Source organism: Candidatus Woesearchaeota archaeon, assembly GCA_016188115.1.
Taxonomy (GTDB): Archaea; Nanobdellota; Nanobdellia; order Woesearchaeales; family GW2011-AR9; genus JACPIK01.
Genome location: JACPIK010000002.1, coordinates 517674 through 573514, shown reverse-complemented (window position 1 = coordinate 573514; position 55841 = coordinate 517674). Strand labels below are relative to the sequence as shown.

The window sequence follows — 55841 nt, the reverse complement described above, 5'->3', positions numbered from 1 at the left end:
TCAATACCCTTCTGCAATGTTTCTTCGACAAAACGTATATTTGCTGTTGTTTTTGGCAGATTAAATGAGTTAAGAAAGTTGATGGCCATTTCTTCTGGTGTCTTCCATGCTTTTAATTGAATTGCGCGTTCATATCTTTCAAGAAAATCATCAGTTTTTTCAATCTTAAAATGATCTCGAAGAGTTTTAGAAATACCAATATTTTTTGTAGCAAGAGTTTCCCACAGATCGAAAATAATTCCCTTTATCACTTCTTACTCCTCGCCTCATTCTCTTTCATTCTCAATTTTACAATTTTGGTCACCAATACTGCTGGCAATGGTTTTTCTGGTGTGAAATGAATCGTACTTCCTTTAACATCAAATTTTTCTAGCTCTTTACTTAGGGTGGTGAGTAATTTTCTACCTGCAAAGAGACTGCAATGGTTCTTAAATGCGGCGAAGTATACTAACTGTCCATAATATTTATAGCAAGGCATTTGGTAGCTAATACCTTCTTCTGCTTTTGGTGCAGCAGCTTTGATGGTTTTGCGTAGTTTCTGTAATGTCGTTTTGACTTCTGGTGCAAGTGGTTTGAGATATTCATCAATGGTTTTGGGAATAGGACCAGCTTTCATGAATAAAAAGAATGTAATGACAAATATAAATGGTGTGGTTAGTCTGTGTTTTTATCCACCAACACATTTTAATACTCTCTTAACCTCCCTTCTGAAATGGTGAAGACATTGCTCTATCTATTCTGTATTCTTGTGACTTCATCCATAGCGTTAGCTTGTTCTTGTATTCAACCGGGCTCCCCTCAAGAATCATTGGACCAAGCAACAGCAGTATTTGTAGGAAAAGTTATTGAAATTCAACCTCCTATTCTCCCATTAAGTTCTACTGATCCTATTAAAGTGACATTCGAAGTCTCACAAGTGTGGAAAGGAGATATTACTCAAACAACTATTGTGAAGACCGCACAGGATAGTGCCAGTTGTGGGTATTTATTTGAACTTGGTCAGGAGTATATTGTCTATACGTATGATTATAATCAAGATGGCGATCTCGCAACCGGTTTATGTACTAGAACTGCATTATTATCACGGGCACAGCAAGATGTTGACGCTTTAGGAACAAACACCTTACCTTCTCAAAATCGACCTGAAGGACTACATCCTATTTTGCGAATTTCATTAATGGGGGTAGCTGTACTCATCATCGCATTGATTCTGTTTCATTTTAAGCATAAACCTACAAAGAAATAATAATTATTACTCAATCTCCAAGTAAACTATAAGGAGTTACACTCTTCTTGCTTGCACTTCGTTCAAACTTTAAGATATCATCAACATTAGAAATCCCTTTTTGGTGCAATATTGAGAGCATATTGTTAAACACTAATGCTGTTGCTTGTACGTCGCCCATGGCTCGGTGCGCTTGGACGTTAGTGATGTTAAGATGAGAACATAAATCACTTAGTCTTTTACGGGGTAGTTCGGGAAACAAGCGGTTGGCAAGTTTGCGGGTACAAACACGACTGTTTTGCAATTCAAAACCATGCATACGGCTGTTGTGTTCGAGAAAGCCAAAATCAAATGCGGCGTTATGTGCAACAAAGACGTCTTTACCTAAAAAATCAGTAAAAGCAGGAATGACATTACTAATCGTGGGAGCATTTTGCACCATTTTATTGTTAATCCCCGTAAGCTGGGTAATAAACGCAGGGATGGGGGTTTGAGGATTAATTAACGTCTGATATGAATCAACAATTTGGCCGTTGCGAATTTTTGCAGCGGCGATTTCTGTAATGCGATGAAAGTTCTTGGAAAGACCTGTTGTCTCAATATCTACCACCGTATACATGGAGCAAATGCGGAAAGCAGGGTTTATAATCTTGTGTTTGACCTGGCGTGTAGTGAAAGTATTTGTCGTCTTGAAAATATAGTTGTCAATACCTATTGGCAATAATCACAAAACAACGATTTTACTAATGCCGCTGTAAAAAATACTACTCAGGCCTATATGGTCAATTACATCTTAACTCGTGGTTTGGTCCATTTCACAACATCATCAAGGGCTGCGACTTTTCCCATGCGAGTTTTGATATCTGCTTGCATATCTAATGGGAAATCGTCCATTAATCCATGAAATACCGTTACTTGGTTTAAATCATACCCCATAAATGTCCAAGGTTCTTTATAGATATGCAATGCTACTACACTAAGTTGGCTCCTTTCACCGACGAGGTATTTTCTTCTTGTATCTAATCGAACACTATATGGTGAACTTCCAAAAAGCCCATTTAATTGATCTATATCTCTTCTTACCAAATTTAAGTTGTATGTTGCCATCTCTTTTTGAGTATGTGTTCTATTATGAAGTGACTCCCCAGGTTATCTCCTGAATCCCTTTTATATTGCTTAAAAATATCTTTTAGAGTATTTAACCAGTCATTATATCCTCATAAATTACTCATCACTTTGACTCATGAAGCTCTGGTTCTTCGAGCTTGTTGTGCGTCAAGTTGTCGCTGAATTTCTGCTTGTCTTGCTGCCTCTGCGGCTCGTTGCGCTTCGAGTTGTTGTTGAATTAATCGTTGTTGCGCTGCTTCACGTTCTTGGGCAAGTTGTGCTGCAATAGCTGCGGACTGTTGCGCTTCACGTCGTTCTAATTCTTGTTGCAGGGCTGTTTCTTCTTCCTCTAGACGTTCTTTAAGTCTTGATTGCAGTTCTCTTGCTTTGGATAATTCTGTTTCAAGTTGATTCTTACGTACTAACACGGTATTTTTTTGTTCAAGGATGGCATTTTGTTCTAAAGTGTATGATTTTTCAATATAGATTGCACCTAACACATAGAGTAAAGTTATGCAAACACATAATCCTATCCAGGCAGTGCTACGGTTCATGATTGCATCCTCTGGGTATGAACATCCTGAATCTGTGACGCAAGGTCGATATTTTGCTGTTGTATAGTACGTATTTGTTCTTCTAATACATTGAAATCAATCGATTCCTGTTGTAATGCTGTGTTGAGTATTTCTCGTTTTTGCGTTACACTATGTACTAAAAATGCAGCACCCAGAACAAGGATAATACAAAACACCGCAGCAACGGTAATATCGCGTTGTTGTTCTACTAATCGTGTCTTACTAATAATGCGTGCAAGCAGTAAACTCATGATGATTAAGAAGAGAATTGTGTACAAAGGCGAGATGAGCCATGCTAAAGGACCAGTTTTAAAATCGGTTCCTAGAAAGAATGCGTGCACAAACCCTAAGATGAATGAAATATAGCTTAGATAATGAACTCGTTTCCAAGTTTTATATCCCATCGTTTGGATCATTCGTTTATTGGAGGTTATTCCTACAATTAGTATCAAATAAAATGACAGTGTTCCTAGTGAGAGCAATGTTACCCATTTGTCAGAGAAACTAAATCCGAGGTATTGTACCCACGAGAGCCCTTTTCCCCACTTGAAATTATCTGTGAGTGCGGCGATGCCATGTAACAGGACTAAGAACATTGATCCTATAGCAAAAGGAACGTGAAAGCGAAAGAGAGTAAAATTTGCTTTGATTTGTGTCATTACTCGTGCTTCGCCGATGAGCACAGTGAGAAAGAGCAGGAGAAATGATATCAATCCAACAACTCTTGTTACTAACCAAATGTAATATGTGTCTTGGATTTGATTTGTGAGGTAGATAAAACTGCCTGTTGTCATGATTCCTAGTATGATTAACATTATTGTTTTGATGTTCATGGTTTTTTCCGTATGTTTTTTTATGTAGCAACTGAGATTGTGTTTATTTGATTATTAGAGATGGTTTGGTTTGATGTTAGAGGCATTCCTTCTAGAGAGACTTGTTCTAGATTGGCTGTTACAAGTAATCCTTGTGCTATAGCATCAGCAAGTAGTCTTTGTGTTGTCTTTTGATCACAGACCATTGCGCAGGTTGCAAGAACATCGGCGTGCATGGCGGTTGAACATACAATGGTGGCGCTGGCAATATTTCGTTTTCCAATAATGTGGCTTTGTGTGTAATCTAGGTGAAATTGATGATAATCTCCGGAGGTGGCAACAGCGGCGTTTTGTAGAATGAAAGTTCCAATGATTTCTTCTTGTTTTCGAGGGTGTTGTATTTCTATTTTCTCTTTGTGGTTGCCAAATCCGCGCATATCTCCGCGGGCATCAATAAATCCGTTCTCAATTCCCATCTCTTGAAGAAATTCAACTAACTTATCCACAATGTAGCCCTTGGCAATACTGCCTAAATCAATCTGGACGTCTGGATGAAGAAGAGTGATTTTATTACTATTGTTATTATCATCATAATCATTATTATTTTTACTACTATTACTATTTTCAAGTTTAATATCCTTGTATGAACAGTGCAATATGCGAGGTGTTTTTCCTTGCTTTCGGTCAAGAAAGGCAAGACCTTTACTGACATCGTACGCTCCGTTGGTTTTGTGAGAGTATTCTAGTGCGGTTTTAATTACTGTGATTAGTTCTTTTGAACATATCTTTTGTCTTTGATTATTGAGTAATGAAAGTTCACTTTTGGGATCATAAAAATTAAAGATCTGTTCTAACCGTTTTGCTTCATTGACAAAGTCATCCCAGAATGTGTCAATAATCTGGGGATCTAAATCATAGAGAATAATCTGGATTGTTGCTCCGACTAAGGGGATATTTTTTGAAACTCCGTTATTTGTTTCTGTGGTCATAGGGCAAGTCGTTTTCATGTTAAAAGTTCTCTTGTCGAATCTGATCTTGGCTAACGCCATTGCTGATGAGGTCTTGAGTGATTACTTGCATCATTAATGGTGGTCCGCAAATGTAGTAAAGATATCCTGAAAGATTGTTAACGTGTTGCTGGAGATAGTCGGCGCTAATACGGGGGGAACCTTCGCAGGTGCAAAGATAGGTCACCTGCATTTTAGTAGAGAGATGAGTTAACTCTTTTTTTAATGCGATTTCATCATGTGTTTTAACGGAGTAGAATAAGTAGCTCTTTTGGTCATTGTGTTCTTCATTCTCTTTTTGCTCATTTCCTTCTTCTCTTCGTTTCAATATTTTCTTTTTTTTCTGACTTTGATTACATTCAACGAGTGCATTAGCTAAGTTATAAAGCGGTGTAATTCCAATTCCTCCGGCTATAAATATGGTCGGCTGAGATACTTTTGGAAGCGTAAAAGTTCCATAAGGTCCAAACACTAACAGCTCTTGTCCCAGTTTCGCTTCAAAGAGTTTTTTTGTAAACGGCCCATGTTCTTTGATGCATAATTCTATCTGTTGATCATGGCAGGAGACAATGGAAAATGCTCTTTTTGCAGCTGGGTCCTCAGGAAACGCAAGCATAACATATTGCCCTGCAAGAGGTTTGAGGTTATGGTTTATACTCAGCAAAATACGTTTGATTGATGCGGCTTCCTGTTCAATCTTGCGTATCGTTGCTTTGCTGGTTTTTATTTGCATTTTTCAATTCGAATGCACCCTACGGGGCAACTTCCCGCGATCTGTTTTTGCACTTTGAATTCTTCGTCGGGGATTTCAAGTTCAAATTCTCCATTTTTATTGGGTATTGATCCCTGCAATTGTGCTCGTCCATTGTTGCCTACTTTCCAGCGAGGTGAGAGTCGTTCACATTCTCCGGCGCCAATACATTCTTTCTGATTATAGATTATCTTATAGGTCATTTTTTTCTCCTCCGTTTTATGTTTTAAGATGTAACAATTGTAAAAATGAATCAAATAGTGACAGTAGAGTTGTGTTGTGTGTATCTTCTAAATTAGGGGTATTTTCTGGGTACTGAACTTGACTTTGTAATTCTTTTTTTTCTCCCGTTGCTATTTCTTTATCACTATTATTTTCTTCAAAACGATCATTTTCAAAATCGGCAAATGAATTCCATTCTTGCGATTCATGATCTATACTGTTTTCATCTAATTCATAGGCAAATTTATACTGATCGTGTTGTTCTTGAAGTTCTTGGATTGTCATTTCTTTTGTTAGTTCTAATTTTTCTTCTTGAGCTAGGCTGGTGGGTATGAGTATTGCAATTGCTATAAACCCAAGTAAGCTCCATGTGATCAAATTAAGTCTTATCACCAGATTTGATTTTGGTTTTTTCATGGGTGTTGGCGAGTTGAACTTCTTTATTAAAAATCTGGGCAGAGAGTTAGAACGATGCGTTAAAGATAGTTACTATGGGCTCTAAAACTCTAGAATTTAGCATTATTATGGTGCGGAACTATTTTTTCGGATGAGTGTCCTCACCGCTATTTTTAAATAGTTCAGAACTATCTTTTAACTCATGATCCCTCACAGAATGCAGTTGTTATTATTTCTGTTTTCTTTGGTATTAGTTTCATCAAGTTTGGGACATGTCATTGAAAATGTTTCAATTCTTGATACGTTACATGATGACCTCTCTTTGCATGAAACTGTTGTTATTACTATTGCTCAAAGCACTCAGGAAGAGTTTCTCTTTATTCCTCCTAACGGTGCGTATAATTTATTCATTAATCAGAAACCTTCTTCTTTTCCTTCACTGGTAAACATCACGTTGGATTGTGCGTCGTGTCAAGTAGTGATAGAATATGATTTAGGTGGTGCTATTGAGCAAAATAATCTAAATTATGCTTTATCAAGAACACTTAACATCCCGTTTAATCCTCAATTTGTATCTTATGATATCATTATTCCTGCGGGTATGATCTTAGATCTTACACAGGATGTGAATGATCCTTCTATTGTTCCTGCAGCAACACAAATAATTACTAATGGTAAAAACATTATTGTCTCTTGGAGAGAAAAATCTCCTCAATTTCCTCAGCGTTATTATCTTCAATATCGGGATCATGAAGAAGAACTTCCTTTTAGTTTGCAACTCAAAGATGAATTTGGCGAATGGGAATTGTGGTTTTTAGTTATTATTGGGTTTGGTATTGGTATTCTTGGGGGAATTTTGTTTACTCGTTATTATCTATTACGTAATCTTAAAACTGGTTTGGATAAATCTCTTGTTCATTCTGATGTAATTATTCCTCGTTCACTTTTGGGTCCAGATGAGCAAATCTTTGTTGATCTTTTGCAAGGTAATAGCAATCAATTAGATCAACGTGATATTGGAAAAAAATTAGATTGGTCTAAATCAAAAGTTTCAGCCATTGCAACAAATCTTGACTTTAAGAAAGTTATTGAACGAGAGAAACGGGGACGAAATTATGTGGTGCGTTTGGTAAAAAAAGTAGAATAATTTTATGTTTCTTCTTTTTATTCCTTTTCTTTCTGTTTTTCTTTTTTTTCCTCTCTCTCTCTTTCTCTCGTTACTTTTATATATCTTGAAATTCTTTTTACTCTATGAAAAGAGGTGTATTTGCAGCGTTGTTAGTCTTTGCTTTTTGCGTTCCTCTTTTTTTTGCTGCATTAACTACACCTGGTCGTTATGATGATTTTACTACCAATACCACGATTGTGGAATATAACAATGTCTCTTGGCGTGCTGGCAATGTCTCGTTTACAGGAAGCGGTGATAATTATGTGCTCAATATTTCTCAGAATAATTCTCAAGTTGTGACGCTTTCGGAAGCGACAACCATTAAAGGAATTGCTAATAATGGCACCTATGTTTTTGCTAATGATAATGGTGCTGCAATTAAAATTGCCTACTTTAATGGCACGGTGGTCTCAAATCACGCCATCACTGGTCTTGGAAGCGATGGGAATAACATGGCAGCGAGTGGCCAATTTCTTTATTCACGCAATGGTAATTCTGTCTTAATGGTTAATCTCACGGCGAACACGACGACCACGGTCAATATCAATTCCACGTATCCTCTCCTCTCTAGTGCGGATTGGCTTAACAACAATCTTCATGATATGCCTGATGGCAGAATTGGTACCGTAGGAAATGTTAATAATGATACGTTTAAAGTTCGTCTTTTTAATGTTTCAGCTAATGGTACCTCATTTAATTGGAGCGAGGATATTACTATTTCAGCTTCACCGTGGAATACTGATAATCATGGGTTTGCTTCTGACGGCACGTACTTAACGTTAATTTCGTTTACACATGGTCATAAAGTTTACAATCTGGTCAACAGATCAGAGCATCATGCAAACACTGTATGGACCATTCGTCCGACTGGTATTGGAAACCCTACATTTATTACACATGATCATATCAACAAACGGATTTTAGTAGGAGATTATGCAGATAGGGATTTTATTATTTTTAATGATACTCGAACTTCTACAACTTCATTAAATGCAGGGAACTTTACTTCTACTACTACAACGGTCGTGGATAATATCTACAATATTACCAATGTTTCTTGGACAACCGCGGGTGAATCGAGTGGAAATACGATCTCGTTGCAAATTTCAGTTGATAATGGGACTACCTGGAATACTGCTACCAACAATCAGAAGATGGACCAGCAGTTTGCGAACAATAATCGTTCTTTACTCTATCGAGCACTTTATTCTACGATTTCTAATACGACGCTATATCTCACTTCGGTCACGCTTAATTGGACACAGGGTACGATTGATGATACGACTGCACCAACTGTTACTATCATGTCTCCTATCAATACTACCTACACTTCTCTACCTCTACTCTTTAATGTGAGTTCAAATGAAAATAGTACGGCCTGGTATGCTTTGAACAATGGGGCTAATCGTTCTATGGATCCGAATTCATCTAATACTGGATTTAATAGTTCTAATGGTACTCTTGCAGATGGCAATTATAATTTTACGGTGTATATCAACGATACTAGTGGCAACATCAATCTCTCTTCAATAGTCTTTAGTCTTAACACAACTGATATTGATGGGGATGGAGTGAGTGATCTTAACGATACTTTGCTCTACAATGAATCGAATGTTACCACGAGTGGGCTTACGTTACTCAACATCACTATTGCAGGAAATCGAACGAATACTAATTTTACTGGTTGGCAAGATGTTAAATTCTATGATAATACCACGGCTTTACTCAATTTCTCCTATAATTTTAGTGCTGGTTCTTTGGATCTAAGTAAGATTCGCATTACTAAAACGAGTACATCATTAATTGTTAATATGAGTGATCAACTGCGGGGTGCTACCAAGACACTTTATATGTCTGATGATAATTTTGTGACGTTGTGTGTGAAAGATGCATTGATTTCGTCTGTTGGTGAAATTGGGGATGGTTGTACGGGAACAAATGAGACGCTTTTTACTTCTTGCTTGGGGAATGCAACTGGTGTGACACTTAATGGGATTAGCTGTACTGATGCTGGTGCTGTGCTTACTATTTCGAATTTAACTCATTCAGGAATTCGTGCTACTCAAGCAGCAGCAGATTCTCCTTCCTCTGGAAGTAGCGGTGGTGGAGGAGGTGGCGGTGGGAGCAGCACAGCACCCATTCCAGAGATTGAAGAAGAACCGGAAATCCGTGATGGTCCTTTTAGTGTTGGTGTAAAGTTGATTCAGCTCACGTTACGACAGGGAGAACAGCGTTCTCGTTTTGTTCGTGTGAGTAATCCGTGGGATGTGGAAAAAGAAATTAAACTCTCTATTGATGATAGCGATTTTCTGGAATTAGGGGATGACGAGATTGATCTTGCGGCTCATAATTCTGTCTCTGTTGAGGTTGTTATCAAAGCACCGCAAGACATGGCATCTGGAACCTACGTTAAATCGTTGGTTTTAGAGGACGATCAGACCAAAAAAGAAGTCTTGATATCTATTACGGTAATTCCTCGAGCTTCTCTTTTTGATATTGTTCTTGATGTTGATAGTGATTCGGTCTTAGAACCAAATGGCACAATCGTGCTCAATGTCGATTTGCTTAAACTCATTGTTGCTGCAGCAGAAGATGTGCGTATTTATTATCGATTGGGCTATCCTAATGGGACGGTATTGCAGGAGTATAGTGATACCCGTGCAGTTGAAACAGATCTAGAGTATCAGAAAGAATTGTTAATCCCTCCTTGGATGGAACCTGGCGATTATGTGCTCACAGGTGAAGTTTCTTATCATAATGAAACTGCTACTGCGAGTGTTCCGGTGAGAATTAGTTCTCCTCCTGTTGTATCGTATACAGGATTAAGTATTATGCTTCTTCTTTCTGTGGGGGTGTTTAGCTGGTATGTAAAAGATCGGACTACTCGTAAACGGGAACAGAAGAAAGGGCAAAAAACATCTTCAACAAAATCTTCAACTAAACGTAATTACTAAGTCATTTTCTCTATGTTAATTTTTCTTCTCTTTTTTAGTTTTCTTCTCTGCTTTCTTGTTATCTTTCTTCTGGTTTTGATACTCCCTCTCCCTCTCTTGCGATCCTATTTCAGCTTTCATCGCTTCTAATGTGTCGCGTAGATCAATGGCTTTTTCAAACTGTAATTCTTCAGCAGCTTTGAGCATCTCTGCTTCAATTTCTACTACTTTTCGTTGAAGGTCCGTTGGGCTAAGATGTTTGATTCCTTTGATTTCTCGTTTAGATGGTTCAATGGTTTTAATCACAGTTTGAGGGACAATCCCATGTTTGGCATTAAATTTAATCTGATCTTCGCGTCGACGTTGAGTAATGCCTACTGCTCCTCGAATGGATTTGGTGATAACATCAGCATACATAATTACTCTTCCATGAACATTACGCGCGGCACGTCCAATAGTTTGGATTAAACTACGTTCGTCACGCAGGAAACCTTCTTTGTCGGCATCAAGAATTGCGACAAGTGAGACTTCGGGTAAGTCTAGACCTTCACGCAGCAAGTTAATTCCAACGAGAACGTCAAAGTCGCCAGCGCGCAAGCCACGTAATAATTCGATGCGTTCAAGACTATCAATCTCCGAATGCATATAGCGTACTTTGACTTCTTTTTGAGCAAGAAATTCAGTGAGATCTTCTGCCATGCGTTTGGTGAGGGTAGTAACAAGAACGCGTTCACCTTGCGCAACGGTTTTTTTGATTTCTTCTAGAATATCTTTGATTTGTCCTTCAATCGGCCGTACTTCAACGGTAGGATCAAGTAACCCTGTAGGACGAATGATTAATTCTACTACTTGACTGCTACTTTGCAATTCATATTCTGAGGGTGTGGCGGAGACAAAGAGAACAGTTTTGAAATAGCGTTCAAATTCTTCGAACTTAAGAGGGCGGTTATCGTAGGCGCAGGGCAGGCGAAATCCATATTCTACAAGATTTTTCTTGCGTGAATAGTCACCATGATACATTCCACGTGATTGAGGTATGGTTTGGTGGCTTTCATCAATAATTAAGAGAAAATCATCTCCGAAATAATCTAATAGACAGAAAGGTGGCTGACCAGGTGTTCGTCCATCAAAATGTCGTGAGTAGTTTTCAATTCCGGTGCAGTAACCCATTTCTCGCATCATTTCTAGGTCATAATTCACTCTTTTTCTGAGCCGTTCCGCTTCAAGTAGAGGCAGAGTAGGAAGTTGTTCTTTCAGTTCGTGGCGGATTTGCGCCATGGCTTTATCTTGTTTTTCTTCCGGTACTACGAATTGTTTGGCGGGAAAAAGACGGATTTGGTCAAGTTGCGCGTGAACAATGCCGGTTATTGGATGAAGTTCACTGATTCGTTCAATCTCATCACCAAAAAGTTCGATGCGAATGATAATATCATCATAAGATGGAAAGATGTCTATGACATCGCCGCGTACTCGAAAGTTTCCTGAACTAGGGGTCATATCATTGCGTTCGTAGAGCATGGCAACAAGATGCGCAATAATCTTCTCTCGTTTGATATGGTCTTTTTTCTTAAACTCCTGAGAGAGTTGCGCGAAATCTTGCGGATTTCCTGCACCGTAAATACAAGAGATAGAAGCAACAACAATTACGTCATCTCGTGAAAGTAGAGAGGTCATGGTTTTAAGACGTAATTTTTCGATTTCTTCATTGACTGTGGATTCTTTTTCGATGTAGGTGTCTGTTGTAGGAAGGTAACTTTCTGGTTGATAATAGTCATAATACGAAATGAAATACTCTACTCTGTTTTCGGGAAACAGTTCTTTAAATTCAGCATAGAGTTGCGCAGCAAGGGTTTTGTTGTGAGCAAGAACAAGAGTCTTTTTACCAAGGCGTTGGATTACATTAGCCATGACAAAGGTTTTTCCACTGCCAGTGATGCCAAGTAAAGTTTGACGGATGGTTTTTTTATCTGGTTGTTTTTGATTCTGTTTTTGAAATTCTTGGGTGAGTTTTTCAATAGCTTCGGGTTGACCTCCTGCTGGGGGAAAACGTGAAACGAGTTTAAATGTCATGGGGCGTTTGGGTGTTGTTGTTTTATAGTCTTTTTGGTAGTAATTTAAATCTGCTTATTCCACTCATGTGTTCATGAGTGGTTTAGTAAGCTAATCCACATCGACTGGAATAAGCAGGGTCTGAACGTAGGGACCGAGGCGAAGCCGAGCATGCCTCTGGTCTATTGACCAGAGGTGTCACGGAGTGATTGACTGAATCTTATTTCAAAAACATTTTATAAATGATATTTTAAAAAGGATTAGTTTTTGATAATTTCTAATTCTTTGTTAAGCATGTCAATGAACAATTTTGTTTTGTAGAGTTCAACAATGTCTTGTGTTGGTGTTTTGATAATCATGCTACTGTGGGTTTCACTATATCGATCAACATTTTTTTTCTCAAAGAGGATGGTATTGTTTAACAACATGCTGTGGTGAGCAACCAGTTTATGCTGTTTGGTGGCGTGGGTTAAGAGGAAGCGCGCGGAGTTGAGAAATTTATAGAATGTGTCACCAGGTAATCCGTACATCAAATCAATTTTGTAGGTGAGTTTATGTGAGGTGTTGAGTAGTGTAAGGGCGGTTGCAACTTTACCAATATGGGTTGGGCGATTGATTTCTTTGAGTACGATGGGGTCAGTTGATTGTAGTCCAAGTTCAATATCAATTTTAAATGAATATTTTTCAAGCTGCTGGACTGTTGCTTGGTCAATGAGCTCAGGACGCATTTCACAATGAAGTTTGAGGTTGCGGGGATGTAATTTTATTTGCGCTTCGAGTATATCAAGGATCGCAAACATGCGTTCTTTATTGCTGTTGAAATTAGCATCAAGCATAGTCAGATTTTCAAAAGTGTAGTTTGTGAAAAGTTGAGGGAGGTGTCGTTGGAGATATTCTATTGAAAAGTAACGTAAAGTTGGTTTAGCGTAATGACAGAAATGGCAATCAAAGAGACAGCCTCGTGCGGTTTCAAGGCGTACGACTGCGTATTCTTTGGTTTGCGGTGTGGTGTAAGGAAAGGGAATTTCATCAAGATTTTTAATCTCTTGTGTGGGGTTTTCTTTTCGTTGGTTGTTATCAAGATACGTTACGTTATGGACTTGGTTTTTAGGAATAAGGTTTTTCCAATAATCAATACATTCTTTGAACGCAATTTCTCCTTCTTCTTTGATAATAAACTCCACATCGTTTGTAAGTAGTGTTTCACTTACTTCGACGCCACCTAAAATAATTTTCATTTGCGGATGAAGTCGTTTGATGGAACGGACAAAATCACGGATCATCTCTCCACTCCAAATGTAACAACTAAATGCGATAACATCTGGTTTTTCAAGCGCAAGATAGGCTAGTGCTTGAATTTCGAGATTCTTATTGGTTTCGTAGGTGACACGGTTACCAAATGTAAACTCTTTGATTTGAATATCAATATCGGGGTGGTGTTTTTTAGCATAGTCCCGCAGGTAATGAAGACCTAAAGGGAAGACGTCTTGTTGTACACTAAAAGCGAGCAGGAGTATTTTCATGTTGTGTCTGGTTTTTGATTACGTTTTCTTTTTGAGGATGTTGCTGTGTTCTTTCTGGATTGAGAAAGGTTAATGCGTCGTTGTATTTTTGGGTATTCGTGAGGGGATTTGGTGTGAATTCTTTTCCTTTGAATGGACAGTGTTTGATGAAAAGGCAATCAGCACATGCGGCTGGTTTAGGTGGGATCTGTGTATTGTTTTGATCGAAGAACTCATAGCAGTGTTCAGGGGGGATTGCGCAGAATGGCGCGCCACTAAAGAGAGGATATTTGGACATGAGTAAAAATTGAGAGTATATTTTGGTGTAGTGGATGAGGTCGTGTTGATGTTGCATTTCGATGACTATGCGGTGGGCTTGCTCGCAGGTTTCTAACAAGGCAGGGTTGCTTTGGATTAGTTGAATGGGTATGAATACTTCTAGAAGTCTTTTTTTGAGTGCAAGTGATTTGAGTAAGAGGGTGATAGTGTCGGGATTTGAAACATGGATACGTATGTAGGTAACAAATGGGGGAATTATTGATTTGTTGGTTTCAAGAAACTGTTGAGATGCTACTATGCCTCGTAAGGGGTGAGGATGTTTTTCAAGTATTGATAGGGCTGATGTAAAATCTGATTCTTCTGTTGTGTGAATAATTAATGGGAGTGAACTATCTGCTATTGTTACTTGATTTACTTGCATTACTTGTTTTCGTAGCATTTTTGAATTTTTTAACAATTAATTTGTTAAAATGTCTATTTTTAAGCCCTCTATAAAGAAATTGCGGTGTTTTTATGAAATGTCAGGATTTTGATGGGTTCATAATAACAATTAAAAAGACATAGTTTTTTTCTTAGGGTTATGAGCAATACCTTTTCATCTTTTTCATGGGAACTGGTTGGACGTTCATTGCTCTGGTTTTTGATTTTTGCCACGTTTGGTTTATTTGTTGTATTCTTGTATTATTTGCTTCCGTTTGCGGTTCAACTTCCGTTCTATACTGTGCTTGGTCTTATTGCAGGTTGGTTAGCTGCTGATTTTGTCACAGGGATGATTCATTGGTTTGGTGATACGTGGGGTAAGCCTAGTTGGCCTATTCTAGGGAAATATTTTATTGAGGATTTTCGCATTCACCATATCCATCCGCAGAAAATTTGTGAACATGATTTTGTCTACATGTGTGCGTCGAGTTTTTTCTTTGCTCCTTATGTGATTATTGGGGGAATTTACGTTCTTGTTACTGGGGGTGCGTTAGGTGTATTTTTGGGTACAACGATTGCGAGTATGGCATTATGGGGGGCTTTGACTAATTTGTTTCATAAATGGGCTCATGATGATGCTGTGCGTGTCGCGCCATTGGTTCGGTGGTTACAGCAAAAACGGGTCATTTTATCTCCACAACATCATCAAATACATCATACGTATCCACATCTGACTCATTATGCGATTACACATGGATGGGTTAATGTGTTCTTAGGAAAAATTCGTTTCTTTAGGGCGTTAGAATGGGTTATTTGTAAAATATTTAGAACTAAACCTCGTCAAAATTAGATTATTTTAATTAGCATTGCGCTACTGCCACAATAAAAGAACATTCTGGAAATATTGAAATTGGAGACTTTGCGAATTTTGCGCAGTTGTTTTCGTGCTTTGACCATACGTGGACTGCATTTTACTTCATAGATATCATAATAGTTTCCTTTTCTGGCAAGAATATCAATTTCACCGATTAATCGTTGTTTGCGTTTATGGGTTTGGTAGAGAGGAACATGTGTAAGAATAGAATCATAGTCAGACTCAAGGTATTCTTTGAGTTTACTAACGTAGTGGTCGTGTTTGATAATTTGGGCATCACCAGTATGTCCATCACTCAAGACAGTTTTGAAAAGGAGTTGGAAAATATAAAGATGTGTTGTCACTGGGGAGAAAAAGTCCGGTTATTCTTTCTGCATTTATGTTTCTTAATCTAAATGCATCCTAATTCATCTAAACCACTGTCAAATCCGTTTTGTGGATGCCTTTGTTGAATTTCTAAAAGCTGGTGGTTAATGCCAAAATCTGTCATAATTTCTCTGATAGTTTGCTCTGAGCAGCTATTTGCGAGTACGGAAAAAATAGTTTGGTGTTCCTGTGTGCTGCCATCCCATTCTAATACTTGGTTAAATAAATCAACTATGGCTTCTTCTCCACAATCTTGTTCAATTCTATAATAAAAACAAAATCCTGCGTCGTAATGATTATGTTGGTATCCTCGTCCTTCTAAAATATTTTGATAGATCAATTGCTCTTCTGTGGCTTCTTGATTGCGTTCCTGACGATTAAGACGATCTCTTCCACAAAGAGTTTGCGCATTTTGTTCAACACTTTGGTGATCTGGTTGACCTTTGCCGATAAAATAAGGCATAAACTGAGCCATACCCTCATGCATACTATCAGAACCTATTGCCGGATAGGGGAATTCAGCCATGAGGTCATAAGGTCCTTGCAATACAGTGTTTGAGAATAATAAATGGGTTAACTCGTGGGGAATTGTAAATCCGGCATAATATAATGGACAATTTCCATTTTCAACACTAAAATCATATTCTGGTCCAAGTACAGGTTTATCAAATTCGTGTGGAACAGATACTCTTTCATAATCTGATGACCAAGCATTTCCAGGGGGAGTTAGAGGAATTACTCTCCAATGGGGGGCAAATGGTGTAACGGTATTGAGATTTTCAAATCTTTGCTGCATTTTTTCATAGCAGTTAGTGAAGCCTTGAGCAAATTGCGTTGCTCGAGCTTGTTGTTCTTCTCCTCGATAGCGAACTTCAAACAATCCATTTTCTATGTTGGGATTGGTCTCATAAAACGAACAAGCAAGACGAGCTTTGTTTCCTCTAACCACTTCAGAGCATCTTTGATAAGCGGCTTCATTGATATATCTTCTAAGAGTAACACTATGGTCATTGACTTCTCCTATTTCTATAAAGCTGTCAACAAATTCAATATAATTATAATCCTCCATATTGAGCCACATCTCTCTTCCACTGCTCATTAATTTGCAGGCATTATTATTGTTTCTTCCCCAAACAGAAACACGCACAAATGGGTCTCTTTCATCAATAGGATTGTCACTAATTTGTTCGATACGTAGATTCATTTGTGAAGAGATGGGAATTTTTTCTCCCACGCGCAGCGTATAATCACGATACTCTTGGCATTTGCCTGTGTTTTGTTCACATCCAAGGGTGCAGGCTTGATCTAAGATTGTGATATATTGTGATTGTGTGGGGCTGCATTCGCGCCTATAGGAATCATCATTCTTACAGGTATACAATGAAAAATCTCGAGACCATTTTGGGTTATTTTTTACAAGACTGAGTTTATTTTCTTCTTTTATACATCTTAAAGGAACTGTTTGTGTTGCAACTGCTTTTTGCACTTTTGTCATTTTTTTAATGTTGGAAATTTCAGTGTCTTTTAATTTAGCAACAGCAATTTCTTGTAACTTTGCATTTCCTGTAAGGGCGGATTCTTCATCTGGCATCATTACAAGATCTAATTCTTCATCAGAAAGGGAATCAATATCTTGCGTGATTGTGTTGCTGGTACAACTTACAAGAAGCGATATTATTATCGTAACAAAAATTAAAGAAATCTCTCTTTTGTTCATATGTATTGAGATCTATTATTCATATCCTTTTATACTTTATGTTAATGGTTGCAGATACCTTTGCTGTTGTTGAAAAGATAGAAAAAGCGCCAGCGCCCGGACTTTCACACTATTTTGTAGTATTTGAACCGGGAATCCGTAAGGATTAGTTCTCCAGTACCTTCTAACCAAATAAAGGGGTAAGCTTCGCGTATCCCCTCGAATTTTGGTCAAGCTTTTGCGAACGCAAAAGGTTGTTCGAGACTAACGCAGTACCGGGTTGTGCCACGCTGGCGTGAGAAGATTGTTTTTATGATTTTTTATAAAAGTTCTCTAAATTAAAGAAAATCCTGAAAAGTGGCTATCCTAAATGGTGGGGATTTACGCAAGAAAACTGAAGACTATCAGTTTTCTGCGCAGAAATGAGATATTCTTCGCATTTCTTGCGCCACTTTTCCGAGACGGATTTTCTAAAACAGGAAAATGCAGTTTTCCGTTCAGAAATAGAGTAGTTTCTCTATTTCTTGAATCAGATATAGCGAAATCTCCTGCTCATTCAACAGCATTCATCTCCAAGGATGCACGCGGTAAGAAAACTATCTTACCGGTGCGCCGGAAAAGTCGTTGCTTTTCCGTGCGAATCCAAGAGATTTCTGCTTATCTGATTTAAAGTTGCTTCTCCATCTTCAGGTGTGGCACAGTGGGATAACGGGAAGGTTGCGCTTCTCCTACGACTTTATATCCACATTTTTCATAAAAAAGTATAGCATTATTTCGCGCATTTAGAAAAATAAGTTTTATCTTTTTATTGATTGCTATTTTTTCAAGTTCTTGCATAATTATGGTTCCAATTCTTTTACCACGAGCATGTTCTTCTACTGCAATGTATTTTATCTGTCCTTTTGTTGTTGAAATGATGTCGAGTCGTCCAACTCCCACCAGATTATTTTTTTCATATATTGCTACATGGCTTGCGTTGTGTTCTTGGTCATCACGTTCACTTCCTTTAGGATGTCCCCAAGGTTCGCGTAATATTCTATATCGTAGATCAAAATAGTCTTCCCACTCTTGTGGTGTTTGTGGTTGTCTGATTTCTATCATATTGTAAGAACATACGGCTGCCGGGACATTCGGTAAACTGAGTGTGTTTACAATCGAACCCGGACCACAAGCTGTTTCTGAACAGTATCTTTTATTGTTAATGGGCTTGAACGAAGTGAAACCCATAGATGTCAACGGGATACCGTTGTTGGGAAGCTCGGATCATACCACTAGACTACAGCCGTATCACAAAGAATAATTTTACAACTTCTATTTAAGATTTGAGTGTTTCACTGATTTGCGGTATTGTTCACACGCTACACCAAAAGCATATCCTATGCCTATAAAACCTATTACTGGGGGAATGGCCAGTGGGTTGAAATATGTTCCTGTAATGGCCTGTGCAAGACGGTCAATTTGAGTACTAATGTCTGGGTTTTGATCTAGACTATACTGTTTGTCAATAATGGGTAAGAGAAAATAACTTATAATAACGGGTGTGATGGCTCCTACAGTGGTTGCGAGTCGACGAGGTGTGTCAACATTAAGTGTTAGTAAATCTCCCAGATCAGTGTGGAATGCTTTTTTATAACTTTCCGGAGTGAGTGATCTTGCTAAAGATGCTGTTTGTTGATTGATGCTTTCTCTTATTTTGAGGATATTCATTTTTTAGTATAAAAATTAAAGATACTTTGCTACCAAGCAACCTAACCCAGCTATTGAGGCAAGTGTTGCGAGGGTAATTAAGTCCGCATAAGGGTGTGGTTGGGCATTTCTGTTCTGTGTGTTTTCTTCTCGTTCACGTTGTTGCGCAGCTTTATGGTACCTTTCTAATTCTGTTATTATTCTTTGGTATGCTGGCTTTTCTATAGTTGCCAAAGTTGGTTCGTAGCTTCTTGTTTGTCGAATTAACTCAACAAGACCTTCAGCACTGCGTTGCGCAACTTCTGGATACACAAATTTAGAAAAAGTATGAAATGTATCTGGGGGTATGGGTGCTGTCGACCAATTGAAGTTATCCATGTACTACTAAAAAGTGGTGTTATTTTTAAAAATTAAGATAAAAAAAAAGAATAATTACTTATCGTTTTTTTGAAGCTGATGGACTTTTATCCATACTGCATGCTTCCATACAACATTTGCCCGTTGGAATGACAAGCATCAAAAATCCGCCTAGGACCAGAAGAACTGCGGTAAACTTAACCCATCCATCAATTCCTAACCACTGTGGCCAGAGAAATGCATTAATGAGAATTAAAGCACCTACGATTAACTTTGTGATACCACAACATTTTTTACACATTTCCATCAAAATCACCTCTACTTTCTACTGGAATAATAAAAAAAGAGTATAAAAACGTATCTATTACCCTACTTCTTTTGTAAATGAGTAAACTAAGAGAAAAGAAATATTAAAGAAAAAATCTATTCTTCGTTTTCGCTGGATCCTTCACGCCTAATTACTTTAACAGCATCCATTTTAACGGTAATAGGGATTGGAACAGCAGATTCAAGAAGTTCAACAACAATTTCTTCTTTTTGCTTGTTAACACGCATAACTTTTGCGTTTTCGCGCTTGAATGGTCCAGAGATGATTTCAACAATATCACTTTTGTGAATATTCATCTCAACTTTAACTTGTTCAAGCATATGTTCGATTTCTTGATACGGAATTTCAGCAGGTAATAATCCTCGAGCATATGGGACGCCTTGAAGCATTGCTTCTGCGTCTTCTCGAGATGTAACTTCAATAAAGATATAGCCACGCATTCCGTGTGGACGAATAATTGCAAGAACACTTTTAGGTGTTTTTTTGAGTTTTGAAATAAGATAATCAACAACTTGATCCTCTCTATTTGCGGCGGTGCGTAAACCGAAAATGTGTGTTTCCATAGTATTTTACCCTAGAACAGGAGTTGCTTGAGAATATGAAGGACGAAGCCGATCAAGCCAATAATGGCGATCCCAAGACCTGTTACTTTTACAAGACTAATGTACTCAGTACGATTAGGCTTTTTTGTAATGTGAATAACTCTTAAGGTCTCTTTTATAAATCTTTGCACGCGATTTGGACGTACTTCTTGCTGCTCTTCCATGGGGAGAAAACAGTGGAGGTATTTATAAAAGTTTGCACAACTCGCAGAATTGTGGGTCAGAAGCTATATCTTTTTAAGATAAAGTAGATTGTCCATAAATCTTTAATCTTATCAAAAGCCAATCTTTGTTCGTTGGGTTAATTGCTGATACATGGCTTGGGCTTGCGGACTGGTTTCTTGGAGATGGCGAAATATGGCGTTGAGAGTTTCTTCTATGGTTGAGGCGCTGCGCGCGAATTTGTCTATTTTAGCTTGATGGGTTTTTTGTTGAGCTAATTCGTCTGCAGTGATGGGATAAAAATGCTGGACTTGTGGTAACAAAACTCGTATTTTACGTTCCATTAAATAAGAATAGGTTTGTATTTTTTCCATAACACTATCTACTTTGTTTCTTCCTAGTGAGGGGTGTGAGAATAATTCTTCTAATTGTCTATAATGAAGATTATACTCTTCTTCTAATTTTTCTAGTTCTTCTACTTCTCTTTTAAGAATTTGAAGCAATTTGTGCAAATGTTTCACTGTTTGTATTTCTGTATCTAATTCTTCTAGTAGTTCTTCTTCTTTCGCTTCTGATTCTCTCACTAGTTCCATTAGAAAATGAGCTTGCTCTTGAGGTGATGCTGGAGTACTATGTCGCAATGTTGGTTCAGAGGGCATGTTCTTATTAATCTGGAGAGACTTAAAAAAGTATGGGTAAGACATTTAAATGATTTTAGTTATGCCATATTATGGATTCCTTTCTCCAGCTCAAAACTTCCTTCCTGAATTGTCAACGCTGTCCTGCTCTCTGTCAAAATCGTACTCAAGTGGTTTTTGGGTCCGGCAATCCTGCGGCGCAAGTGCTCTTTGTCGGTGAAGCTCCTGGTGCAACCGAGGATACAAAAGGGATTCCGTTCTGTGGGATGTCAGGCAAAATTTTAGAAGAATTGTTGGCTACGATTGGGTTGACGCGAGATGACATTTTCATTACTAATACTATTCTGTGTCGTCCTCCAGATAATCGTAATCCTGAAAAACAAGAAGTAGAAAATTGTCGAGATCGACTTGATGCATTGATTGCGATCATGAAACCAACGGTGATTGTGACGATAGGTAATTTTGCGACAAATCGAATTTTAGGTAAGACGGGCGTTACGACGATTCATGGTACAGTTTTTCCTCTTTCTTTGCATGAGCAGGAAGTGTCAGTAGTACCCGTGATTCACCCAGCGAATTATTTGTATAGTGGACGTAATCCAGAGCTGTTTGCGCAAATGAAAGCCGATTTTGCGGTGATTAGTTCGTTGATTACACAGCGGCGCAAGCAGAAGAAGTTAGGGGAGTTTTGAGGAAGTCTTTTCTAAAGCAAAATATTTTTAAACACGGGTTGAATAAGGGGTTTTATGTCGGAATTACAGAATCAACTTTGCCCATTTTGTGAAGAGAAAAAGGTTACTCTTCGTGAAGAAGAAGTAGAAATTCCTTTCTTTGGCAGAGTTTTTGTCTTTTCTATGGAATGTGCTGGCTGTGGTGCGCGTAATAGTGATGTTGAGCCTGCCGAGAAGAAAGAACCATGTCGTTATACCTTTGAAGTTAATTCTGAAGATGATCTTAATGTACGCGTTGTTAAATCGGGTGAAGCAACGGTTAAAATTCCACGTATCATCACCATGGAACCTGGTCCTGCGGCAAACGGGTATGTCACAAATATTGAAGGTTTATTAGAAAAAGTCAAAGATATTATTCAGTCTTCTGTTGAGAATGAAGAAGATGAGGATGTTAAGACAAAAGCGAAAAATTTGATTAAGAAAGTGAATAAAGCTCTTGTAGGTCGTGAGCCATTAAAGATTATTATTGAAGACCCAACGGGGCATAGCGCAATTATTTCTGACAAAGCACAGAAGAATAAATTGTAGGTTGTGGGAAATTGTCATGATTCCGGATAACAAGAAGTTAGTTGCTGTTCTTAATGAAAAAATAGAAGTTGGAAAGGTTATGAATGCGTTAGCTCACATGTCTTTGGGTTTTGGGGGAATGGTTGGTCAAGAAGTATTATTTCTTAAGAATTACAAAGATGCAGATAATGGTGATCATGCATACATTTCTGGACGTCCATATATCATTCTACAAGCGAGAAATTCCAATCAACTACGTACTTTACGTCAAGCAGCATTGCAACATAAAATTCAATTTGTTGATTTTACTAGCACCATGACGGAGGGTACATATGAAGATCAAATTAAGCGATCTAGCGAAACCAAAGAAGCTGATTTAGATTATTGGGGCATTGTTTTGTTTGGTGAGAAGGAATTGGTATCCGAATTAACAAAAAAATTCTCGCTGTGGAAGTAGTTAGACTATTTTAAGAGTGTTTCGTGCCAGGTGCGGCAGTCTCTCCAGTTCATTTTCTCTAACTTGTCTTGCCATGGTAAAGATGCCATTGGTCTGTTTGCTCCGTCAACAACGAGTGGAGAATAGATTTCACAAATTCGTGCATAGGTAGTTGCGTGTGTCCCTATGTTAAAGCTGAGTCTTTTAAAACGAAAGAAGGTGCCTGTAGTTGCAAAGATCTCTTGTAGTGATCCTTGGGAACAATACAAAAATTCTTCTTCAACGTGTCGTTCAAAAGGAATTCCTGCTTCTTGGAATGTCTTGCCTAAGGGAGCTCCTGCTCTTATTTGTTTATCAACAGAGAGGTAAATTTCTGCAACTGGATTCAAAAATTCTACGGCATTATACGCAATAATTGCACCTTTTTTCTCACGAGCGATCTGTCGCGAAACTCTATGGTTTGTTGTTTGATAAAGTACCTCTAGTGAAAGCGATCCGAAGTGAAGCTCCAAATGTTCCTGGGCAGTGTGCATTTTTCCATTTTTTGAGAATTTCTTTTATATTTGTTTTGGACAAATCTCAGAATATCTATTTCTTCTTCTCTTCTCGATCTCGGGCGAAAGCTTGTCCTAAATCAATTACATACTTTCCTTCTTCAAGTTTGATGATTAATGGGTCGTTTTTGAAGAGATGGACTAAATCCAGCTCGTACTTACCTGGTTTAAGAATGCGAATTGCTTCAATGTCGAGGATAACGGGACGATCAAGATCTTCCATCTTAACATTAAGAATCTCAGTGACATCTTCTTCAATGTCTTTTTTCTCTTCTACAGAAAGATTGTTAATAATTTTTTTACCTTCTTCAAGGTGTTGTTTTTTAATAAAGAAGAAAAGACGAGCGCCACATTTACATCCTGCTAGAATTTCTTTCGAGCCATCTTCATAGAGGGCATTACAACGCACGCATTGATGTGGCATTATTGTTTCCTATTTCTTTAATCGTGGGCGAAAACTCTTTTCGCTGATTTCTTTGGTGAATAATTCTATTTTATCAGGATTTTGTTCAATTTTTTTAACAAGATGAGCAGGACCAATGATGGTAATTCCTTGTCGATCACCTAACAGCATATTGGCAAATGCACCTTTCATTTTTTGAAAGAATGGCACTTTGTCGGCATCAGGATATAATATACTTAACTCAATTCCTTTAAACTTGCTGTTAATACCTTCCATAGTAATTTCAATAAGGTCGGCTTCTTCTTCACGACGTAGACGACCTTCCATAATCACTATCTTATCTTCTTTGACAATATGGAGCAACTTGTTAACGCGTTTTGTCGATGATAATCTTTCTATTTCACGATACGGAACAAACTGAAATGTAACCATGCTATCCTCTTTTCATCTCTTTTTTTATGTTTCTAGGAGTTTAATTTAATTTTTAAATGTATTGTTCAAGCTCTATTTTAGAGAGATGAACTGGTTGTTCTTTATTTTACCAGCGTAAATAATTGCTCGTAAAATTCTTCCATGCCTTTGCCGTACTTTGCGCTAATTCCAACTACTTCATATTGGGGAAAAGCTGTTTTGACAACATCAGGGCTGGCTTTTTTTAAGTCTACTTTATTCACTGCAACAAGAACAGGGATATTTCGCGCTTGTAAGTTGCCCATGATTGTAATATTTACTTGTGAGTAAGGGTCGATAGTTCCATCAAGGACTACAACGACGGCGTCCATGTTATCGAGCCATTTAATTGCATCAATAACTCCTTTGGTTGCTTCTTTAGCCCGTTTCTTTGCATCTTCTTTTTTGATGCCTTTTTTAAGAAAATCTTCATAATCAATTTTTGTTGCAATTCCTGGAGTATCCACTAAAGAGAACGTAATCTCTTTGCCTTTTTTATTCTTGATACTTACTTGTTCTTTGATCTTAATTTCGCGTGTTTCGTGCGCAATATGGGATACTGATGAGAACATCTCTTCTCCTAACCAATCTTGACAAACGCGATTTGCTAAAGTAGACTTACCTCCGTTTGGTGGACCATATAAACCTAGTTTAACGTGTCCTTTTTTCGCGAACGGATTAAATTTAAGTTTTTTGAATAGAGAACGAAAAAAATCTTTCACTATTAGCACCCCTCTTGGTAACGGTTTTAGGTTGGTTGGGCTTATTAAAGTTTTTGGTGGTTGACTATGCAAAACATTCCTTTATGTGGTTCTGTTGTAATTTGGGGGTATATTTGAGTTTTGTGTTTTCTTTGTTGTGGAATAATTTATAAACAATTTTCCCCTTCTTCTTGCTATGAGTCCGTGGCTACTGTTGTTTTTGATTATCATTGGTAATCTGTGTTTGTACTGGATATTTTTTGGTAAAAAGAGATTTGAAAGCAAGTTTATTGATCCGTTTGATACACGTATCGAACATGTTGAACAAAAAATAGGTGATGAGAATGGCAGACAGAACACTAGTCGTTGATCACCTGAAATTTAGTTATGAGGGTCTTTTTAATGCAGAGGAGCTGTATGCAGTCATTTCTACGTTCTTTTTTGAGAAAGGATGGGATTGGAATGAAAAAATAAATCAGGAACAAGTTACGCCTAATGGAAAGCAGATTCGGCTGGTGTTTACTCCGTGGAAGAGTTCTACTGATTATTATAAACTCAAAGTTGAGATTCATTTACAGATGTTAGATGTACGTGATGTCGAAATTGAACAAAATGGAAAAAATCTTCAAGTTCAACATGGACAGATTCGCATGCTTATTGATGGATTTATTATGAGTGATAGAGCTGGGAAATGGACGGGTTCACCGTTTTATTGGTTTGTGGGTTTTATGATAGAAAAATATTTTTTTAATCGCCATGTTGCGAAATTAGAAGCATGGATTAAAAGTGATATTGATGATCTGTACACGAAAATTAAAAATTATTTAAATGTGTTTAAGTACACATATCGTACGTAGGTGAATAATGGAACCGTATTTTGAGAAAAATCTCATCGTTAATAATCGCACGTTACTCTATAAAGGTATTTTTCGATCTGATGAAGTTTTCCATACCATTAATGAGGCGTTAGATCATCGTCATTATGAAAAACGGGAGAAGAGAACTGAAGAACTGGTTACAGATACTGGACGACGAACGCATATTGAATTGCGCCCTTACAAAGATATTGTGCATTATGGTCGAGTTCAGATTAATATTAAAGTGACATTTGATAATGTTACGGAGACGGTTGATGTTGTTGATGGTCTTAAACGAAAGTTCTCTAATGGGGATGTGACAATTGTGTTTGATGGGTGGGTGCTCACAGAGTATGAACATCGGTGGACATTAAAACCCACCATCTACTTTTTGAAGGGAATGATCAATAAGTATGTGTATACGTTTCCGCTTGAAGCGAGTTTTGCTGATATTGTAGGGGGCGATGTAGGGTATGTGTATGCGCAGATTCGTAAATTGCTTGATTCGTATAAAACTCAAGTAGGCAAAAAACCATCTGCTCAAGAGGATCAGATGTCTGCTGTGCGTGAGGAGATGGAGAGAGAGATTGGAAGAAGGGTGGGAGATTCTGAATTTGATGACTAAGAAGTATCTAAGTCTATTTTACAAAGTTGGTGGGGTGTACGGTAAAGAGGGGCTGCCAAGAGAATTTGATTCTACTGTAGGTTGTGGCGGAAGAAGAGATCTGGTATCAGGGTTTTCTCCTTGTGATTGGAACAATCTTCGTAATTCTTCTTGTTGTTGAGTTCGGTGCTGTTGTTGTTCGATTTCAACTTGATAACGTGGTGTTACGTTATATTGTGAAGGGTCAATATTCTCAGCTGCGAGATCAATAGGGCGGAGTTTATTATTCACTTCTACAAAGTATTGGTCTCCTCCAGTAACAAGCCGAGCTCCTTGTTCTACTAATCCTTTCATAGTTACTGGTTCGTATTGCATCGAAGATCTTTGGCTTTCGGGAATATATAGAGGTCCCTCTTTGGTGAGGATATAATCTCCTAGATTATTACGAAATACGCTTGCTCTGTTTTGTGAAATCTTTTCTTGTATTGCTGGAATTTCTCGTTCTGGTACATAAATTGGCTGTGGCGAAGAATGAGGTTCAGTTACCATTCCTGTAAGATTTCTCAATTCTGCGTCAGGCATTTTATGTTCATGGAAATTATTATTTGCAATATAAAATCCACTTGCCAGAAGATCATCTTTTGAAAGTAATCCTTGTTGCCAGCCTTTTGCCCACAGATTTACAAACGTGCTTCGATCGACTTCTGGATCAAGTCCTGCTTTTCGTTGTACGCTTTGTGGAGCATATACTTTATCAACCATTTCTGCGAATTGACTAGGTTCAATATTTTTGATAAGCGGTTGAATGTGTTTTCCCCACATGGTATTTCCTACTTCTTTCTCTAGCTCTTTTGCACTATGGCCGTTGATATCTCCCACCGTTTTGCCGCGCATGGGGACATGTTGTCGAAGTGTGTCTAATGTTACTCCTAAAACTGCTTGAACGGCGATGGATTTGAAATAATCTCGTTCAATTGCATCAGTATAAATAGCATCGTAATCAATTTTAAGAAGTTTGGAAGCCCATATTGCTAAGTTATCGCGAACTTTTTGGAGAGCAATTGTTTCATCTCTGCCGGTCAAACGATGTCCTGCATCCATCTGTGTCAGATGCTCATGATACATGGTATCAAATGCGGTTTTAACTGCATGGCGAGCATCTTCAACATATTCACCGATGACTGCGATACTCTGACGAAGCGCAAGATCAGTTTCAAATGCACTAAGATGAGTATAATCTGTAACTAAGCCTCGATCACGTAGGCGACTATTAGGATCAAATTCCATATGTTCTTTGAAAAGTTGAAGATTTGCCCGTTTAGAAACAATTTCTCCTACATGGTGGGTATCAACTTTTTTGTTCACTCGATCAATGTGATGTGTTGCATAAAATTCTACTTTCATAATTCCGGCAATACCATTCCACACTCGATATTCATCAATTTCAAGTATTTGGTGGGAGGTAGTATCTCTACGAGCAAAACAAAAAGTTCCGTGGGTGCCATCATTATGTTCCAGAGCAAGAACCCCCGGTGCAAAACATTCAACTTCTAATGTTTTTCCTGATTTTTTATCTTCAAGTGTTTCCCAGGTATAACTAAATCCGCCGTGGTGATGGCCATGGACTAGATTCCCAATAGCCGGCAGTCCTAATTCATGACGTTTAAAGAGAGCATCCTGAAGTTGAAGTGAAAATTGATCAGTGTGTTGACCTGGCTTTGGGAATGGTACGTGAGTTACAATTTCATCGATTGTGTTTTCTGCATCCGTTACACCTTGGGGTTGAACTAGATATGGAATAACATCTTGCATGTGATGAATTCCTTCGTCTGCATGGTCGGAGAAAAATCCTTCATTAAAACCAACATGTCCTATGGGCGGAGTACCCCCGCCGGGTGCCCAGAGGCGTCGAATGCCCTGTTCTTCTGTCATTCCAGCAGGTCGAAAATGGTCTGCAAAAACGTCTGTGATACTTTCCTCTGTATCCCAATTTCCTGCAATAGTGATAGCAGTCGGATCAATCTGGCGAATGTGCTGGTATGCAGCACGTTGGCTGTGTTCAACAACACCACGAATCGCGGTTGCTGGTTGGAGAATTGCCTCTAATTGCTGTGAGGTATATTCTCCGTTTTGGATAGCCGTTTTGAGTGGATTATCCTGGATGGAACGTAATTGCTGGCGTAATTGGGCTCCTCGTCTTGCGGTTTCTCTGCTGTATTGTGAAGCCATGTGGTATGTCAAATCTCCTAACAAAATTCGTTCTGAAACTCCTCGCTGTTGAGCAATAGCTACCGCTGCTTCAAGACCAAGATAATTACTGTGCATATCACCAACATAGAGAGTTTCTTCTATCACAAGAAGATAAAAAAAGAAATACTATTTATAAATTTTGTGGCAGTTTTTACTACCCAATAGGGACACTAATCTAATGGTGGGCTCCGTGGTCGTCACCATGTCCGGCTTTTTTCCTAGTCTTTGATTCGCGAGCTTCCACTTTTTCACCAACAATCTGTTCCAAATCAGAATCATCTAGGTGCCCTTCTTTTTCATGATATCTATGAAGGAGTGCTTTTGCTTCATCAACATCTAACCCTGCTTTAAGACGGTCTTTAACACCCAATTTTTCCGTAATTGTGGTAATATCCTCTACACTAACATGTTCTGTTGATTTAGCTTGACGTTGCTGTGTCATATAACGAGTTAATTGTGGTACAACATTTTGTCCATAAAAATCTACTGTAAACCCTGCTTTTGTTCGATGTACGGCACTCTTAATTTGTGCTTCGTTATATCCATAAATTGTTTGCAGAAAACCATCCAAAAATACATCATCTTTTGCAGTAGGATGTTGTTCAATGACTTTAGCTTTATAAAACTCTGTCATCTCTTTTACAAATGCTTCTCTTACTTCTTTTGCACTTTGATGTCCATCGCCCTGTGCAAGCCAATCATAATGGATTGTTTTCCCTTTGTCTTTAGATAGGACTTTTTTTGCAGCGTGAAGATATGATTCAGTATGGTGTAGTTGTGCTCCCGCAAGAATTGGTGTAATTTTCTGATAATTTTCACCTGCTTTGGCTACTGGGTCATATGCATGTCCATGCCCACCATGGTCGTCATGTCCTCCGTGTCCTGCTCCATGTCCACCGTGTCCGCCGCCGCTCATAGTAATCTACCTCAGTATAATTTTTAGTAATGGTATAGCTAGAATGATTTTATTCTAACCTCTTTTTGATTGAATATCCTTATCGACGTATTTAAAGATTTTGTTTCTTAAGAAGTAGGGTAATTTGTTGAAAAGAGATTTAGGGGTGGTGTTCGAATTGTCTTATTGCTTCTGCTTCGAAATATTTGGCGAGAGTATCAATGACATCATCGATTTTCCAACGCTTTGCTAATATTACTGCTTCTGCAAAACCGCTGGGTTGATAGGCAGCATTTAGGATTCTCTTGGCGTAATCAAAGGCAGTAGGTGGGTCTATTTCTTGATGATGAACTCCTCTAAAATAATGTTGTACATAATTTGTAAGGTGAACTTCCAGTTGAGCTGCATTATCAATTTTTGAAGGTACGACCCACGTTTCTCTTCTCCATTGTTCTCTATTTTCGCGATGGGGTACTATTACTAAATCCACAAGATCTTCACTAGCCATAATTAGTCACTAATAAATGGTATTTTTAAAGATATTCGCTGTTTTTGCAATACTCTGGTTCCTGACTCAAATGTCTCACCAGCAACAGAAACTATTATAAGTATATAGAGAATAACTTTTCTGATATAATAATCATTTCTCACTGGAGGAAACACACATGACTGCTAAAAAGAAAGAAGTACCAAAAACGCTGAAAGCAAAATCAATTACTCCTGTGGTTCCACCACAACCTCAACAACCTTTGGATCCTTTAGCTCAAGCAACGGGGGGGAATGTTCCTCTTGCTCCGCAAATTCCTCCAGAACTTGCTGAAAAACTTAAAGTTATCAAAGACAAATTAGATCTTTTTAAAAGCCGGCTTTTAGAAAAGTTTGGTGAATATATTGTGGGCATTGCGCTGCTGCCTCCGGAAAAAGCGCCTCAACATCATCCAACCGCTTCTGGTCAAGCTCCTCTTGAACAGGTACAACCTATGCCTGCAGGACAAAGTGCACCTGTACAACAGCCATTTGATGAGAACAAAATTTCTCTTTTAGTTGTGGTGGACGATACTACATCGACCAAAATGACTAAAGATGAGTTGTATGCAAAATTCTCCTCATTAGTCAAGAAAACAGCAGAAGAAATTGATACTAATATTGTCCCCCAAAGTATGCTTTTAACCGATCTATGGCTTAACTGTTATGATGCAAAATATGATGTGAACAAACTTATTTCGATGAGTGCCCCAATTCATGATAATGGTATGCTTGCAGCAATTAAAATTGCGGAAATTCATAAGAGCATGGTTATCAAGAAGTTTGAAAAATATATCATGAGTTATGTTCTTGCTGGTTCTATTACCCAAGGTCGCGCAACAGCATCATCTGACATCGACGTGTGGATTGTGATTGATGATACTGATGTCAAGAAAATGACACGTGTTGAACTTAAAGACAAACTGCGTGCTATTATTATTGGGATGGGTGTTGAAGCAGGTGAGATTACTGGTATCAAAAATAAACTCAATATTCAAGTCTATATCCTTACTGACTTTTGGGAATCACTTAAAGAAGCAAACCCTATCATCTTCACGTTGTTGCGTGATGGTGTACCATTCTATGATCGTGGTATTTTCATGCCTTGGAAACAACTCTTGCGCATGGGACGTATCAAACCGAGCCGTGAGGCAATTGATTTGTTCATGAGTACTGGTGAACAAAGTATTAGCCGAATTAAATTGCGACTTAAAGACATGGGGATGGAAGATACATTTTATGCCATTTTGACTCCTTCACAAGCAGCACTCATGTTGTATGGCTTGCCTCCTCCAACACCGCGTGAAACTCCTGATGTAATGGAAGAGATTTTTGTCAAGAAAGAGAAATTGCTTGAACCTGAGTACGTTAAAATCTTACGTCGTAATGTCGAGTTACGAAAATCCATTGAACATGGTGACAAAAAAGAATTGACTGGCACAGAGCTCGATGAGTATGTTAATGATGCAGAGAAATTCCTCAAGCGGATTCGCGAATTGTTTACGGCTATTGAAGGGATGCATGATGAACGTAGTATTACGATGATCTATGATGAGATTATTACTATCATTCGTGACGTGCTTAAACTAGAAGGTGTGGAACGCGCTGCTGATAATGATATTTTACGTATTTTTGAAAAAGAACTCATCACTACTGGTAAAGTTCCTGCACGCTACTTACGTGATCTCCAAGAGATTGCGGAAGCCAAAGAGCATTATGAGAAGAAAAAACTCACCAAGGCTGATATTGAGAAAGCTCGCAAAGGCAGTGGTGGACTTATCCGTTTCTTGGTTGAATATATGCAGCGCAAGCGCGGTCGTGAGTTAGAGAGAGCTAAGATTCGAATTAAACACGGCGAGAAATTTGGCGAAGTGATCATGCTTGACAAAGTTGCCTTCGTTATCTTTGACGTAGATGCCAAAGATCAGCGTATTGAAAAAGCAGCCATTCATGCAGATGGCAGTTTAGGAACGCTTGCTGAGAGTTCATTAGAAGAGCTCGAGAAACATCTTGCCTCTGCAACATTTGCCCAACGTACATTCATTAAAGAACCTATCTTTGAAGACTTGCGAAGAGTGTTTGGCAAAGATGTGCAGATACTGATGGGGTAAGGATTTGTTTGCTTTCTTTATTTTTTTAAGCTTCTAACCTGTCCCTAATGCTTTCTCCCAGTCTGGTTCATTTTTACTAATCTCAATGAATACTGGTTTTGAAGGAGGAAGATTGTTCTGGGGTGGACGCTGTGGGGGAAGGGCCGAACCATCGTCGTTAGGTGAACCAAAATCACGTACAGTTCCTGCTTTGGGTTGTGAAACAGACAGATCTTGTGTTGTAAACGTCTTCGCCTCAATCGCAAGAATCTCTTTTCCTGTAATTGGCTTTCGCGGTTGTGCAACTTCTTTGATTGCTTCATTAAATACGCTTCCCCAACCTAACTGACCGCGGTTTGTTTCAGTTATGATGGTTGGTAAATTAGTTGCTCCTTGTTGTTGGAGATATCCATACAATCTTTCTTTAAAATCGTAGCTATAGCAAGAATCGATGATGATATTTACCCTTTCAAGTTCACCTCTTTGCATAAGGGTATCTCCTAGTTCTACATAACTAATTGCTTCCGGACGATGGAGGTCATCTGAATTTTGTACGCCTGCCTGTCCTGAAGATAGCCACTGATGATCTGGTCCACCATGGTTGTTGAAATGGATGGTCGTGATCGGTGATTTATCACCACTCTCTCTCACGAGATCAAGAAAACGCCGTTTAATCTCTCTTGTTTTATCTAGATCTTGGTCTCCTTTTAAACTTTGGTCTGCAACTTGAGCGGTACCTGAATCTCTTGCTAATATAACCATCTCACTATTTGAAAACATTTCTTCCTCATGAGTTATGGGGATATAGTAGGTATGTTCCCCAATAATTTCTCTATTGCTAAACGTTTCGCGTTCATTAATAATCTCTGATGTTACACGCGCAATTCTGTCGGTTACTTCCCCAGTTGTATCTCCCTGTTGATTTATCCTTCTAATGGTCGTAAGCGCAATGGAATATTTTGTGGCGAAATCATGACCCTGTGTTTGTGCTTGGAACTGAGGATCAAAATAGACAATTCCAAACTCGTCTGGATTAAATCCAAGATCTTCTCGTATTGGCATTCGTTGCAGTGTTTTTTGTAATAGTTGTGGATCGTTCTCTACTAGTGTTAGAATTGATCGAAACGCAGCACCATTAGCTCCATTAGGGGGGCCATCTTGACTCATCGTCGCACGAAATATGGGGTCATTATAATTAACATTTTCAATGAATAGTCTAATTGTCTGTTCGCCCCCTCGTTTTATGTTTTCTAGGTATTTCACTAAACCGGAAGGGTTGTATTCATTCAGTTTTAAGTTTTGTAACATAATTTTCTGAACTTCAGGGTCATGAACTTGGTTAATATAATCTAATGGACTTCTTCTCCTCCACTCTTGACCTTTTTCAAGTTCTCCTTGTTTTGCAAAAACCTCCTTTACGAGCTTCTGCTTTTGCTCTTGGCTTGCATATGATGAATCTATTTCTAGTATTAATCTCTCGATTTGCCGAGGTAATATTTCTTTTTCACTATCAATTATCGCTGCCATGAGGTCGGGAGAATCTTTGGCAAGTGTAATTTTTAATTCTAGATTAGGTTGGTGATCCAAAATTGCTTTTTTTCTTTCGATTGTCTGTGCTTTGTCAAGCAATAATTTATATTGTTCATTGGTTAGATAATCTTCACCGATTTTACTTTCTATGAGCAGATCAACTTCTTCAGTTTGTCCCATCTGTTCATATTCTTGTATTGCATTTGCAAAATCTACTATTTTTCCATTGATTGTTGTTTTTGGTTCTCCGGTCTTTAGTATCCAAGGGGTTAATTTTTCATCCCAATCGCCATTTACATCTTGGTTTCGAAAGATGTGTCCTATGTTTGTGTGTAATCCAGTAGGGTTTCCTGCAAGGAGTGGTCCTTGAGCTGATTGAAATGTTAATTGGATAGGCTCATTATCATCTTTAACTATGTTTAATGTGATTCTACTTTCTTTTTCCTTTGCAGCTTGGAGAGCCAAACGATATGATTCTCTGTTTTTAATTTCATCAAATAGGGGGGAATCATCTAGTATACGATAATCCCCTCCAGAATCTTCAGCGACATCACTGACAAATAAATCCCCATTAGAATCAGTGTAATATTTTCGTTCCTTATCTTTTTGAAAAATCTGCCCATTTCGATCGATGAAAATGCTATCTCCGTTCTTTTGCTTGACTTCTACATATTTTCTTCCTTGCTGAAATTCTTTGGCGTGTTGCTGGACTAATTTTTGATCAGCCACCAAGATGTGGGGACCAAGGAAGAATGGTTTATAATCTTCTAAAGTTCCTTTGATTTCCTGATTTGAATCTCTACCTATGCTTCTAACTTCGGGGATAATTATCCTTTTATATATCCCATCTTTTACTTCAACATCAATTTTGTTTCCCTCTTTAACGATAATTTTGAGAGAATCCGTCGAATCTTCAATCCAATTTCCTGATTTTAGACAATTCTCATAAATACAATAACTGGTTGGTTGGCTTACACTAAAACGTACATCTCTATCATTTTCTAAGAGCGAGTTACCTTCCAGTACCATATTACTAAATCTATCAATGGAAAATACACCACGGCGTAATGTCAAAACTTCAGGTAGACTAATTTCAGACTCTGTGTCTTTATTTCTACCTTGATCATTTCCTAAATTATAAAGCTCTATGGGCTGCTCTCCTTGTTGTATAAAACGTATTCCTGAACAGGGCGTAAATGCACACACATTGTTAAAAAGTACGACTCTATTTCCTCCAGTTAATACAGCATTTGTAGATTGACTATTCATTGTATAATGTATACTCCCTTTTTCAACGACAAAATTAGAATTATCCATGATTACCGATCCAGTAATCCATGCACTTTCACTTGTTTTTGAAATAAAGTAGAAAAGTCCGCCTTCCTTTAGAATTGTAATTGCCGATCCTCCATTCTGCTCAATAGTTTTAATTGAGTCTAACGTAAAACTACTGCTAGCTGTCCTTATCAGGCCGGTCGTTTTATCAAACGAGCTAATATCACCATTAATCTCATTAAAATGCGCACCTTTTGTTTCAACATAACTCCTAAACGCGTTTTTATCAGCATTAATGTATTTTACGTCTTGTTCTATAACTGCTTCATAGGCCTCTGGATGTTGTGCAATTGATTCTGGATGATCAATGATATATTTTAAATAAGCAACTGGATCATTACGGGCAGTTGTTATTGGATCTTGAATAAATGCGTTTTCAAATTCTTTGTTTTCTTGAGGACAGCTATTTGTTTCTACACAATTCTGTGGTGCTGTGTCTGCATTAATAGTAGGAACTAGTAATGCCAACAATATAATCAGTACAAAAACTTCGCTTACTCTATTGTAAGTAGTAGCCATGTACTATCCTCCCAATAAGTATCATATGCAGTAATTTTAATGAGATGTGTACCTCTTTGTTCAATTATTGGGGTAAATTCAATCTTTCCTTGGTCTGAAATTGGTACAAATAATGAATCGGAAATGTACTGTAATGGTTGTTCATGTTCTTCCTCTGTTTCAATTTGATATGAGAATGGTTTTCCAATAATTGCTTTTTGAGCAGAGATATCTTCTAAATGTATTGGTATTCCTAATTGTTTAACCTCAAGTTTAAGAGTTTCAGATTCTTTATTTCCTTCACTATTCATAATTTCAAGAACAATATCATGTTTACCGATCATATCTTTAGTCGGAATAAAATCAAGTATCCCCTCTGTAGTTATATCAATAAGATCGCTTAGATCTCTAAACTCCAATTCTTCACTATATAAGTTTAGATTGTAATGACATCTATCGCCTACATAACAAGTAATGTTGGGAAGGGGTATATCGATGGTAGTCTTTTGTTTTAAGAAATCCCAATTATATTTGTGAATAAATCTGAATTGGAGAGGAACCAATGTTTTCCTATCTGAAAAATCTTCAAAAGAGAACGTGAGTAACGTTGTGTCTTGACTAAGATAATATATACGAAATGGTACATTTTGTTCCATACTTACCTGCGATATAAATCCTATGGGTATCATGTTTAATGTCTTTTGTTGTTCTTCACCAATTTTAGAGATGAACTCATAAATCCGTTCAAAGTTTAATTGTTTAATGTGGACAAATGTGGTGAGTTTGGTTGTATCTTCACCTTGTCTGATTGTAATCGGATAGTCAAGATCAAATTCACTTACTTTTCCTAGTAGTACGGTTAATTTCATATCTGAATCTTCAATTTCGTATCCCATTTTTCTAAATACGGAGAAATCATCAATGCAACCTTGCATAAATTCTTTCGTTGCTTGTTCTACTTCTATTTCAATTTGTTCTTTAGAGGGTATAATTAATTTTTCATTGATAAGATAATAAGGGACATAGGTTCGCCCCACTAGAAAACGTACTTCAGGGACAGTATTATATCCCCCTTGTAATGCAACTTTAATAATAGCATCGTGTGCACTCTGAGAAAGGCAATTGTCCACGAAACTAACGATAAAGTCTGAATCTAAATGGGTATTTTTGTTTTCTAAAGTGCTTGTTGATTCTTGAGTAATGATAAAATACACCAATCCTATGCTCATCAAAGCAATAATACCTACTACGAGAAAAATGGTTATTTGACCTTGTTTAGTCATGGTTAAATCATTATTTTTTGATTTATAATGGTTTTGTAGTGAGTAGGTAGATCTGTGCAAAATTTGATAGGAAAAAGAAATAAATGTTATTAAAATTAGATTTAAAGCTAATTTTATCCTCCATTTTACTTTCAAACCTATAATTTATCTCTATAAAGCTCCAAAAGCTTCCCTAAAGCTTTAAAGCAAGAATCTGTAAAAGTATGTTTAAAAAGAAGTTGATCCATCAAAACATCAGCACAAACGATCATGAGGTCAATCATAACTGGTTGATTTCACAAAAAGGATGATAATCCTTGGTGGAGGTGTGCATATGAAATTAAAAAACAAAATTGTAGCATTGCTTGCAGTACTTGTCTTTTGTTTAAGCATTGTACCTGTGGCATTTGCAGATGAAGGGAGTAATAGTGATTCGGATGATGATAGTGATGATAGTGATGATGGTCTAGTAGATGTTGAAGTGGAAGTAGAAAGTGAGACTGAAATTGAAACAGAAGATGATTCTGATGAAGCAGATGTGCGATCTGAGAGTAAAGTCAAAACTCGTATCCGTGCTGAACGTGAAGATCGTGTTGAACGCCGTGAAGAACGACGTGAACGTGTCGAAGAACGTATTGAAACTCGTGTAGAAGTTATTGAAGATCGTTATATGCATGCGCGTCAACGCTTGTTGGATGCAAAAGCTCGTGTTCTTGAACATCGTAAAGATCTTTCTGAAATCCGAGAACAAGTTGCTAACTGTCGCGAAGATAAAGATGACTGTCGTGAACTTAAAGGAGAATTACGCCAAGGGGTTGTGGTTCACTTGGATAATTCATTGGAAATGTTAGAGAACTCTGTGCTTAAATTAGAAGCTCGTCTCGAGGCATCCAATATGACGGCTGAAGAAAAAGCAGAAGCTCAAGCTGATCTTGCTGAACTTAAAGCAAAAATAAGTTCAATGCAGGCACAGTTTAGTAATCAGACTAATGCAACGGCACAAGAAGTTCGTGAATCTATCAAAGAAGCTAAAAAATTGTGGATTGATGTGCATAACTCTCAAAAATCATGGATTGGTGAATTAATGAGCTCTAAACTTGATGGACTTGTAGAGAAGCATACCACGCTTGCAGCTCGTATGGATGCACATATTGATGCTCTTGATGAGAAGAGTGTTGATACTACTGCATTAGTTGAAATCAAAGCAAAATTTGATGCCAACACCGATAAACTTGAAGCAGATTACGCTGCTGCTAAAGCTCTTTGGGAACAAGGAGAAACAGCACGCAAAGAATGGAAAGATTCCATGAAAGTTGTTAAAGAAGATCTTAAAGCTAGTAAAGAGCTTTTGCGTGAATTTGTTCATAAGTACAAAGAGTTAAATAAAGCATCAAACACTACTGTAGCAGCTGATGCAAATGTCACGGCTAATACCACTGCAGCAGCAAACTAGAGGTGATTGAAGATGAAAAAAATCCTTGCCCTTGTTGCAGTGTTGAGTATAGCTTTATTGGTGTTTGGTTGTAGTCAGGCTTCAACTCCCACAACAAAAGAAGTAAACCAAGCTCCAATTACTGAAAGTGAATCGGAAGAATTCGAAAGTATTGATGACTTTGATGATATGGAAAAAGATATCGTTGCTCTTGAAGAAGATCCCGGCTTTGAGGAATTGGAAAATTTGAGTTTTGAATAGGTTTGCTTTTTTTATTTTCTTTTTCTGTTTTAATTTTCTTTTCTTTTTGGTATGAAGTTTTTTGAAGAAGTGATCATTTTTTGCTCGTATGGGTCAGTCCTCACTTTTGAAAGATCAACTTCGTACACTTGCACTTGATGTAGGTTTCAATTTGGTTGGTTTTACTGATTCGTCTATTGAGTCTGAGATTAAAGATGCGTACGATACTTGGCTGTTGAATAAACAGCATGCGTCGATGGATTATATGAAGCGTACACAAGAGATGCGAAAAGATTCCTCCCTTCTTTTGCCAGGTGTGCAGAGTATTATTGTTGTGGCACTCTCTTATGTGCCGATGGCTCAACCCGTATGTTCTCTTGCCCATGAACATGATGGAGAAGGATGCGTGGCGTTGTACGCACGGAGTCGAGATTACCATCATGTGTTTAAAGGGATGATGAAGAAGTTTGATGAGCAAGCGCAACAGATGTTTGAACAGAATGGTATTAGAGATGCGCAACTTCTTGCTGCGTGTGATACTAAACCAGTGTTCGAGAAATACTTTGCCTATAAAGCAGGACTAGGTTTTATTGGTCGTAATTCTTTGTTGATTACCAAAGAGTTTGGTTCATATGTGATGTTGGGGTGTTTTCTTACAACTGTTCCTATTGAACCAGATGTTCCTTTTGAGGGGACGTGTGGTAATTGCACTCGCTGTTTAGATGCCTGTCCGACCAAAGCACTTGTTGGACCTCGCACACTTGATTCGTCAAAATGTATTGCCTATTGGACGATTGAACATCGTGGAGAATTTCCAGTGCAAGCACCACCTCTCTTTGGCAACATGTTTGGCTGCGATATTTGTCAGGTGGTGTGTCCGTATAATAAGAAAGCGTTGGGGCAGGATGTTAGTCCGTTGCGAGTCCGAAGGGTAGATGATGTTTTGAATGTGGGTGAGATGTTGTCGTTATCTGAACAAGAATTTCGTTTGCGGTATTCTGGAACGCCATTGATGCGGGCAGGGTATAGTGGAATGCAGAGGAATGCGAAGAAGTTGAATAGGAAAATTAATTAGATATTCAAATGTCGTGTTGGTTTCATAACCATCGATGGATCTTTCTTCCAACCGTCATTGATATCAACATATAATTCTAATTCATTACCGTCTGGGTCGAGAACGTAGAGGCTGTGGGTCACCCAATGATCAGCGGTGCCAACGATCGTTACATTTTTTTCTTTAAGATTTTGAATCGCTTCTTTGAGTTCTTGATCCGTATCGCCGATTTTAAAACCGATGTGGTACAAACCTGGTTGTGTGCTTTTGTGCACTGCTTTGCCGCCGACCTCGATCAAAAGTAATTCATGATGCGTTCTGCCACCGGAGAATGCTGCCATACCTGGTTGTCGAGCAATTTGGTTAAAACCGAGAATGTCTTTGTAGAAATTTCCTACTTTGTCTATATCTGTGACATAAAGTACAACGTGGCCTAGTTCTTTAATTTGCATGAGAAGAAGATACTTGTACGATTATTAATAATTATCGTTGAAATTTTGATTCTGTTACTCTTAATTTCTCCATCTACCATTAAGTTCTTCAACTAGAGTATCTAAGTAATCCCAGCCTTCTTGGGTAAGACCACAGTCTGCTTGTGGGTTAACACGTTGATAATTCCGACAAGGTTCGCCATTTGCTTGAAAACGAGGTTCATTTTTCGTTTGAGCAAAGATTGAACCTTCAGCCGTGCACTCTTCTACTGTGGACTCTCTGGTTTCATTACCTTTGGTTTTACTAATTATGTGGTCGATACAAGGTTGAGCTGCAAGACTTGGGTCATAAATCACCAAAGTTGAAACCTGTGGTCCATCGCTATGAACTGCCCAGACTTTTTGAACTTCTCCGTTTCCGGCATGAATTCCCCACGTGATAGTTGTATGGGGGTCGAAAGTCGCATTGTTGGTTTGTGGTGAAGGTCGTGTCCCATAAATTTCTCTTTCTCTGAAGTTATATTCTTGTGTATCTCTAAGCCCTGTTTCAATAGGATTTTGATTTGCTCTCATCTGTTCTTCTTTGAGTTGAGGGGTCATTCTTGCTAATTTTACATGAAATAATTCTAGTTGTTCTATTAATCTTTGAGTTTCAATGACTTCTTGATATGCATCCCTTATCCTCTCAACATCAAGTGTTCCTTGTTTCCAAACTGTTTCTAATTTGAAATGCCTATCGCTAGGGGTATCAATATGGCTAAATTCAGTTCGAGTAGTTTGATATGGTTCCAAAATTGTAGAATATTCCCCCCATTGCCATGCGGCTTGTTCTCTATATCGTTCTGCTTTTGTTTTGAAGAGTTGAAATGTAGGGGTTTGTCGATCAATTTCCTTCCATGTATCCTCAAAGTTTCTCGCAAGGTCGTAATTTGCTTTAAGTGTGCCACCAAGCCAATTAATATATTCATAGTACTGTCCACTTTCATTACCTAATGCTCTCGTACATTCTTCTTCGCCATTGCCATAAATTGTTCCATCATATGTCCCTGCAGTGCCGGCATGAAATGTATCATAACTGGTAAATATCTGTGTAATGCACTCTAATTCTACTGTGCTAGGTGGAGAATCTACTTTAAATGAATAATGTTGGTTCTGTGAGTTCTGCGCTCCGCCACATGCTGCCAATGCTGTTGCTATTAAAGCTGAATAAAATTCTTGTTTCATCGATACATCTCCTCTGGTGTTATTGGTGGTTGAGGAATTGTAGGTACCGGAAGAAGCATTGGTAATTCGACAGTATCAGGTCCAAAATAAGACTCAACTTCTTCTCTAAGATCAATACTACGTGCGTGCGTGAGTTGGATAATCTTAGTTTGTCGTGCATCTGCAACCATTTTTTTAAGATCTTGGTCGCCTGCTTGCGCATCAAGAAGATTCCAGGCATAGTCAAAGCAATTAGCAAGAGTGATACCTGTTGATTTGTCTGTGTCTGCTTTTTTGATATAGGCATCAAGTGTCTGTTTTACTGTTACGAGTTGTTCTCGTGTTGGTTCTTGTGTTCCTACACTTGCAATGAATGAGGAGTAGACTCTATTTACCTCTTTGAGGTCTTCACGCATTTGACTTAGGCGATCTTGCGCTTCTGTTATTTTAGTTTGATATACTTGGAATTCAATAGCAGGAGCATGATCTCGTACAACACGTTTTGTTTTTTCTGATGAAAGATAATCTGAAAGATCTTGCAGAAATATATGGTATCCATGCAATGCGGTTGCGTTGCTATAAGAACTCAGGACAGTTTTTACATGTGGTTCGAGCTGTTGTTCTTCTTTACTTACGTGACATTTTTCGCCAAAGAGATCTTGTCGGGAGATATAATTTTCTCCTGCTTTAACGCTGTCTTGTAGGCGTTGAACAAGGCATGGAGTTTTGGGTAGTTCTGATTTTGACACTGCTGGCATGAAGCCTTTACTGTAATCAAATGCGGCTTTTGGTTTGGCGTCTTCAGGGAGTGTTTGCTGTTGCGGTGTGCTACAAGCGCTAAGTGATAGTCCAAGGATTATTGATGTGATTGATTGGTTCATGCTTTTTCTCCGGTTTATTCCATCCATCTCTCTATCTCTTTAACAGGATCAGTGCACAGATTTACTATTACCTGCTCAAGAGGATCAATTTGAGGTGGTGTAACTCCATTTTGTGAAGCCATAGTGTCTTCAATAGTAGAATAATCAACATTTGGCTTTTGGCCCGGAAGTGTTCCACAATGTGCATTAACATTAACTCTTGGTAGGTATACCTGTTGAGGGGGGCATTTGCTCTCTTGACCTTGTAGACAATATGAAAATTGTAACGTTTCACTCATTGATCTTTCTTTTTCTAAAAGATAAATAATATCGCCCCCAAATGCAATGCTGCAACCAGGGAACTTCTTCTCAAAATTCTGATGCAAATCAAGTTCCCATCGTCCATTTTGAACCCGTTCTAATTCAATGCTGGTATCATATGGGTCAGAGGGGTTTAGATAGCGACCTACTTTTTTTAAGTTTTCATTGTGTTTTCTAACCCAGGCAGAATGTTCTCTAAAAACACCTTTAAGATCCTGAGCTTCGATCATTTCAATTAATTCTTCTCGTACTGCTTGTTCAAGCTGCATCATGCTTTCTTTCTGGCGAGGCGAATCTGACCTATAATCAGGATGAGCTTTGTATCCAAGACGTAATTCTACTTTTTCAATGTAAACTGGTGATAACTCGGGAGAGTTGCAACTTACTGCTCCTACTAATGCTAAAGTGTACGCTAATTTCATTGTGTATTATTTCCTCTTTGATTTACTGTTTCAATACGTGTTTTTTCATCACGCATCATTTTTTCCATCTCCTGTGTGTCGTGAATGTATTGTCCCATATACAAAATAATATTCTCTCCAGAGGGGAGTGTTTTTACTTCACGTGCAGCCGTTTCAACATTATCTAATAGAGATCCTAACATTTCCCAATTGGGGAAAAAATTATTTCGTTCTTCTTGGTAGGCTTCTCTAAAAGAAGTATTAGCAGAAATGAAACGCTGAATTCCTTGTTCAAATTGTGGAAGCATTTCATCGACTGATCTTTCATTGGCTCTAATCATCCTGAAATAATTTTCACTAAAATAGATACAAGGTTGAGCTCGAGGAGTACATTGGGCTGGTTCATACTGGTTATAAAAATCGATGAAGTGAGTCCGCTGCGTTTCAAATTTAGTTTTTAGATCTTCAATACCCTGCTGAGTTCTATGGTCTCCCCTCCTTCCATGTAATAATTCTTCTACCTGTAATGCTGTAGATGAAATAAATGGCTCTACCTCTTGATATTTCCAGATAAAATTTTGAGTAGAGTCATTAACTTCACTAGGGCACTTAGAATGATCGACCAACTGGTACCCTTGTTCTAGACGCGGTCCATTATCTATTGAGTTAAGACAGTCTTGTACTTGTGTGCCACCACAAGCTGTAAGAGTGGTAAGTGTTAATGCATATGATAATTGTTTCATTGTTTACCTGTCCGAGCTTTATATTTCACAATCTCTTCTAAAATAATAGCTTTAGTACATTTTTCAGCTTCGCCTACACTTACTTTGCCATTGCCGTCTCCGAATTTTCCATCCGCTTTTCGCGCAATAGTTTGAAGAGCAGCAGGATAGGGGCTAACACCCCAATAGGCATCAAATTCCACTAATTGTGTTGTAGACTTACCTGGATTATAGAGTTCCACAAAAATTCTCCCGCGATCAGGCTTCCAGATATCATCTCCTATGCCCACTTCTCTTCCAGGAATGTAGAACTCTCCCGGTATTTCTCTAGACTTGTATCCATTTGTTCCATCTGGCAATCTAAATTTAATTGTGTCCATTTTTTGAAGAAGTGGTGTTTCTCGCACATCTTTTATGCGTGCTTCTTTTCCAACAATCTTTGCTGCAAGAGTAAGTAATTTTGTAGTGTAGAGATTATCATTACCAGGTTCTCGAATTTGTTCCATATCTTTATAGGGATTGAACAATAATTCCTCTGGAAAAAGAGCCTGGTATGGTCTTTGAAAATCTTGTCGAATTGGAGCATTACAAGCAGTTAATGCCACTAGCGTCGTTGCGGTCAATGTGTAGAGGGTTTGTTTCATTTTTTCTCTCCCGGATTATATTCCAAATTCAAATAGAGCTTGACATTCGATCCAAAAGTAGTTAACCTTCCGCATTGCACCTGTGCTCGATGAATTGTAAATTCAAGACCTTGCGCGGTTAATTCTTGACTAAGTTGCGTGCGAAGATCAAATCCGAGTGATTCCATCGGTGTTGTTGTCCAACGGCGATTACCTGGTAATTTTTCGCTTAGTTTTTCTGAGCAGTAGTCAATTAAATCATCTTCAATCTTTGTTGTTGCTTGGAGTACCTTTTTCCAGGAATGTGTAACATAATCTGGGCAGGGAACCTCATTGTCAGCTCTACTATCATATGTATTAAACTCATTTCTTGCTAGAACTTCTTTGTAAAAAAAAATGAAGGGAGAGGCACCTACTGCTAGACTTGCAGCTAACATAGTTAAGACTCCTGCATTTTTAAGAGTTTCAATTTTGGTTTGGTCCATGGTGTTTTAACCTAATTTTCGTCTAGCTCGCGATAATGCTGCTCTTGCTTTTTGAGTAGCATGCTCAAATGATCTCGCTTGGTAGGCTTTACTCATTTCGTGGAAGAAGGTATGTTCTATTGATCCTGTCTCGAATTGTGTTTCTCGTCGTTTATATTGTTCACTAAGATCTAAATAAGTCTGTCTCAAGAATGGATCTTCTTTGGGTCCAGAATGCTCAAGATAGTTTCTTATTGGTGGAGTGACTAAATCTGCGTGTTGCTGGACTAGCTGGTCTAATCCCTGTCGATATATTTGGAGGGCATATTTTGGTAGCGGGTTCATGTTTTTTACCTAGTATTTCATCTACCTCGACCACTTCTCCATTCAAACCTCTGGTTTGTAATTATATTCTTCTTATATTATTAATATAAATAATATTAAAATACAAAAATTTAAATAGAATCATGCTCCCACGTCCACTATGCGCAGAAAACTCATCAAACAAGGTGCGGGTGGCTACACCGTTTCGCTTCCTATCAAATGGGTACGAGCGCACAATCTCGAACCAGGTCAGGAGATTGATGTTATAGAAGAAGAGAATGCACTTAAAATTGTCTCAACGACCTCTCTGCCATCTACTAAAACAACAACTCTTTCTGTTCAAAAAGCATCATTTAATGTTTATCGCTCACTCATTGGTGGGTTGTATCGTGCAGGGTATGATGAGATTAAAGTTAACTTCAAAGATTCATCTATACTATCTGATTTACAAAAAACTGTAGATCTCTTGCCAGGATATGAACTTCTTCATGTTGGGAGAGATAGCTGTGTAGTAAAAAATACTACTCTTAACCAAACTGTTGATTTACATGCTCATTTTCTCAAAATTGTTCATTCTATTAATACGATGTTTGAGATTATTCAACAAGACCTTATTTCAAGAACTTTTAATTCTGAACAACAGCTCTTCTTATTACGAGGTAATGTTCTGAAAAATCGAGATTTGATTATCCGAACGATCGCGCAGCAGCGTCTGACAGACGAACATCATTTACCTTATTATACTCTAGTTAATTACAGTTGGATGATGGCACGATCCTGTTATTATCTTTATGGGCATCTCAAAAAGTCTAAACCTTCCTTTGTATCTCTGCTTAAAGAAACCCATCTGTATTTTCGAGCTGTTTTTGCAACACCAACAAGTGTAGATAATTATAAAGTGCGAGAAGGGTACGACTGTGTCTTTTCTAAACTTAATCAACAGCTCAGTTTGAAAGTCTCTTCTCTACCGGTGGCTTATTTACTCCCCCTTTTAATGGCAATCGAATCCTGCAATTCTACTCTGCTTCTTCTGGGAGAAAATAGTCACTAGTTAGTGATAACTTTTATAAATTGAGCTCCATTTTTAGGCTTTATGAACGGGTTAGCAATACTTGTAGGTTTTTTGGATGCTGTTACAGTAGTTAATGCTATAGGTTCATATTATTTTACTAATCGCGATGTAAAACGAAGAATGACTTCGATACTCGATCTTCTTAGTGTTCGTGATCAAGCACATCCAGCTCCGGGATTTCTTAATTCAAGCGAACGTTTTGTTTCAGAACCCTGTGGTACTATTTCTCGTTATGGTGGTTATGTTCTTACTTCTAATATTCACTTACCAGATGATAGTAGTTTCACATTAATCCAAAAGAATGTACCCTCTCGCTTTGCTCATACATTACGTGGAGCTGCTGCACAAAAATATATTCGTTCTCATTTAGATGATCAACGAGTTCCACTCCTGGTAGATGTAAGTACAGAATTGGGGGCAATTTCTGAAGGAAGAATGAATCAAATACTTCTCACAAATGTAGAAAATGGAGAACAACGTAATACTTTGATTCGTGAGACTCTTGACACACTCATTGAGATCTCTGTTAAAGAGAAATCACGTAAAGAAGTTAGTAATCTTGGTAACCCTCACTTCACATTTGCAGATTATGTTGATGTTGTCGCTCATGAATTTTGTGCGCCTCCTCGATCTCGTGGAAAAACTGAATTAGGAGAATTACTCACTCATCGTTATAATCAAGCAGCCATGCGTTACTATGATCTTGCTCGAGATGAACGACCCCGATTATCACGTTCACAGTATTTGGCTCTCCCTGCTCGATTTAGGGAGGTATCGTTTGATCAATTTGATGCTATTTTTCAAGAGCATTGGTCAGGTCGTCTTGGGTCTGCATTCAAGGTTGCCTATGATCTAGAGGTACGTTCAAAGCTTAAACATGATGAATTTGTCCATGGCGATTTACATCCATATAATGTGTTGGTACCAACCGGTACAAAATCTAAACTTGGTATCAACACTGGTGATGCCAATATCACGTTGATTGATTGGGACAGAGCAGGTTATGGTGATCTTTTTGCCGAATTAACATCTTTTATCCAATATAGTTCATTAGATGAATCTTCACGAGCCGAAAATGAACAATATCTTGATGAAAAGCTACATTCTCAAGGAATCATCGTTTCTGATGAACGTCGAGGAGCAGCACAAAAAGAACATACCATATACTCATTGTATAAAATCACGTTCATGATTGAATATCTTTCTTCTCAGCATGAAGTGGAACCTGGTCTTGTGAACAATTTGAAGCAGGTCGCACAAAATCTTTATTCACGTTCATTAGAAGTAGTTGAAAGTGAGGGGCTACGTAATGCGATTAAAGATCGTTTTGGAGTATTCGTAGACTACGTTGAATCAACAAATACTAGTTATCAAGAAAATATGGATTCTCGAGTTTGGTCATTAATTATGCAATCATTAAAACCAGTCGATGAAACAGAATTATCACGAATCAAAAGAGATGTTGATGAAAAGATATTTCGTCGCTATGCTCGTACTCAAGCATTAGAAAGTGGTTTTCGAATGTTAGGGTATAGTCTTGCTGTTACACATGGTATGATGGGGATGATGGCAGATGAGTATCATCTTGACTCCACACCATTTTATGCAACTGCAGTTATGGCTCTCGTAAGTGGATTTGCTGTAGGTGGTGGTGTTCGAAAGTATCTTCACAAGCTAGAACGTGATTAATTCATTCTTTACTATCTTTGTTGAAAAAGATTAGGGGCACGCCTGTGGGTCGAATCACTCTGATTACAATGGTTGATTCCTTCATGCCTCTCGGATCTGCGACCCTGCGAACATGAAACATACATGTTAAGGCTGCTTGCTTCCGCATCTGACCTGATTCCAAGGATGCCCATCCCACAGGACAGATCGTCGTCGAAAACATCAAGGACCACTACAACCAGACTGACCCTTCTTTGGGCTTCGGCTCTCTCTGAAGCGTGTAGAGAGTAACAGGAGAACGCTAACCTCCCAGCCTAGCTATCCCTCATGGTAGAAAAAAGGAAGAATAGTTATAAAGTTTTGTCTTACGATTCTTACGAGAGAATATTTCTTGCGGAGGATATATTTTTCCAAGGTTCGGCGGTATTCTGATCGTCTTCATCTTGATTTTGCATGAATTCGCGCATTGTTTCTAATGCAGCTTTTAATAGATAAAGATAAGAATTATCGGTAAATCCATTAAACTCTTCTGTAGGGATTGTTATCGCAGCATGTATGATCCTTTGCATTTCTTGACGTGGCGTTTCTGTTATTTCATGCGCAAAAATATTTCTTTTGACAGTCTCATCAAGACTTACTTCTCTTCCTGTCTGATGATACGGGCCAATTCTTACGCTCCATTTAGTCCCATGTCCTTCCTGTTTGACATTTGGTTGTTCAAAAAGAGCTAGACAATTTTCTGCTGTACTAAAATATCTTCTATTATTTGGATTAAGAAACGCTTTAGTATATACAACCCCATATGCAAATTCTAGAAATTTTGTTTCAAGATCGTTGTCGTGAGCAGGTGAAATACTTTCTAACAATGCGAGTAATGCGCGATCTTTGCGTATTAATCCATACCGAATACTTGGTTCTGCTTGTCCTATTGCTCGTGATAAAGGATCATTTTTATCTGGTTGTGGTCCAGGGTAGAAAAATAAACTGGCTACGCGATATGCGCTTTCTTGCATTAAATCTACTACTTGGTCGAATGTTGGCTTATTAGATCTCGTGAGACAGAGTATGCCTGTAAGATTACTCTCTGCGCTGCGCACATACACTCCATTGGTATGTCGAGTGTAGTCTGGAATTTGAAGTACCATGTTTTTTTATTTAAAGATGATTTTGGATATAAATCTTCTGAAAGAACTATTTAAAAGTGACAAATTTGTTTTTGTTAAGTCTGGTCTTTAAAAAAACGGGTATTACAAGTTGGGCGGGCGGCTATTTGATTAGATTTTGGCATTCTTATCTCTTTACTCCTATTTAGTCTATTTAGGTGGTTATTATATAATATACATATACCCCAAAACGCTATGAAAGACGTTCAAGAAATACTCAAAGCTGAGAAACAAGCTGAACTTGTTCTCGCAAAATCCCATAAAGATGCTGAAAAGATTCTCATTAAAGCACGTCAGGATGCATTGGATCTACTCGCGACCGAAAAGGAAAAAGTTGACCAACAAGCTGAAGCTGATGTAGCCGCAAAAAACAAAGAATTGGATCGAAAATATGAGGCTATTCTTGAGGATGGCGCTAAACGTTTACGTAAAATTGAAACAAATGCAGGTAAGAAATCTGTAAAAGTTGTGAAAAATCTTATTGATGCTGTGGTAGGAGAATAAGGAGATTAGTATTATGAAACCAGAGCAAATGTTGAAGTGTCGGATTGTTGCAGCAAAGACTCAACTCTCTGCTGTTATTAATGCTCTTTATGATTTAGAATTATATCATATTACTCCTCATGTAAAAGGAGACTCCAATTTAGATATTGGTACGCCCCAGCATGGCGCAGAAGAATTATCCAAAATTCTCGTTCAAATTCGAGCTATTCTTGCTCAATTTCCACCAGTTAGTGCACCTAAAAAGCTCGCGACTCTTACTCCAGACGCATTTACCAAGCTTCTTGCCAGCACACGTCGCTTTTGCAGTGATGCAACAGTGTTATTAAGTTCTAAAAACACATTACAATCACAACGAGATCAACTTGCACTCCAAAAAGAACAACTTGCCCTGCTTTCTTCATTCAAAGTTGACCTTGCAGCACTATTATCTTCCAAAATTCTAGGTGTGGCAGTAGGAAAAGTTGCGAGAGTTGATGAAGCAAAAGCAGTGCTTGCAACTCAAAAATCACTTACGATCCAATGGAAAGAAGATATTCTTCTTGTTATTTTTACCAAAGATGAAGAGTCAAAAATACGTTCACTTCTCTCAACAGTGGGGTTTACCCAATTTAATCTGGATGATCATACTCAACCTATTTCACAATTACAAAAATCAACTGAGCAGCAGCTCAAGAGAATTCAGGGGGAATTTGATACAGTCACACAAAAAATAAAAAAAATGCATGAGCAACTCCCTCATCTTGCTGGATTAGAATCACATTTAGCAGTTGAAATTCGTAAACAAGAATTACCTCTTGTATTCGCAACGACACAAAGTTCTTTTGTGGCAGAAGGTTGGGTTCCTGCATCGCAAAAAGCAGCTATTGAAAACTCTCTCACTAAAGTTACAAAAAACAATATTCATATCGAATTTGAAAAACCAGATCATCATGCTCAACCACCCGTGAAGATGAAGAATTCACGTATCGCTAAACCATTCGAATCATTACTAGAGCTCTATAGCTTACCTTCCTATTCAGAAATTGATCCTACATTTATGCTTTGGATTACGTTTCCATTTTTCTTTGGCTTCATGCTAGGGGATGTTGGCTACGGTGCTGTACTTGCTGTACTGTTTTATGTTCTACGTAAAAAACTACCAGCAAGCTCCAAGCCGTTGGTAACAGTCTTACTCTTTGCCTCCATTGTGTCAATCATTTTTGGTGGCGTCTTTGGTGAAGTCTTTGGTTTTGAACATGTCAGTCAAGAAACAGGTCAATCTTGGTGTGATAATCTAGGTTTATGTTTACATCAAGAAACACTGATGGAACATGGCGAGTCTTTGATCGTATATGATTTTCCACGATTGCTTAATCGTGCGCATAGTCATGTTACTATCTTGGGTTTTGAACTCCTTACAGTATTAGTTGTCGGGGCAATTATTGGGTTTATTCACCTTAATTTAGGGTTACTTATCGGAACAATTAATGAATGGCAGCATCATGGTTTTGTGCATGCGCTTGAAGCAAAAATAAGTTGGATCATTTTGGAAGCAGGTGCTATTTTGGCTGTTATGTCGACTCTTCACATGATACCTCTTCATTATTTGGTGGGTGTAGGAGTAGCGGTTATTGGGGTGGTCTTACTCGCAATTGGCGAAGGCGTACAAGGTATTGTTGAAATTCCTGCAATTATCTCTCAAACATTAAGCTACATGCGCTTAGGTGCTGTGGGTTTAGCAGGAGTTGGTCTTGCTGTGGTTGTGAATGAGAAATTGGCATTACCTTTTATTGATAAAGGTGGTATTTTCATAGTCATAGGAATTGTCATCATGTTGTTTGGACATTTGATCAATTTACTCTTAGGAGTTATCGGTCCATTTTTACATGGGGTGCGTCTTCATTATGTTGAGTTCTTCTCTAAGTTCTATCGAGGAGGAGGAGTTGCATATGAACCATTTGGTAAGAAAAATGAGAAGGAAGGGAGTAACTAATTGAAAATAATTGAAAAAATTTAAACTTGAAATTTAAACTTGAAAAACAACATTAAAATCAAAGAACAAAATTAAAACAAACAAAATAAATTATACGAGGTATATACAAAATGGCAGCAGAACAAGCAGGATTAATTGCAATTGGCGCAGGCATCGCGATCGGTGTAAGTGCACTTGCAGCAGCGTGGGCAGAAAGCTCAATTGGTACCGCCGCAGTAGGCGCAATGGCAGAGAAAGAGAGTCTCTTTGGAAAAGGTCTTATCTTAACAGTTATTCCAGAAACCATTGTAATCTTTGGTCTAGTAGCAGCAATCTTGATCATTGGTCTTGCAGGATAAATCTTTTAGAGGATTTGTAACCTAACTTAGGTTAATGCTAGATTAATGATTAGATTGCAAGGTGATGTCCATGGGACTTGATAACGTCAAAAATGAAATTGTAGAACAAGCACAAGCTGAAGCAGATCGTGTTGTAGCTGATGCGCGATCACAAGCAAGTGAAATTCTTGCAAAGACACGTGAAGAAATTAAACAGTACAAAGAACAAACTACCCAACGAACGAGCCAATTGCTCGACTCAATGGAGCGTAAAACTCTGGGTGCTGCACGATTTGAAGCACAACGTCGCGAAATGAATCTGCGAACACAACTTGTGCAGGATCTTAAAACACAAGTACGTGATCACATACTTTCGTTAAACAAAACTGAGAAACAGAAATTTCTGACTATGTTGCTTGTCAAAGCACGTAAAGAAATTGATGTAGCAACAGTCTATGTTAACAAACAAGATGAAGGGCTCATGAAAGGGTCTGTTAAAGTAGTTGCAAAAGATATTGCTGGTGGTTTGATTGCGGAAACCGCAGATGGCAAGGTCAGTGTTAATTACAGCATTGAAGAACTTCTCTCACACTTGATGGAAACGAAAGGTGGCGAGTTAAACGAGGTGCTTTTTAGCAATGACTAACGTAGGCATAGCAAGAGTAGGACTGTTGAAGAGAATCGGGATTGGTGGAGTAAATCATTCACTGTCCAAACGTCGGATCCGTTTCTCTCCCTACACTTATGCTCGTGTTGCAGTAATGAAATCAACGCTTCTTGCTAAACAGGATTATGATCGTCTTGAGAAGATGGGCTATTATGAAGTTCTGCGTTTCTTGCAAGATTCGTCTTACAAAAAAGAAATTGATGATCATGAAGTTCTGGCTCATGGTCTTAAAGTTGTCGAACAAGCATTAAACGCAAACTTAATGAGAACATTTCGTAAGCTTCATGCGATTTCGCAAGGCTCACTTCAGGAATTGATTGCGTTGTATCTTTTACGCTATGATATTGCGAATATGAAAACGGTATTACGTGCTAAAGCAGCTCATATTCCAACGGCTCATGTTACTCCTCTTTTATATGATTCACTTAACTATGCACCTGCATTTTGGGAATCGGTGTTATCAAAAGAAACATTTGAACAAACTATTAGTGCACTTGCTCCATTTAAAGAGATGAAAATTGTTTCGTCTGATCTTTTTGTGTTGGAGAATGTACTTGATCAATACTACATTGATCGTATGGTTGAATTTGCTCGAAGTGTGCGAGGTGAAGGACGAGCTATCCTTGCGTTTGTTGAACAAGAAATTGAAACCCTCAACATTAAAATGCTTCTTCGTTTTGTTAATGATGGGAATTATGATGTCACTCCACACTTACTTTCACCCTCTTACTTTATTCACACTTTAGCTAAGATTCATTCTAAATCTGCGTTTGCAGCGTATTTACATAGGCATAAGAGAACTGCACTTACTGGTGATGAACCAGACTATGATGTGCGACTTGAAATTGATCTGGAGAGATCGCTTTTACGCAAAGAATCTCTTTTGATGCATCGCCATCTCTTAAGCGCGAATTATATCTTGGGCTTTATGTTTGCTAAGGAAATCGAAGTACGCAATCTCAAAATCATTGTCAAAGGCAAAAAACTTGCTGTGGCAGCAAAATATGTTGATCAATTGGTGGTGAGCTAATGAAAGAAATCGCCGTTGTGGGAAATCCCGAATTCACGTTAGGCTTTCGTCTTGCTGGAATACGTATCGTTGTTGATGACGTATCGCAAGTTGCTTCGCTTTTTTCAAATGCTACCATTGGTGTGGTAATCATGCAAGAAGAAATTTTTGCTGGATTAGATCCACGTGTACGTGAGGATGTGGTTTCATCTCTTGACCCGGTTTTTGTTGTGCTTTCCAAAGAGACACGACAGGATGAATTGAGAAAGATGATTATTCAATCCATTGGTGTGGATCTCATGAAAGAGAATTAGGGTAGTGACATGATGATATTAAAAGACTTACAAAATTACATGGTGAAAGTATGATACAAGGGGAATTGAGAGATGAACCTTTTGATTATAGTTATACGTTTAGAGAACGACGCAGACCGAGCCAAAATACAGTTAGGGGAATATATACTATAATCACTGCTCTACCAAATCACACCAGAGATGGAGATTTGTATGTTCGTCTTCAGGTTGAAGATATTGATCGTCAACGCCAAACATTAGAACTAAATCCTGATTTAACGCAAAGATTAATGAGGGGCTGTGTGCCTCTTGAGTTCTTTGAAGAGACTGGATTGAGGTATGTAGATAATCTTCAAGGACAATTAGTACAGTTTGAGTATGATAATAGAACAAGGCAAGTAGCTGGTTTTTCAATACCTCCTAATGCACAACGTCGATTAACAACAGATATGGGTGCACTTTTACTTTAATCAAACTTTAATCAAGAACAAAATACAAAAAATGAAATTTAAACAACTTAAACAGAACCGTTAGGTGATACTCATGGCAGAAAAATCAGACAAAAAACAAACTGGAATTTTATATCGAATCGCAGGACCTGTTGTGGTCGTTCGCGGTCTTAATGCATGCATGTATGATATTGTACGTGTAGGCAAAGAACGCTTAATGGGTGAAGTCATCCGTATTGATGGTGAGAATACTGTCGTTCAAGTTTACGAGGATACTACTGGTATTATGCCTGGTGAGCCAGTTGAAAACACTGGTCAGCGTTTATCTGTTGAATTAGGTCCAGGTCTTCTTACATCTATTTATGATGGAATTCAACGTCCTCTTCCTGTTCTGCAAGCAGAGATGGGTGATTTTATTCTTCGCGGTGTTGATGCACCTGGTCTTAATCACGAGAAAAAGTGGGACTTTAAACCACTTAAAAAGAAAGGTGATATGGTTAAAGGTGGCGATTTCATTGGTGAAGTTCAAGAAACGCCAACATTCCTCCATAAAATCATGGTTCCTCCAGGTATGGAAGGAAAAATTAGTGAAATTAAACCAGGTAAATTTACCGTTGATGATACTGTTTGTACACTTGAAGGATCACAAGGTAATCACAAAATTGCTATGATGCAACGCTGGCCAGTACGTGTTGCACGTCCTTATGCTAAAAAACAAGCGCCTAGTGTTCCACTCTTAACTGGTCAACGTGTCTTTGACATTTTCTTTCCTCTTGCCAAAGGTGGTGCAGCTGCTATTCCAGGTCCGTTTGGTGCAGGAAAAACCGTTTCACAGCAACAACTCGCAAAATGGAGTGACGCTGATGTTATCGTCTATGTAGGGTGTGGCGAACGTGGTAACGAGATGACCGAAGTTCTTACTGAATTTCCTCATTTGAAAGATCCTCGTTCCGGTGGCCCATTGATGGATCGTACTGTTCTTATTGCTAATACCTCTAACATGCCCGTCGCAGCGCGCGAAGCAAGCGTTTATACTGGTGTTACTCTTGCAGAATATTTCCGTGATATGGGATACCATGTTGCGATGATGGGAGATTCAACTTCACGTTGGGCAGAAGCAATGCGTGAAATTTCCTCACGTCTTGAAGAGATGCCTGGTGAAGAAGGATATCCTGCGTATCTTGCAACTCGTCTTGCTGAATTTTACGAACGAGCGGGCATGGTTATTCCTCTTGGGACAACCAAAGAAGGATCTGTTACGGTTATTGGTGCAGTATCTCCTGCAGGTGGAGACTTCTCCGAACCAGTTACCCAAAATACGCTTCGTGTCGTTAAAACATTTTGGGCATTGGATGCAAAACTTGCTCAACGTCGTCATTTTCCATCGATTAACTGGTTGACCAGTTATTCTTTGTACATGGATGGGTTAGAACCATGGTTTACCAAACATGCAGCAGCAGATTGGCGTGCTTTGGTAACTCGCATGATGACGATCTTGCAAGAAGAAGATAAACTTCTTGAGATTGTTCAACTGGTAGGTTCAGATTCTCTTCCTCCAAAACAACAACTTACTCTTGAAGTTGCTCGTTTGATTCGTGAGTTTCTCTTGCAGCAAAATGCCTTCCACGACATTGATACCTACTGTGACTTGAAAAAGAGTTATCTCTTGATGAAAACAGTCTTGTTGTATGCTGATCACGCAACAGCCGCACTCGAACAGAAAGCACGCGTAACTGATCTACTTGCAATTAAAGCAAAAGATCGTATTGGAGAAGCGAAGTTCGAACGTGACTATGAAACACTCTTAAAAGAAGTACAGAAGAGCATTGAATCTGAGATTCGTGCTCTCTCCAGGTGATTACTATGGCC

Annotated in this window: 64 protein-coding genes, 2 tRNA genes and 1 other RNA gene (1 of these 67 only partly in view); 24 read left to right on the top strand and 43 right to left on the bottom strand. The window is 38.3% G+C overall.

Features of this window, described 5'->3' with window-relative positions; all coding sequences use genetic code 11:
- Positions 1 to 251 carry the start of an HAD-IA family hydrolase gene (locus HYV86_03080; protein ID MBI2572817.1) on the bottom strand. It extends 346 nt beyond the left edge of the window, so 251 of the gene's 597 nt are visible here — the first part of the coding sequence; it begins with the start codon at positions 249 to 251; the stop codon falls past the left edge of the window.
- Positions 248 to 616: a DUF1801 domain-containing protein gene (locus HYV86_03075; protein ID MBI2572816.1), complete on the bottom strand. Its 369-nt coding sequence runs from the start codon at positions 614 to 616 to the stop codon at positions 248 to 250. Before HYV86_03075 ends, HYV86_03080 begins: the two co-directional genes overlap by 4 nt.
- 96 nt (positions 617 to 712) lie before the next feature.
- On the opposite strand from HYV86_03075, the gene HYV86_03070 reads away from it, so the two are divergent.
- The gene (locus tag HYV86_03070; GenBank protein MBI2572815.1) at positions 713 to 1246 is read left to right on the top strand and encodes a hypothetical protein; all 534 of its coding nucleotides are present in this window, start codon (positions 713 to 715) and stop codon (positions 1244 to 1246) included.
- A gap of 10 nt (positions 1247 to 1256) precedes the next feature.
- Here the strand turns inward: HYV86_03070 and HYV86_03065 are convergent, their stop codons facing one another.
- The 8 genes from HYV86_03065 to HYV86_03030 all read right to left on the bottom strand — a co-directional run bounded on the left by HYV86_03065 (position 1257) and on the right by HYV86_03030 (position 6116).
- Positions 1257 to 1844, bottom strand: a complete 588-nt coding sequence (locus HYV86_03065; protein MBI2572814.1) for a 3'-5' exonuclease — start codon at positions 1842 to 1844, stop codon at positions 1257 to 1259.
- Between the two features lie 167 nt (positions 1845 to 2011).
- Positions 2012 to 2332, bottom strand: a complete 321-nt coding sequence (locus HYV86_03060; protein MBI2572813.1) for a hypothetical protein — start codon at positions 2330 to 2332, stop codon at positions 2012 to 2014.
- A 134-nt stretch (positions 2333 to 2466) separates the two neighbouring features.
- Complete coding sequence (locus tag HYV86_03055; GenBank protein ID MBI2572812.1) at positions 2467 to 2886, bottom strand: hypothetical protein; 420 nt, start codon at positions 2884 to 2886, stop codon at positions 2467 to 2469.
- Positions 2883 to 3740: a ferric reductase-like transmembrane domain-containing protein gene (locus tag HYV86_03050; protein MBI2572811.1), complete on the bottom strand. Its 858-nt coding sequence runs from the start codon at positions 3738 to 3740 to the stop codon at positions 2883 to 2885. Before HYV86_03050 ends, HYV86_03055 begins: the two co-directional genes overlap by 4 nt.
- A 20-nt stretch (positions 3741 to 3760) precedes the next feature.
- Positions 3761 to 4726 carry an FAD:protein FMN transferase gene (locus tag HYV86_03045; GenBank protein MBI2572810.1) on the bottom strand — a complete coding sequence of 322 codons (966 nt, stop codon included), beginning with the start codon at positions 4724 to 4726 and terminating at the stop codon, positions 3761 to 3763.
- A gap of 1 nt (position 4727) precedes the next feature.
- The gene (locus HYV86_03040; GenBank protein MBI2572809.1) at positions 4728 to 5459 is read right to left on the bottom strand and encodes an FAD-dependent oxidoreductase; all 732 of its coding nucleotides are present in this window, start codon (positions 5457 to 5459) and stop codon (positions 4728 to 4730) included.
- Positions 5450 to 5680 carry a ferredoxin gene (locus HYV86_03035; GenBank protein ID MBI2572808.1) on the bottom strand — a complete coding sequence of 77 codons (231 nt, stop codon included), beginning with the start codon at positions 5678 to 5680 and terminating at the stop codon, positions 5450 to 5452. The genes HYV86_03040 and HYV86_03035 overlap by 10 nt, the downstream gene beginning before the upstream one ends.
- A gap of 16 nt (positions 5681 to 5696) precedes the next feature.
- On the bottom strand, positions 5697 to 6116 hold the full coding sequence (locus HYV86_03030) for a hypothetical protein (GenBank protein MBI2572807.1): 420 nt from the start codon (positions 6114 to 6116) through the stop codon (positions 5697 to 5699).
- 181 nt (positions 6117 to 6297) lie between these two features.
- Between HYV86_03030 and HYV86_03025 the strand changes: the two genes are divergently transcribed.
- On the top strand, positions 6298 to 7242 hold the full coding sequence (locus HYV86_03025; protein MBI2572806.1) for a hypothetical protein: 945 nt from the start codon (positions 6298 to 6300) through the stop codon (positions 7240 to 7242).
- A gap of 104 nt (positions 7243 to 7346) precedes the next feature.
- Positions 7347 to 10217 carry a hypothetical protein gene (locus tag HYV86_03020; GenBank protein MBI2572805.1) on the top strand — a complete coding sequence of 957 codons (2871 nt, stop codon included), beginning with the start codon at positions 7347 to 7349 and terminating at the stop codon, positions 10215 to 10217.
- Positions 10218 to 10232: 15 nt separating this feature from the next.
- On the opposite strand, the gene uvrB is transcribed toward HYV86_03020, so the two are convergent.
- The 3 genes from uvrB to HYV86_03005 form a co-directional block, all read right to left on the bottom strand.
- Complete coding sequence (gene uvrB / locus HYV86_03015; GenBank protein MBI2572804.1) at positions 10233 to 12266, bottom strand: excinuclease ABC subunit UvrB; 2034 nt, start codon at positions 12264 to 12266, stop codon at positions 10233 to 10235.
- Positions 12267 to 12505: 239 nt separating this feature from the next.
- Positions 12506 to 13768 (bottom strand): cobalamin B12-binding domain-containing protein, encoded by a 1263-nt coding sequence (locus tag HYV86_03010; GenBank protein ID MBI2572803.1) that lies wholly within the window; start codon positions 13766 to 13768, stop codon positions 12506 to 12508.
- Entirely contained in the window at positions 13743 to 14465 is a 723-nt protein-coding gene (locus tag HYV86_03005; protein ID MBI2572802.1) for a hypothetical protein, read from the bottom strand. Before HYV86_03005 ends, HYV86_03010 begins: the two co-directional genes overlap by 26 nt.
- A gap of 141 nt (positions 14466 to 14606) precedes the next feature.
- Between HYV86_03005 and HYV86_03000 the strand changes: the two genes are divergently transcribed.
- Positions 14607 to 15296, top strand: coding sequence for a hypothetical protein (locus tag HYV86_03000; protein ID MBI2572801.1), 690 nt, complete (start codon positions 14607 to 14609; stop codon positions 15294 to 15296).
- Here the strand turns inward: HYV86_03000 and HYV86_02995 are convergent.
- The 11 genes from HYV86_02995 to HYV86_02945 all read right to left on the bottom strand — a co-directional run bounded on the left by HYV86_02995 (position 15293) and on the right by HYV86_02945 (position 21176).
- A complete protein-coding gene (locus HYV86_02995) occupies positions 15293 to 15664 on the bottom strand; it encodes a hypothetical protein (GenBank protein MBI2572800.1) in 372 nt (123 codons plus the stop codon). The genes HYV86_03000 and HYV86_02995 overlap by 4 nt on opposite strands.
- 47 nt (positions 15665 to 15711) lie before the next feature.
- A complete protein-coding gene (locus tag HYV86_02990; GenBank protein ID MBI2572799.1) occupies positions 15712 to 17403 on the bottom strand; it encodes a hypothetical protein in 1692 nt (563 codons plus the stop codon).
- A gap of 87 nt (positions 17404 to 17490) precedes the next feature.
- Positions 17491 to 17677: transfer RNA gene (locus HYV86_02985), tRNA-Ser, on the bottom strand.
- Between the two features lie 371 nt (positions 17678 to 18048).
- Complete coding sequence (locus HYV86_02980; protein MBI2572798.1) at positions 18049 to 18483, bottom strand: GNAT family N-acetyltransferase; 435 nt, start codon at positions 18481 to 18483, stop codon at positions 18049 to 18051.
- Positions 18484 to 18495: 12 nt separating this feature from the next.
- Positions 18496 to 18668 (bottom strand) — tRNA-Gly (locus HYV86_02975).
- A 25-nt stretch (positions 18669 to 18693) separates the two neighbouring features.
- Positions 18694 to 19089, bottom strand: a complete 396-nt coding sequence (locus HYV86_02970; GenBank protein MBI2572797.1) for a hypothetical protein — start codon at positions 19087 to 19089, stop codon at positions 18694 to 18696.
- 15 nt (positions 19090 to 19104) lie between these two features.
- Positions 19105 to 19446, bottom strand: a complete 342-nt coding sequence (locus HYV86_02965; GenBank protein MBI2572796.1) for a hypothetical protein — start codon at positions 19444 to 19446, stop codon at positions 19105 to 19107.
- Between the two features lie 58 nt (positions 19447 to 19504).
- Positions 19505 to 19732 carry a hypothetical protein gene (locus tag HYV86_02960; protein ID MBI2572795.1) on the bottom strand — a complete coding sequence of 76 codons (228 nt, stop codon included), beginning with the start codon at positions 19730 to 19732 and terminating at the stop codon, positions 19505 to 19507.
- A gap of 116 nt (positions 19733 to 19848) precedes the next feature.
- Positions 19849 to 20316: a transcription elongation factor Spt5 gene (locus HYV86_02955; GenBank protein ID MBI2572794.1), complete on the bottom strand. Its 468-nt coding sequence runs from the start codon at positions 20314 to 20316 to the stop codon at positions 19849 to 19851.
- An 11-nt stretch (positions 20317 to 20327) separates the two neighbouring features.
- Positions 20328 to 20519, bottom strand: a complete 192-nt coding sequence (locus tag HYV86_02950) for a protein translocase SEC61 complex subunit gamma (protein MBI2572793.1) — start codon at positions 20517 to 20519, stop codon at positions 20328 to 20330.
- A gap of 111 nt (positions 20520 to 20630) precedes the next feature.
- Positions 20631 to 21176 (bottom strand): hypothetical protein, encoded by a 546-nt coding sequence (locus HYV86_02945; protein ID MBI2572792.1) that lies wholly within the window; start codon positions 21174 to 21176, stop codon positions 20631 to 20633.
- Positions 21177 to 21247: 71 nt separating this feature from the next.
- On the opposite strand from HYV86_02945, the gene HYV86_02940 reads away from it, so the two are divergent.
- The 3 genes from HYV86_02940 to HYV86_02930 are packed head-to-tail and all read left to right on the top strand — an operon-like array spanning position 21248 to position 22850.
- On the top strand, positions 21248 to 21847 hold the full coding sequence (locus HYV86_02940; GenBank protein MBI2572791.1) for a uracil-DNA glycosylase: 600 nt from the start codon (positions 21248 to 21250) through the stop codon (positions 21845 to 21847).
- Between the two features lie 54 nt (positions 21848 to 21901).
- Positions 21902 to 22414, top strand: a complete 513-nt coding sequence (locus tag HYV86_02935) for a ZPR1 zinc finger domain-containing protein (GenBank protein MBI2572790.1) — start codon at positions 21902 to 21904, stop codon at positions 22412 to 22414.
- A 16-nt stretch (positions 22415 to 22430) separates the two neighbouring features.
- The gene (locus HYV86_02930) at positions 22431 to 22850 is read left to right on the top strand and encodes a DUF2000 domain-containing protein (GenBank protein ID MBI2572789.1); all 420 of its coding nucleotides are present in this window, start codon (positions 22431 to 22433) and stop codon (positions 22848 to 22850) included.
- Positions 22851 to 22855: 5 nt separating this feature from the next.
- Here the strand turns inward: HYV86_02930 and HYV86_02925 are convergent, their stop codons facing one another.
- The 4 genes from HYV86_02925 to HYV86_02910 all read right to left on the bottom strand — a co-directional run bounded on the left by HYV86_02925 (position 22856) and on the right by HYV86_02910 (position 24961).
- Positions 22856 to 23362, bottom strand: coding sequence for a hypothetical protein (locus HYV86_02925; GenBank protein MBI2572788.1), 507 nt, complete (start codon positions 23360 to 23362; stop codon positions 22856 to 22858).
- A 55-nt stretch (positions 23363 to 23417) separates the two neighbouring features.
- A complete protein-coding gene (locus HYV86_02920; GenBank protein ID MBI2572787.1) occupies positions 23418 to 23807 on the bottom strand; it encodes a hypothetical protein in 390 nt (129 codons plus the stop codon).
- A gap of 9 nt (positions 23808 to 23816) precedes the next feature.
- Positions 23817 to 24218, bottom strand: a complete 402-nt coding sequence (locus HYV86_02915; GenBank protein ID MBI2572786.1) for a DUF2073 domain-containing protein — start codon at positions 24216 to 24218, stop codon at positions 23817 to 23819.
- 101 nt (positions 24219 to 24319) lie between these two features.
- A complete protein-coding gene (locus HYV86_02910) occupies positions 24320 to 24961 on the bottom strand; it encodes a 50S ribosome-binding GTPase (GenBank protein MBI2572785.1) in 642 nt (213 codons plus the stop codon).
- A 172-nt stretch (positions 24962 to 25133) separates the two neighbouring features.
- On the opposite strand from HYV86_02910, the gene HYV86_02905 reads away from it, so the two are divergent.
- Genes HYV86_02905 through HYV86_02895 form a run of 3 tightly spaced genes read left to right on the top strand, consistent with a single transcriptional unit; the run spans position 25134 to position 26419 of the window.
- On the top strand, positions 25134 to 25307 hold the full coding sequence (locus HYV86_02905; GenBank protein MBI2572784.1) for a hypothetical protein: 174 nt from the start codon (positions 25134 to 25136) through the stop codon (positions 25305 to 25307).
- Complete coding sequence (locus HYV86_02900) at positions 25282 to 25794, top strand: hypothetical protein (protein MBI2572783.1); 513 nt, start codon at positions 25282 to 25284, stop codon at positions 25792 to 25794. The genes HYV86_02905 and HYV86_02900 overlap by 26 nt, the downstream gene beginning before the upstream one ends.
- Positions 25795 to 25801: 7 nt before the next feature.
- Positions 25802 to 26419, top strand: coding sequence for a hypothetical protein (locus tag HYV86_02895; GenBank protein ID MBI2572782.1), 618 nt, complete (start codon positions 25802 to 25804; stop codon positions 26417 to 26419).
- 18 nt (positions 26420 to 26437) lie between these two features.
- Here HYV86_02895 and HYV86_02890 read toward each other — a convergent pair whose 3' ends face one another.
- The 3 genes from HYV86_02890 to HYV86_02880 form a co-directional block, all read right to left on the bottom strand.
- Positions 26438 to 28753 (bottom strand): hypothetical protein, encoded by a 2316-nt coding sequence (locus HYV86_02890; protein ID MBI2572781.1) that lies wholly within the window; start codon positions 28751 to 28753, stop codon positions 26438 to 26440.
- A gap of 70 nt (positions 28754 to 28823) precedes the next feature.
- Positions 28824 to 29564 (bottom strand): hypothetical protein, encoded by a 741-nt coding sequence (locus tag HYV86_02885; protein MBI2572780.1) that lies wholly within the window; start codon positions 29562 to 29564, stop codon positions 28824 to 28826.
- 139 nt (positions 29565 to 29703) lie between these two features.
- Positions 29704 to 30051 (bottom strand): hypothetical protein, encoded by a 348-nt coding sequence (locus tag HYV86_02880; protein ID MBI2572779.1) that lies wholly within the window; start codon positions 30049 to 30051, stop codon positions 29704 to 29706.
- 157 nt (positions 30052 to 30208) lie between these two features.
- Between HYV86_02880 and HYV86_02875 the strand changes: the two genes are divergently transcribed.
- Complete coding sequence (locus HYV86_02875; GenBank protein MBI2572778.1) at positions 30209 to 32179, top strand: hypothetical protein; 1971 nt, start codon at positions 30209 to 30211, stop codon at positions 32177 to 32179.
- 33 nt (positions 32180 to 32212) lie between these two features.
- Here the strand turns inward: HYV86_02875 and HYV86_02870 are convergent, their stop codons facing one another.
- Both HYV86_02870 and HYV86_02865 read right to left on the bottom strand, forming a co-directional pair.
- Positions 32213 to 35542, bottom strand: coding sequence for a hypothetical protein (locus HYV86_02870; protein ID MBI2572777.1), 3330 nt, complete (start codon positions 35540 to 35542; stop codon positions 32213 to 32215).
- Positions 35518 to 36804 (bottom strand): hypothetical protein, encoded by a 1287-nt coding sequence (locus tag HYV86_02865; GenBank protein MBI2572776.1) that lies wholly within the window; start codon positions 36802 to 36804, stop codon positions 35518 to 35520. Before HYV86_02865 ends, HYV86_02870 begins: the two co-directional genes overlap by 25 nt.
- A 313-nt stretch (positions 36805 to 37117) precedes the next feature.
- On the opposite strand from HYV86_02865, the gene HYV86_02860 reads away from it, so the two are divergent.
- From HYV86_02860 to queG, 3 genes are all read left to right on the top strand, one after another.
- Complete coding sequence (locus tag HYV86_02860; protein ID MBI2572775.1) at positions 37118 to 38236, top strand: hypothetical protein; 1119 nt, start codon at positions 37118 to 37120, stop codon at positions 38234 to 38236.
- 12 nt (positions 38237 to 38248) lie between these two features.
- Complete coding sequence (locus tag HYV86_02855) at positions 38249 to 38476, top strand: hypothetical protein (protein ID MBI2572774.1); 228 nt, start codon at positions 38249 to 38251, stop codon at positions 38474 to 38476.
- Between the two features lie 88 nt (positions 38477 to 38564).
- On the top strand, positions 38565 to 39530 hold the full coding sequence (gene queG / locus HYV86_02850; protein ID MBI2572773.1) for a tRNA epoxyqueuosine(34) reductase QueG: 966 nt from the start codon (positions 38565 to 38567) through the stop codon (positions 39528 to 39530).
- Here the strand turns inward: queG and HYV86_02845 are convergent.
- From HYV86_02845 to HYV86_02810, 8 genes are read right to left on the bottom strand one after another with little or no spacing between them, the layout of a single operon-like run.
- Complete coding sequence (locus HYV86_02845) at positions 39527 to 39961, bottom strand: VOC family protein (protein ID MBI2572772.1); 435 nt, start codon at positions 39959 to 39961, stop codon at positions 39527 to 39529. The genes queG and HYV86_02845 overlap by 4 nt on opposite strands.
- Positions 39962 to 40021: 60 nt before the next feature.
- On the bottom strand, positions 40022 to 41164 hold the full coding sequence (locus tag HYV86_02840; protein ID MBI2572771.1) for a hypothetical protein: 1143 nt from the start codon (positions 41162 to 41164) through the stop codon (positions 40022 to 40024).
- On the bottom strand, positions 41161 to 42024 hold the full coding sequence (locus HYV86_02835; GenBank protein MBI2572770.1) for a hypothetical protein: 864 nt from the start codon (positions 42022 to 42024) through the stop codon (positions 41161 to 41163). The genes HYV86_02840 and HYV86_02835 overlap by 4 nt, the downstream gene beginning before the upstream one ends.
- 14 nt (positions 42025 to 42038) lie before the next feature.
- The gene (locus HYV86_02830) at positions 42039 to 42746 is read right to left on the bottom strand and encodes a hypothetical protein (protein ID MBI2572769.1); all 708 of its coding nucleotides are present in this window, start codon (positions 42744 to 42746) and stop codon (positions 42039 to 42041) included.
- The gene (locus tag HYV86_02825) at positions 42743 to 43468 is read right to left on the bottom strand and encodes a hypothetical protein (protein ID MBI2572768.1); all 726 of its coding nucleotides are present in this window, start codon (positions 43466 to 43468) and stop codon (positions 42743 to 42745) included. The genes HYV86_02830 and HYV86_02825 overlap by 4 nt, the downstream gene beginning before the upstream one ends.
- Positions 43465 to 44091, bottom strand: a complete 627-nt coding sequence (locus tag HYV86_02820; protein ID MBI2572767.1) for a hypothetical protein — start codon at positions 44089 to 44091, stop codon at positions 43465 to 43467. Before HYV86_02820 ends, HYV86_02825 begins: the two co-directional genes overlap by 4 nt.
- Positions 44088 to 44555, bottom strand: a complete 468-nt coding sequence (locus HYV86_02815) for a hypothetical protein (protein MBI2572766.1) — start codon at positions 44553 to 44555, stop codon at positions 44088 to 44090. Before HYV86_02815 ends, HYV86_02820 begins: the two co-directional genes overlap by 4 nt.
- A gap of 6 nt (positions 44556 to 44561) precedes the next feature.
- Positions 44562 to 44879: a hypothetical protein gene (locus HYV86_02810; GenBank protein ID MBI2572765.1), complete on the bottom strand. Its 318-nt coding sequence runs from the start codon at positions 44877 to 44879 to the stop codon at positions 44562 to 44564.
- 139 nt (positions 44880 to 45018) lie between these two features.
- Between HYV86_02810 and HYV86_02805 the strand changes: the two genes are divergently transcribed.
- Both HYV86_02805 and HYV86_02800 read left to right on the top strand, forming a co-directional pair.
- Positions 45019 to 45909, top strand: coding sequence for a hypothetical protein (locus tag HYV86_02805; protein ID MBI2572764.1), 891 nt, complete (start codon positions 45019 to 45021; stop codon positions 45907 to 45909).
- A gap of 42 nt (positions 45910 to 45951) precedes the next feature.
- Complete coding sequence (locus HYV86_02800) at positions 45952 to 47619, top strand: aminoglycoside phosphotransferase family protein (GenBank protein MBI2572763.1); 1668 nt, start codon at positions 45952 to 45954, stop codon at positions 47617 to 47619.
- A gap of 33 nt (positions 47620 to 47652) precedes the next feature.
- On the opposite strand, the gene ffs is transcribed toward HYV86_02800, so the two are convergent.
- Positions 47653 to 47923, bottom strand: an RNA gene (gene ffs / locus HYV86_02795) — signal recognition particle sRNA.
- 49 nt (positions 47924 to 47972) lie between these two features.
- Entirely contained in the window at positions 47973 to 48743 is a 771-nt protein-coding gene (locus HYV86_02790; protein ID MBI2572762.1) for a hypothetical protein, read from the bottom strand.
- Positions 48744 to 48956: 213 nt separating this feature from the next.
- Here HYV86_02790 and HYV86_02785 point away from each other — a divergent pair, with 213 nt between their 5' ends.
- From HYV86_02785 to HYV86_02750, 8 genes are all read left to right on the top strand, one after another.
- Positions 48957 to 49265 (top strand): hypothetical protein, encoded by a 309-nt coding sequence (locus HYV86_02785; protein ID MBI2572761.1) that lies wholly within the window; start codon positions 48957 to 48959, stop codon positions 49263 to 49265.
- A gap of 13 nt (positions 49266 to 49278) precedes the next feature.
- Positions 49279 to 51237 (top strand): V-type ATP synthase subunit I, encoded by a 1959-nt coding sequence (locus HYV86_02780; GenBank protein MBI2572760.1) that lies wholly within the window; start codon positions 49279 to 49281, stop codon positions 51235 to 51237.
- Positions 51238 to 51347: 110 nt separating this feature from the next.
- On the top strand, positions 51348 to 51575 hold the full coding sequence (locus HYV86_02775; GenBank protein MBI2572759.1) for a V-type ATP synthase subunit K: 228 nt from the start codon (positions 51348 to 51350) through the stop codon (positions 51573 to 51575).
- Positions 51576 to 51645: 70 nt separating this feature from the next.
- Positions 51646 to 52200: a hypothetical protein gene (locus tag HYV86_02770; protein ID MBI2572758.1), complete on the top strand. Its 555-nt coding sequence runs from the start codon at positions 51646 to 51648 to the stop codon at positions 52198 to 52200.
- The gene (locus HYV86_02765) at positions 52193 to 53251 is read left to right on the top strand and encodes a V-type ATPase subunit (protein ID MBI2572757.1); all 1059 of its coding nucleotides are present in this window, start codon (positions 52193 to 52195) and stop codon (positions 53249 to 53251) included. The genes HYV86_02770 and HYV86_02765 overlap by 8 nt, the downstream gene beginning before the upstream one ends.
- Positions 53251 to 53544, top strand: coding sequence for a V-type ATP synthase subunit F (locus HYV86_02760; GenBank protein MBI2572756.1), 294 nt, complete (start codon positions 53251 to 53253; stop codon positions 53542 to 53544). The genes HYV86_02765 and HYV86_02760 overlap by 1 nt, the downstream gene beginning before the upstream one ends.
- Before the next feature lie 50 nt (positions 53545 to 53594).
- Entirely contained in the window at positions 53595 to 53993 is a 399-nt protein-coding gene (locus tag HYV86_02755) for a hypothetical protein (protein MBI2572755.1), read from the top strand.
- 73 nt (positions 53994 to 54066) lie between these two features.
- Positions 54067 to 55830, top strand: a complete 1764-nt coding sequence (locus HYV86_02750) for a V-type ATP synthase subunit A (GenBank protein MBI2572754.1) — start codon at positions 54067 to 54069, stop codon at positions 55828 to 55830.
- The last annotated feature ends 11 nt before the right edge of the window (positions 55831 to 55841 follow it).

Coding starts and splice junctions, on each gene's coding strand:
- HYV86_03075 (MBI2572816.1), bottom strand. CDS start 616: ATGAAAGCTGGTCCTATTCCCAAAACCATTGATGAATATCTCAAACCA.
- HYV86_03070 (MBI2572815.1), top strand. CDS start 713: ATGGTGAAGACATTGCTCTATCTATTCTGTATTCTTGTGACTTCATCC.
- HYV86_03065 (MBI2572814.1), bottom strand. CDS start 1,844: ATGTATACGGTGGTAGATATTGAGACAACAGGTCTTTCCAAGAACTTT.
- HYV86_03060 (MBI2572813.1), bottom strand. CDS start 2,332: ATGGCAACATACAACTTAAATTTGGTAAGAAGAGATATAGATCAATTA.
- HYV86_03055 (MBI2572812.1), bottom strand. CDS start 2,886: ATGAACCGTAGCACTGCCTGGATAGGATTATGTGTTTGCATAACTTTA.
- HYV86_03050 (MBI2572811.1), bottom strand. CDS start 3,740: ATGAACATCAAAACAATAATGTTAATCATACTAGGAATCATGACAACA.
- HYV86_03045 (MBI2572810.1), bottom strand. CDS start 4,726: ATGAAAACGACTTGCCCTATGACCACAGAAACAAATAACGGAGTTTCA.
- HYV86_03040 (MBI2572809.1), bottom strand. CDS start 5,459: ATGCAAATAAAAACCAGCAAAGCAACGATACGCAAGATTGAACAGGAA.
- HYV86_03035 (MBI2572808.1), bottom strand. CDS start 5,680: ATGACCTATAAGATAATCTATAATCAGAAAGAATGTATTGGCGCCGGA.
- HYV86_03030 (MBI2572807.1), bottom strand. CDS start 6,116: ATGAAAAAACCAAAATCAAATCTGGTGATAAGACTTAATTTGATCACA.
- HYV86_03025 (MBI2572806.1), top strand. CDS start 6,298: ATGATCCCTCACAGAATGCAGTTGTTATTATTTCTGTTTTCTTTGGTA.
- HYV86_03020 (MBI2572805.1), top strand. CDS start 7,347: ATGAAAAGAGGTGTATTTGCAGCGTTGTTAGTCTTTGCTTTTTGCGTT.
- uvrB (MBI2572804.1), bottom strand. CDS start 12,266: ATGACATTTAAACTCGTTTCACGTTTTCCCCCAGCAGGAGGTCAACCC.
- HYV86_03010 (MBI2572803.1), bottom strand. CDS start 13,768: ATGAAAATACTCCTGCTCGCTTTTAGTGTACAACAAGACGTCTTCCCT.
- HYV86_03005 (MBI2572802.1), bottom strand. CDS start 14,465: ATGCTACGAAAACAAGTAATGCAAGTAAATCAAGTAACAATAGCAGAT.
- HYV86_03000 (MBI2572801.1), top strand. CDS start 14,607: ATGAGCAATACCTTTTCATCTTTTTCATGGGAACTGGTTGGACGTTCA.
- HYV86_02990 (MBI2572799.1), bottom strand. CDS start 17,403: ATGAACAAAAGAGAGATTTCTTTAATTTTTGTTACGATAATAATATCG.
- HYV86_02980 (MBI2572798.1), bottom strand. CDS start 18,483: ATGATAGAAATCAGACAACCACAAACACCACAAGAGTGGGAAGACTAT.
- HYV86_02970 (MBI2572797.1), bottom strand. CDS start 19,089: ATGAATATCCTCAAAATAAGAGAAAGCATCAATCAACAAACAGCATCT.
- HYV86_02965 (MBI2572796.1), bottom strand. CDS start 19,446: ATGGATAACTTCAATTGGTCGACAGCACCCATACCCCCAGATACATTT.
- HYV86_02960 (MBI2572795.1), bottom strand. CDS start 19,732: ATGGAAATGTGTAAAAAATGTTGTGGTATCACAAAGTTAATCGTAGGT.
- HYV86_02955 (MBI2572794.1), bottom strand. CDS start 20,316: ATGGAAACACACATTTTCGGTTTACGCACCGCCGCAAATAGAGAGGAT.
- HYV86_02950 (MBI2572793.1), bottom strand. CDS start 20,519: ATGGAAGAGCAGCAAGAAGTACGTCCAAATCGCGTGCAAAGATTTATA.
- HYV86_02945 (MBI2572792.1), bottom strand. CDS start 21,176: ATGCCCTCTGAACCAACATTGCGACATAGTACTCCAGCATCACCTCAA.
- HYV86_02940 (MBI2572791.1), top strand. CDS start 21,248: ATGGATTCCTTTCTCCAGCTCAAAACTTCCTTCCTGAATTGTCAACGC.
- HYV86_02935 (MBI2572790.1), top strand. CDS start 21,902: ATGTCGGAATTACAGAATCAACTTTGCCCATTTTGTGAAGAGAAAAAG.
- HYV86_02930 (MBI2572789.1), top strand. CDS start 22,431: ATGATTCCGGATAACAAGAAGTTAGTTGCTGTTCTTAATGAAAAAATA.
- HYV86_02925 (MBI2572788.1), bottom strand. CDS start 23,362: ATGCACACTGCCCAGGAACATTTGGAGCTTCACTTCGGATCGCTTTCA.
- HYV86_02920 (MBI2572787.1), bottom strand. CDS start 23,807: ATGCCACATCAATGCGTGCGTTGTAATGCCCTCTATGAAGATGGCTCG.
- HYV86_02915 (MBI2572786.1), bottom strand. CDS start 24,218: ATGGTTACATTTCAGTTTGTTCCGTATCGTGAAATAGAAAGATTATCA.
- HYV86_02905 (MBI2572784.1), top strand. CDS start 25,134: ATGAGTCCGTGGCTACTGTTGTTTTTGATTATCATTGGTAATCTGTGT.
- HYV86_02900 (MBI2572783.1), top strand. CDS start 25,282: ATGGCAGACAGAACACTAGTCGTTGATCACCTGAAATTTAGTTATGAG.
- HYV86_02895 (MBI2572782.1), top strand. CDS start 25,802: ATGGAACCGTATTTTGAGAAAAATCTCATCGTTAATAATCGCACGTTA.
- HYV86_02885 (MBI2572780.1), bottom strand. CDS start 29,564: ATGAGCGGCGGCGGACACGGTGGACATGGAGCAGGACACGGAGGACAT.
- HYV86_02880 (MBI2572779.1), bottom strand. CDS start 30,051: ATGGCTAGTGAAGATCTTGTGGATTTAGTAATAGTACCCCATCGCGAA.
- HYV86_02875 (MBI2572778.1), top strand. CDS start 30,209: ATGACTGCTAAAAAGAAAGAAGTACCAAAAACGCTGAAAGCAAAATCA.
- HYV86_02870 (MBI2572777.1), bottom strand. CDS start 35,542: ATGGCTACTACTTACAATAGAGTAAGCGAAGTTTTTGTACTGATTATA.
- HYV86_02865 (MBI2572776.1), bottom strand. CDS start 36,804: ATGACTAAACAAGGTCAAATAACCATTTTTCTCGTAGTAGGTATTATT.
- HYV86_02860 (MBI2572775.1), top strand. CDS start 37,118: ATGAAATTAAAAAACAAAATTGTAGCATTGCTTGCAGTACTTGTCTTT.
- HYV86_02855 (MBI2572774.1), top strand. CDS start 38,249: ATGAAAAAAATCCTTGCCCTTGTTGCAGTGTTGAGTATAGCTTTATTG.
- queG (MBI2572773.1), top strand. CDS start 38,565: ATGGGTCAGTCCTCACTTTTGAAAGATCAACTTCGTACACTTGCACTT.
- HYV86_02845 (MBI2572772.1), bottom strand. CDS start 39,961: ATGCAAATTAAAGAACTAGGCCACGTTGTACTTTATGTCACAGATATA.
- HYV86_02840 (MBI2572771.1), bottom strand. CDS start 41,164: ATGAAACAAGAATTTTATTCAGCTTTAATAGCAACAGCATTGGCAGCA.
- HYV86_02835 (MBI2572770.1), bottom strand. CDS start 42,024: ATGAACCAATCAATCACATCAATAATCCTTGGACTATCACTTAGCGCT.
- HYV86_02830 (MBI2572769.1), bottom strand. CDS start 42,746: ATGAAATTAGCGTACACTTTAGCATTAGTAGGAGCAGTAAGTTGCAAC.
- HYV86_02825 (MBI2572768.1), bottom strand. CDS start 43,468: ATGAAACAATTATCATATGCATTAACACTTACCACTCTTACAGCTTGT.
- HYV86_02820 (MBI2572767.1), bottom strand. CDS start 44,091: ATGAAACAAACCCTCTACACATTGACCGCAACGACGCTAGTGGCATTA.
- HYV86_02815 (MBI2572766.1), bottom strand. CDS start 44,555: ATGGACCAAACCAAAATTGAAACTCTTAAAAATGCAGGAGTCTTAACT.
- HYV86_02810 (MBI2572765.1), bottom strand. CDS start 44,879: ATGAACCCGCTACCAAAATATGCCCTCCAAATATATCGACAGGGATTA.
- HYV86_02805 (MBI2572764.1), top strand. CDS start 45,019: ATGCGCAGAAAACTCATCAAACAAGGTGCGGGTGGCTACACCGTTTCG.
- HYV86_02800 (MBI2572763.1), top strand. CDS start 45,952: ATGAACGGGTTAGCAATACTTGTAGGTTTTTTGGATGCTGTTACAGTA.
- HYV86_02790 (MBI2572762.1), bottom strand. CDS start 48,743: ATGGTACTTCAAATTCCAGACTACACTCGACATACCAATGGAGTGTAT.
- HYV86_02785 (MBI2572761.1), top strand. CDS start 48,957: ATGAAAGACGTTCAAGAAATACTCAAAGCTGAGAAACAAGCTGAACTT.
- HYV86_02780 (MBI2572760.1), top strand. CDS start 49,279: ATGAAACCAGAGCAAATGTTGAAGTGTCGGATTGTTGCAGCAAAGACT.
- HYV86_02775 (MBI2572759.1), top strand. CDS start 51,348: ATGGCAGCAGAACAAGCAGGATTAATTGCAATTGGCGCAGGCATCGCG.
- HYV86_02770 (MBI2572758.1), top strand. CDS start 51,646: ATGGGACTTGATAACGTCAAAAATGAAATTGTAGAACAAGCACAAGCT.
- HYV86_02765 (MBI2572757.1), top strand. CDS start 52,193: ATGACTAACGTAGGCATAGCAAGAGTAGGACTGTTGAAGAGAATCGGG.
- HYV86_02760 (MBI2572756.1), top strand. CDS start 53,251: ATGAAAGAAATCGCCGTTGTGGGAAATCCCGAATTCACGTTAGGCTTT.
- HYV86_02755 (MBI2572755.1), top strand. CDS start 53,595: ATGATACAAGGGGAATTGAGAGATGAACCTTTTGATTATAGTTATACG.
- HYV86_02750 (MBI2572754.1), top strand. CDS start 54,067: ATGGCAGAAAAATCAGACAAAAAACAAACTGGAATTTTATATCGAATC.